This window comes from Kitasatospora sp. NPDC056531 (assembly GCF_042794375.1).
Classification (GTDB): domain Bacteria; phylum Actinomycetota; class Actinomycetes; order Streptomycetales; family Streptomycetaceae; genus Kitasatospora.
Genome location: NZ_JBHTTU010000029.1, coordinates 54,467 through 100,496 on the forward strand (window position 1 = coordinate 54,467; position 46,030 = coordinate 100,496).

The window sequence follows — 46,030 nt, forward strand, 5'->3', positions numbered from 1 at the left end:
GGGGGGGTTTAGGGGGCTGGGGGGGGGGGGTTGGGGAGGGGTGGGAAACCCCACAAAGCCCCCCCGACCCCCTTTTCTCTCTTGGGCCCCGCTCTTCCGGGGGGGGGTCCCGACGGCACGTACGCAGCGTCTACAACACCGATCCAGTGACGCTGCGCAACCAGCCCTTGACGCTGAATCATCCAGTACGCCATGGTCGTGGAACCGTGTGGAATCCCTTCGTGCAGGAGGCAGCAATGGCTCTGAAGTTCCTCGGGATCTACCCCAACACCCCTGATGATGGCTCGCCGACCATCTGGCTGGACGAGGCTACCGGCGACCTGGTGATCCAGTCCTGGAAGGCTGACGAGGCCACCATCAGGGAGGCCCAGGAGGTCGGCTCCATCCCGGGTCACTCCACAGACGTGCCCGAGCACGAAGGCGTGTTCCGGTTGCCCGCCAACATGATCCAGTTCATTCCCCGCCCGGACAGTGAGGTCAACGACGGTGGCAACAGCGGTTCGTGAGCAGCTGGCCAAGGCGCACCACTCGGCGGTCCATCTGGAGATGCGTGACAGCTACATGCTGGACGACCCCGAGTTCATCGCTTGGCAGGCCGGCAAACGGCTCGACCCCGCGAATCGAGAGTCGTGGTGGCGCTCGTGGCTCGACGTCGTGGTCGAAGCCACGTCCCGGGGAGTCAAGATGCGCCGGCTGCGGGTCGTCTCCGAGCCGGTGACCGACTACATCCGCTACGAGTACGACGTGACGTTCCCCAACGTCGAGGCGGGTGAGGACGTTCGATGGCTACCCCGCTCCCGCGCCGGCGATCTCCTGTTGCCCGGCTTGGACGGATGGGTCATGGATGAACAGATCGTGATCCTGCACCACTTCACCGGCGATGGGCAGTGGGTCGGGCCCCGCATGGAGGTCCGAACCGATCCTGCCCTGGCGAAGCAGTACTTGGCGGCGTACGAGGCAGCCTGGGAGCGCGCCACTCCCCACGCGGAGTACCAGCCCGTCTGATTCAGCACTCCACCATGGCCCTCTCGTCGTCATCAAGTGTCCAAAGCGCCCGCCAGGATCTCGCCGATCGCCTCGGCGAGATCCAGCGGGACGCCGGACTCAAGGGCACCGAACTGGCCGCCGCGTGCGGCTGGTATCCGTCCAAGGTGTCCCGGCTGTTGAACGCACGCACCCCTCCCTCCGAAGACGACATCCGGCTCTGGTGCCGCGCGTGTGATGCCGAGAGCCAGATCGCAGACCTCATCGCCATGCTGCGAACCGTCGCCGGCATGTTCGTTGAGTGGCGGAGGATGGAGCGCGCTGGACTGAAGCAAGCACAAGAGGCCCGGCTACCGCTGTACGAACGAACCCGCCGCTTTCGCGCCTACTCGTCTTGGCTGGTGCCCGGCCTGATCCAGACCCCCGGGTACACCACGGCGGCTCTTCGGGCGATCCAGCAGCGACGAGGGCTGACCGACGACGTAGCCGCAGCAGTGGTTGCCCGGATGGCCCGCCAGAGGGTGCTGCACGAAGGTGATCGACGATTTGCCTTCCTGATTGAGGAGTCGGTCCTGCGATGCGGGATCGGCGGAACGGTCGTGATGCAGGATCAACTGCATCACCTCATGGCTATTGGCCTTCTGCCAAATGTCAGTCTCGGTGTGGTGCCCACTGGCGTCGATCGCATGCGTTGGCCGACCGAGGGTTTCTGGATCTACGACGCTGCTCAGGTGAACGTCGAGCTGATCTCCGGCTATCTGACCATCAGACAACCCAGCGAGATATCGCTCTACGCCGAGGCGTTCGCAGAGCTGGCCGCCATCGCAGTCCACGGGGCTGCGGCGCGCAGGCTGATCACCGCGGCCCTCGCCGCGATCGCGTGACCGACGCAAACCGGCGTGGAATCTCGCAGAACCTCGTGGGTGTGTCCTTCGCCTCCTCCCTACGGTCTAGGCACTACCGCTCGTCCTCCCAGGCGAGCAGAGCCAACCCGATTGGAGAGGCCCGTGAGCACCGCCACCATCAAGTCCAGCACCGAGCTGGACGAGCTGGGCAAGTTCTTCACGATCGCCGCGCGTCGTCTCGACGCAGGCCAGGCCGCGCCTGAGATGTTCTCGGCCGCCATCGACACGGCGTGGCACAAGCTCATCAACGACCCGGCCGCGCACGAGGCGTTCGCCGTCCAGCACGCCGGCCGCACGTTGGCTCACGTCGAGAGCGCAGGCGTCGGCTTCATCTCCTGGGTGAGCGCGTACGAGGAGGCGTACAGCACCCTGCCGGAGATCTGGTTCACCGACGCCGACGGCGTGGTCAACACCGAGGCCCTGGCCCGCTACCGCGAGACGGGCGAGGTCTGGGCGGAGTGGGACTGCTCGCCGTCGCCCGGCGACGGCGACGACCTGACCCCGGCGGCGACCACTTGGTGATCACCGCACCATCCGGCGGAGCGTCCCGGCCGACTGCCGGGGCGCTCCGCCTCACCGAGGCCCGGACGGAGAATCCGGCCAGCGTGCACGTGAGCGGCTACCTCCCCGCCATGCAGCAGTCCTGCCCGTTCCTCCAGCCGTCCACGGCGCGCGGTATGACCGGGTGGACCGTCTACGAGATCGCGCCCGACACGCACCGGTACGCCGTCGAAGCGGAACTGTTCTACGCGGGCGTGCAGGCAGCGGAGTGGATTCGCCCCCTGATGGCCCGACCGTTCGGCGCGCTGGTGTGCGAGAACGTGGTGCTGCTCGGACAGTGTGCCGACGCCGACCACCGCGAGCTGCTGAACTGGCCACATTGGGCATTGAAGAACCTCTACAGCCAGGTCGGCGTGATGTTCGGGAAGGAGATCAGCAACCGGCGGGGCTCGTCGGTCTGGAAGGCGACCGGTCCGCAGGGCATCGCGAGCATCAAGCTCGGCACCGGCGAGGCCACCGAGGTCACCGCGCGCGAAGCCTCCGTGCTGGACCAGCTCCCCGGCTACACCGTGACCGCCGGCCATTTCGACAACGGCGCCTGGTTCGTCACCCCGTGGCTGGTCGGACCGTCCACCTGGCAGGCCTTCCGCCCCATGCGCAAGGGCGAAGGAGGGCTGGACGATGCCGTGGCCGCTGCGGTCGGGCTGTGCCGCGCCGTAGCAGACCTCCACACCGAAGGGTGGGTGCACGGAGACCTCCAGCCCCAGCACGGCATCCACGGCGAGGACGGCGCGGTCCACCTCCTCGACTTCGCCTGGTCCCGGCAGATCGGCATCACCCCGTGGATGATCTTCGAGGGAACGATGGTCCACCTCACCTCCCCAGAGTTGGCCGCTCGGATCACCGCTGGTCCCCAACCCGTCGACACGACACAGGCCGCCGACGTCTACGCCCTCGCCGGCACCCTGTGGACCTGCGCCACGGGCAACTGGCCGCTGGACTACGAGGCCGCCGGACTCGGCCGGGGAACGCCGGCGAACGCGATTCGCGAGGCCATCGCCGCCAAGGCCGTCCCGATGTCCTCCCTGATGCCCTGGCCTGCACTCCAGGCCCGGCTGCGGTTCGTCCTGCTGGCCGATCCCGACGACCGGCCGACCGCCGCCGAGCTGGCCACCCTTGTGCAAGCGGTGGGCGAGTGATCGCACTGCGAGAGCTGACCCCGGACGACGCCGCCGCCCTACAGCGGATCTACAGCCCGGAATCGACCAGGTTCCTCGGGCGAAGACCGATGGACGCCGCCGAAGCCCGCAAGGCCGCACGCGACGCGGCGGCCTCAGCCATCCAATCCCCGCGGTCAGTCTACGTCTTGGGCCTCGACCTCGACGGCGACCTACTCGGGATCATCAAGCTCCACCTGGACCGCCCCGTCGCCACACTCAGCTACATCCTGCGCGTGGACGCCTGGGGGAAGGGCCACGCCACCGAAGCGGTCCGCAGGATCCTCGCCCTGGGCTTCGGCCACCTCGGGCTGCCCGAGATCCACGCCAAGCACCACCCGGACAACCCGGCCTCCGGCCGCGTCCTCCTCAAGGCGGGATTCGCCCCGACCGGCGAGCACGCCGGATTCACCACCTACGCCATCCGGCCGCCTCAAGCAGCCGGCAGCATGCCGCGCGCCGTCCTCATGCTCGGCCTGATCGACATCCACGCCGCCTTCAACCGAATCATCGGACGCGCCGGTCCCGCTCACACAGCGGGCCCGGCGGCAGTCCGATCACGCGCCCGAGGCCCCACTACCCGGAGCGGGTAGTGGGGCCTCGCGTTCTACGCAGCAAGAGCGGCCGTCAGCCGCTGACGCTGGGTGTGCCCGTCTCCAGGTGGCCGGTGAAGCGCTGCGACCAGCTGCTGTCGACATCCACGGTCACCGTGAAGTCGTACCAACCGTTGGTGTACGCCACCGCGTTGAAGTAGTCGCTGACGCTGCCGCCGGCCGGCACCTGGTAGGTCCAGGGGCCGTCCGTCCGGTAGTTGTTGGAGGTGATGGTGAAGGTGATCGGCGTGCTGCCGGAGTTGGCCATCTTGAAGTAGACCGCCAGCTGGCCCGTGCCCGGCTCGACCGCGTACGAGGCGGTGACGGCGGCGTTCTTACCCGGCTGGGTGAGGTCGCCGGTGAATCGGCGCAGGAACCGGTTCGGGCCGACCACGGTCAGGTCGTACTTGCCGTTGCCGAAGCCGTTGGTGCCGCAGTTGAAGAAGTCGGTGACCGGGCTGCCGGAATCGACGGTGTACTGCCAGGGGCCGCCGCTGCGGTAGGCGTTGGCGTAGGCGGCGAAGTGGGCGGCGCGGGCGGCGCCGTCGTTGGACATCTTCAGCCAGACGTGCATGACGCCGCTGGCGTTGGTGTCCCAGTGGTCCAGGTTGGCGTTGGGCTGGTACGGCAGGGCGCGGGCCGGACGGGTGCCGGGCTCCTGCGCGGGCAGCGCGTTGTTGGCGGGCGAGGGGTTGAGCAGCGGGCCGCAGGTGGACAGGCCGATGGTCTGCGAGGTGTCGGGCAGCGAGGGCATGCCGTACACCGGATTGGCGAAGTCGAAGACCGAAGTGAGGTCGCCGCAGACCTGGCGGCGCCAGGCGCTGATGTTGGGGCTGGTGGCGGGCTTGCCGATGGCGGCGGTCCACACCTCCAGGAAGCGCAGCACCGAGGTGTGGTCGAAGGTCTCGGAGTTGACCCAGCCGCCGCGGCTCCACGGGGAGACGGCGATCAGCGGGACGCGGAAGCCGAGGCCGATGTTGGTGGAGTTGTAGAACTCGCCCGCGGTGCCGGAGGGTGCCGCCGGCGGCGGGACGTGGTCGAAGAAACCGTCGTTCTCGTCGTAGTTGATCAGCAGAACGGTGGAGTTGAACACGTTGGCGTCCGCGTTCAGGGCGTCCATCACCATGTGGACGAAGTGCGCGCCGTCCTCGGGGGTGGCGTAGGGGTGCTCGGAGGACTGCTGGTCGGCGACGATCCAGGAGACCTGCGGCAGGGTGCCGTTCAGCACGTCGGCCCTGATCGCGGCGGCGATGTCGTCCGGGGTCCGGCCGGTGACCCTGGGCACCGAGCCCATGCCCTTGACGGCGAGCGGGCTGCCGGCCGGGGCGCCGGTGAACTGGCTGAAGTAGGCGAGGGCGTTGTCGCCGAAGTTGTCGCTGGCGTTCTGGTACACCTTCCAGCTGACGCCGGCGTTCTCCAGCGCCTCGGCGTAGGTCTGCCAGCGCAGGTTGGACTCGGAGCCGCCGTCGTAGGCGGGGCCGCCTGCCGTGCCGGCGGGGTCGATCATCCCGCTCCAGTGGTAGGTGCGGTTGGGGCCGGTCGCGCTCAGCACCGAGCAGTGGTAGGCGTCGCAGATGGTCCAGTTGTCGGCCAGCGCGTAGTGGAACGGGATGTCGGCGCGCTGCAGGTAGCCGAGGGTTCGGACGGTGCCCTTGGCGGACACCCAGGAGTCCATCTTGCCGCCGTTCCAGGCCTTGTGCTGGTCGGACCAGGCGTGCGAGAGGTCACCGTTGCACTGCGCCGTGGTCTCCGGGGAGCCGCTGTTGCCCGAGGGGTTGAAGGCCCACGGGTACTGGCGGGCGAACAGGCCGTTCGGCTGGTTGAAGACGCTGTAGCCGCCGGAGATCTGGATGGTGGCCTTGTCGGCGAAGCCGCGGACACCCTTGAGGGTGCCGAAGTAGTGGTCGAAGCTCCGGTTCTCCTGCATCAGGATCACGACGTGCTGGACGTCGGTGATGGTGCCGGTCGTGGTGAGCGCGGTGGTGGAGGCGGTCGCGGCGGCGGCGCTCGGGGCGGCCCCCGCGGCGCCGGTGCCGGCCACCGTGAGACCGGCCGCGGCGGCGCCGGACAGCGTGACGAACTTCCTACGACTCAACTCGGCCATCAGCCCGGTCCGTCCCTTCACTGGCGATGTTGTGTGCACAACTCGAGGCCATCGATCGCGGAGCAGTCTCCACCGCGGCCGGAGCGGCCCACCAGATGCGTGCAGCAGGTTTGGCGGACTGTTCGGCCGGGCGTCACCGAGCGACGCCGGGCTGAACGTCCGGAGGACCTGCCAGGGAGGAACCGAGGTGACTCAGCGGTCCTTGACCTCGATGCCCAGTGCGTGGGCGAACTGCGGCGCCAGCTCCAGCAGTTGGGTGGAGCTGATGACCGCCCCGCGCAGCCCGTGCGGGCCGTCCGCGAGCCCGAGCCGGGCGGCGCCGCGCAGGTCCGTCTTGCTCAGGGCCGCCCCGCGCAGCCGGACCTCCTCCAGCGTCGAGCCGGGGAAGGACACCCCGGTCAGCTTGGCCTCGCCGAAGTCCACGTCGCGCAGCAGGCAGTCCTCGAACACGACGTCCCGCAGCACGGCCGACCGCAGGTTGACCGCCTCCAGCTTGCAGCCGCGGAACACCACCCGGCGCAGTGCCGAGCCGTAGCCGGCGATCCCGGCCAGCACGCCGCCGACGAAGGCGCTGTCCTGCCACTCGGTGTCGCTCAGATCGCAGGCCACCCAGCGGCCGGCCTGCACCCAGACCTCGTTGAACCGGGCCTGGCGCAGCTTGACCCCGCTGAGCGAGACCCCGGTGAAGGCGCACTCCAGGAAGGTCGCGCCGGCGCCCGACTCGTCGGTGCGCTCACCGCCGTCGAAGTGCGCGGTGTCGTACCGCGCGTCGCTGCGCAGCGGGCCGGTGTGCGGGCGCAGCAGCTCGGCGTACGGGAGGTCGGCGAGGCGGTCGGGGACGGATTGGGGCATGGCGGCGGCACCTTGCGATCGGGGGCGAACGGGTCTCGTCCGCATGCTCGCACGCGGCACCGACAAGGCCTCGGACCGACCGCGGCGGCGTGCGGCCGGTCCGAGGGGTGCTCAGCGGATCAGCCGCGCGCCCAGAGCGAGTTGACCCGGCTGCGCTCGGTGCTGTTCGGGTACGGGTTGGTGCAGGACGGGCCGGGGCCGCCGCCCGACATCAGCTCGCTGCACGGGCCCGAGTAGTGGTCCGGCAGGCCGAGCACGTGCCCGGTCTCGTGGGCCGTCACCCGGACCGGGTTGTACTGCCGGTTCTGCTGGTAGTCCAGGAAGATGTAGCCGCGCCCGTGCCCGTCGGTGCTGGCGTAGGAGCCGCGGCTGTCGTTGCCCTCGTAGTAGCGGAAGTCGGCGGCCGAGCCGGACCGCAGCTGCACGTTCTTGACCGAACTGTTCCAGATCTGCGCGGCGTTGGCGATCTGGGTACGGAACGACGGAGCGGAGCTGGCGTCGTAGGTGACCACGACGGTGGCCAGGCCCGGATTGGCGGCCTGCTTGGCCTTGGCGGAGGCCATCACGGCCTGGAAGAACGCCTGGTTGTCCGCTGTCTCGGCGGCCGAACCGGCATACGTCGAGGCGGTGTAGCCCTGTACCGCCGGCGCGGCCGGGGCGGCGGACGCCGCGGTCGCGGGCAGCACGGCGAGGCCGGCCGCGAGGGCCAGGCCGAGGGTGGCGGACAGCAAGGATCGCTTCATGTGGGGGGCTCCGATTCCTGCGGTGCCGTGGCCGGTTGGGGACCGACCCTGGGGGACACCTGGTGAACGGGTGATGTCCCCAGAGCTTCGGGCAGCGCGGCGACCGGGCGGATGATGTCAACCCGCGATAGCTCGGCCCAATACCCCTGCGACCCCATGGATTTGAGTCGACTTTTCCTTGTCTTGACTCGCCCATGCCCCTGGCATTCCGTTCCGCCGGCGGCTAGGCTCCGAGGCGGGGAAGTACCCACTGCGGCGGGGCGCCCGTTTCCGGCCGGGCGGCTCGCCGCGCCCTGATTCGCTTGGTAGTACGCTCAGTTCGCGGTTGCCACGCCGTTCGCCCAGAGCGCGTCGACCTGGGCGCTCTCGTCGGCGTCGGGGTGCGCGTTGGTGCAGGACGGGCCCGGGCCGTGGCCCGACATCAGCTCACTGCACGGGCCGGAGTAGTGACGATCCTCGCCCCCGCGAACGGGGGCGATTCCCTTTGGCTACCCGCTGGCGGCCGGTAGGGCTTCACGCGTCCGCCTCCGGCGTGTGGCCGGGACTCGCACCGATCTGGCGCTGCGCGTGCTGTTGATGACCGAGCCACCCGTCCGGCGGGCTCGGGCCTCGATCTCGACCGAGGCGTTGTGGTCGGCGTCGTCTTCCCAGCCGCAGTGCACACAGCGGAACATTCGGCCGCAGCCGGGGCGGCTGTCGGGATCGACTTTGCCGCATGCTGGGTTGCCGCAGGTCTGGGAGGTGTGGAACGCCGGGACAGGGATCAGCCGGGAGCCGTACAGCCGGCACTTGTACTCCAGTTGCCGTCTGCGTTCGCCGGGCGCGTTGTCAAGGATGGATCGGTTGAGACCCGCCTTCTGGGCGACGTTCTTCCCGGGGGCGTCCATGGTGCCGTTGGCCGCCTTGGTCATGTTCTTCACGCGCAGGTCTTCGATGCCGACGAAGCCGTGGTTTTGGGCGAGGTCGGTGGTGAGCTTATGCGTGAAGTCCTGGCGACGGTTGGCCTGCCGGGTCCTGAGCTTGGCGATCTGGGCCGTGGTCGTGCGGAGCCGGTTGGAGTACCGGCCGCCGTTGTGCTTCTTGGCGTAGGTGAGTTGTCTGGCCTTCCTGCGCTCCAGGTGCTTGAGCCGGGCCTGTTCGGCCGGGGTGAGTGTGGGCGGCATGAGGCGGGCAGTGGTCTCGGTGGAGACGAACGCTGAGGCCGCGACTCCGAAGTCGACGCCGCAACCGGGCTTGCCGTTTGGTGCGCCAGGAGCGTGTCCCGTGTGGATGCCGAAGGCGATGTGCCAGCCGGTTCCGTCCTGGGACACAGTGGCGTTGCGGATCACACCCCCGAGCGCGCGGGAGAGCCGGAAGCGGACCCATCCGAGCTTCGGGAGCCTGGCCTCGGCCCAGTGCCGGTTGAGTTTGCGGACCTCGATGTACTGGCCCTTGAACGGAATGCTCATCCTGTCCCCGCGCTTCTTCCGGGTGGGGAAGCCTGCCGGATGACTGGGGTTCCAGAAGTTCAGGTAGGCCGCGTCCAGGTTCGCCAGCACCCGCTGACCACACTCGGACGGCAGATCAGCCATCCAGTCCAGCTCGGAACGAGCGATGGCGAGTTGCCTGCACTGCGCCGATCCCATCAGGGTCACACCGCGCTGCCGCCACAGGTAGCGGCGCTGTTCCAGAGCCACGTTCCACAGGGCGCGGCAGGTGTGCCCCCAGCGGGTCAGGATCTCCTCCTGCTCCACAGTGGGGTACAAACGGTACCGGCGCCCCATGTCGGCCTTCACGGTGATCAACGTACGTAAAGTCCGTCTATGACTGTCAACCCGAAGATCGGCACTGTGCGCTTCCGCTGCACGTCTACCTGGTTCCGCGACTAAGCATCGACGCAACATGTTCACCGATGCCCATCCGATCCGCATGAATCACATCGGTCGTGGATGATGTCAACCAGCAATAGCCCGGCCGCACAGCGCTCCGGATCGGCTCCGCCGCACCCTTGATTTCCTGTCATGTCCTTGGCGAGGCGGCGCGACGACGTCTATGCTCCCGTCGTGGAGCTCGACGTGAGACACCTCCGGGTGCTGTGCGCGATCGCCGACACCGGCAGCCTCCGCAAGGCCGCGCTCCAGCTCGGCATGACCCAGCCCTCCCTCACCACCCAGCTGCACCGCATCGAACGGGCCATCGGCGGAACCCTGTTCACCCGCGAGCAGACCGGCAGCCGGCCCACCGCGCTCGGCCACTCGGTGCTGTCCCGGGCCCGGCCGGTGATCAGCGAGATGGCCGCGCTGGTGGCCGCCGCCCGGCAGGAGGCCCGGGACGCCGCCGGGCCCGGCCGGCAGCGTCGGCTGCGCATCGGCAGCGTCGGCAGCCGGGCGGTCGCGGCCTGGCTGCGCCGGGTGCACGAGCGGCTGCCGGAGACCGACACCACCATCCACGTCGACATCTCCGCCAGCGCGCTGCTGCGGATGGTCGCCGCCGACCAGCTGGACGTGGCCTTCGTCTACGAGAGCGAGGGCTTCCCGCTGCGGGTGCCGCCGGACACCGAGCACCGGGTGCTGATGGCCCGGGAGCCGCAGTTCGTCGCCCTCGCCGCCGGCCACCCGGCCGCCGCCCGTCCGGTCGTCCACCTGGCCGACCTCGCCGAGGACACCTGGATGGTGGACCCGACCGCCGACCACGAGTACGCGGCGATGCGCCGGGTGTTCAGCGAGGCCGGGCTCAACCCCCGGGTGGTGCAGGTGCGGGACAACGCCACCGCCGCCGAGCTGGTCGCCTCCGGCGAGGCCGTCCGCCCCTGCCAGCCGACCTCACTGCCCGGGCCCGGCACCGTGGTCCGCCCGGTGCACGGGGACCCGCTGACCGTCCGGCTGCTGTTCACCTGGCGCCCGCACGCGCTCAGCCCGCCCGCCCTGGACGCGCTGTACGGCGAACTGCGCGCCGCCTACCTGGATCTGGCCAAGGTCAACCCGGTCTACCTGGCCTGGTTGGCGCGGCACGAACCGGTGCTGCTGGGGCGTCTCTAGAGCCCCGTTGAGGCCCGGCTCTCCCGGCTGTGGATCAGCACGCCCACCGCGACCGCCAGCGCGCAGACCAGGCCCGCCGCCAGCACCCCGGAGCCGCCGAACGCGGTGCAGGGAGCGGCCCGGGAGGGCCCGCCATCCCCGCGCATCCTGGCAGCGGCTCGGGGCCGGCGCACGCACCGGCGCGGTACGCACGCCGGTGCGCCCGCCGGGTCGTACACGGGTACGTTCGCCGTACGGCAGCCCCGCCCAAACCCGGGCACGATGCCCTTGTATGTCCCCTTTCTCCTTACCGTCAGCCGTAGTTGACGCTTCGGTGCGCGAACCGGGTGACAGCGCGGCGGGTTTCCGGGCGCGCCCCGCGCGCTGTACCGCGACCGGCCCCGGCGCCCGGCTAGATTCGTCCCCGGTTGGAAGCGAGCGCGGGCCTTGCGGGGCCCCATGACACGGGCGGCCTGCGGGCAACGCGGAAGGTCAAGGCCGGTGGCAGGACAGCGGGGGCGGCAGCGCCGACCTACCCGTGTCCGCGCCACCGGCCTCGTGATCACCGCGCTGCTCGCCAGCGCCTGCCGTGCGGTCGTCCTCGCCGCCTCGGCGGCCCCGGCTACTTCTCCCAGCCGACCTTGCTGTAGTCCTCCCAGCCGAGGCCGAAGGCACCGTAGTTGGCGAGTCCCTTGCGCGCCGCCACCACGACCGGCCGCTGGTAGAGCTCGACGGTGTGGCCGAGCTCCCAGATCTTCGCGTCCGCCTGGTTGTAGAGCTTCGCGGCCTCCACCGGGTCGATTGTTCCGGCCGCCTTCTTCAGCAGGTCGTCGATCTCCTGGCTGCCCAGGCGCGACTGGTTCTGGAAGGAGTTGTCGCCCACCGGCAGGCGGAAGTTGGCCAGGCTCTTGGAGTTCGGGAAGGAGTCGGTGTTGCGCCAGCTCGCGAGGTCGAACTTGCCCGGGGTCACGTACTTGGCGAAGAAGTCGTTGGCGGGCACCTTGTCCAGGTCGACCTTGACCCCGGCCGCCTGCCACATCGCCGCCGCCGCGGTGGCGAGGTCGAGCTGCGCCTGCGGGGTGCCGTCGCTGAGCACCCAGTGGAGCTCCAGCGACTGGCCGTCCCTGGTGCGCGGCTCGCTGCCGGACTCCTTCCAACCCGCCTCGTCCAGCAGCTTCTTGGCGGCGGCGAGGTCGAACTTGGCCCAGTCCCCCGAGTTGTCCTGGTAGCCGGCCTGGTTGGGCATGATGATGTGGTTGCCGAGCGGCTTGAACTCCACCGGCACCCCGTTGTTGGCGATCTTGATCAGCGCCGAGCGGTCGAGCGCCCTGCCGAGCGCCTGGCGGACCTTCTGATCCGCCAGCGCACCGTTGCCGCCGAAGGAGATGTGCACCTCGTCCCACGGGCTGGCGGCCCGGATCACGGTGTCCTTGGCATTCTTGAGCTGCCCGTACGCGGTGGCGGTGCCGGCCGAGGCGAGGTCGATCTCGTTGTTGAGGTAGGCCTGGATGCTCGCCGACTTGTCCATCACCCGGAAGGTGATCTTGTCGAGCTTGGCCCTGGTCCCCCACCAGGCGGGGTCCGGCACCAGGCTGAGGGTCTGGGCGGTCTTGTCCGCCACGCCGACCTTGAGCGGGCCGGCGGTGATCGGGATCTTCTCCAGCCAGCCCTTGTTGAAGTCGTCCGGCGTGGATATGCCCGCGGCCGGGATCAGCGGGCGGAACAGGTTCTGCCAGTCCGCGTACGGCTGGGCGAAGGTGACCTTCACCTCGGTCGGGTCGGCGCCCTGCTCGACCGCGGAGATCAGCTCGTAACCGGACGGGTCGTTGATGTTGTACGCCGGGTCCTTGCCGTTGCTGGTCTGCCAGTCCGCCTTGAAGTCCAGGTAGCTGAGCGGCTTGCCGTCCGACCACTTGGCCTTGGGGTTCAGCTTGTACGTGACCACCTGCGGCGAGGTCGAGGTGACCTTGGCCTCCACCAGGTAGTCCGGGTTCGGCTGGAAGGTGCCGGAGGCGTCGGTGCCGAACAGCGCCGGCTCCACGGCGCGGATCAGGTTCACCGTGTCGGTGTAGGTACCGCCGTCCACCTGGAGCGGATTCCACTGGGTGATCCACTGGTCCAGGGAGAAGCGCACCTCGCCGCCGTCCTTGACCTGGTCCAGCGGCTTGGCGTTGATGTCCTGGGAGTCCTGTCTCGGCGGCTCGCTCTTGGCCACGTCGTCGGCCGAGCCGCTCCCGCCCGAGGTGCACGCGGTGACGGCGAGCGCGACGGCGGCGGCGAGAACGGCCGCCCGACCGAGGCGGCGGGTCGGGGTGGAAGCGTCCATGAGGGTCCCCCTGAGGTTCGTGGCAGGAGTCGGTTCGTGGCAGGAGTTGGGTCGCACGAGGCATGACCGGGCTTGAGCGTGGGCACTCAATCCGGCACCGAGCCAGAGGAACGTAACAGCGGATCAGATCCGCCACCAGGGGGAGGAGCGCACGCCTGATCCAAAAGTCACAGGGGGCAATCCCGCCGCAACACCCCCGCCGTCCCCGGGTGCTTCACTCTGACCTGCGCTTTCTCCAACTCCCCTTTCTCCCCTGCCATCTGACGCCCTGACCGGGCCCCGACCGAAGGCCACCACCCGATGCCCACCAGACGCGTCGGCCCCGCTCAGACCCCGGGCGGCCGTTGATGCTCCGCTACTTGGCGAAGCGGCTGAGCTACTACGCCGCGCTGCTGCTCGCCGCCGTCTTCCTGGCGTACGCGATCTCCGCGAGCGCCCTGCAGCCGCGCACCTACTTCGACGCCAAAGTCCCCCGCCCGTCCGCCGAGTCGGTCGAACGCCAGCTCACCGCGCTCAACCTGAACGACCACACCCCGGTGGTCGAGCGCTTCGGCCACTGGGCCGGCGGCCTGCTCCACGGCGACCTCGGCCGCACCATCCACGACACCCCGGTCAACGACGACTTCGGCCGCCGGGTCTGGGTCTCGCTGCGGCTGCTGCTGCTCGGCAGCCTGCTCGGCGCCGTCCTCGGCGTCGCCGCCGGGGCCTGGAGCGCCGTGCGCCAGTACCGGATCTCCGACCGGCTGCTCACCGTGCTGTCCTTCGTGCTGCTCTCCACCCCGGTCTTCCTGGTCGCGCTGTTCCTCAAGAACGGCGCGATCGCCGCCAAGGACGCGGCCGGCCACGAGGTCATCCCGTTCACCGGCTACGAGACCCCCGGGCTGGCCGGCGGCCTCGGCGCCCACCTCGCCGACTGGGCGCTGCACCTGCTGCTGCCCACCGTCTCGCTCGCCCTCGGCGGCCTCGCCACCTACAGCCGCTACCAGCGCGGCACCATGCTCGACGTGCTCGGCTCCGACTACCTGCGCACCGCCGAGGCCAAGGGCCTCACTCGCCGCCGGGCCCTGCTCAAACACGGGCTGCGCACCGCCGTGATCCCGATGTCGACCATGTTCGCCTACAGCTTCCTGGGCATCTTCACCGGCGCGATCTTCACCGAGACCATCTTCGGCTGGCACGGCATGGGCGAATGGCTGATCCAGTCGATCAACGAACAGGACGTCAACTCGGTGGTGGCGATCAACCTGTTCACCGCCGTCGTCGTGCTCGCCTCCGGCTTCCTGGCCGACACCCTGCACGCCGCCCTCGACCCGCGCGTGCGGTCCTGACCGGAGGTGATCCTTACGATGACCGTCGTCACTGCCGAGTCAGCCGACTCCGATTCCCCGACCGGGCCTCCCGGCTCCTCGGGCGATGCCGGGCGGCCCCCGGCCGCCGGACGGGGGCGGCTCGTCCTCACCCGGCTGCTCGCCGCCCGCGGCGCCGTGGTCGGGGCCGTCCTGATCCTGCTGCTGTTCGTGCTCGCCTTCGGCGGACCGTTCCTGACGCCCTGGGACTACGCCACCCCCGACTTCACCGCGCTGCACCAACCGCCCTCCGGCCAACACTGGTTCGGCACCAACGGGGTCGGCCAGGACGTGTTCGCGCAGACCGTCCGCGGACTGCAGAAGTCGCTGATCATCGGGCTGCTGGTGGCCCTCTTCTCCACCGTGCTGGCCTCGCTGGTCGGGGCCTGCGCCGGCTACTTCGGCGGCTGGACCGACCGGTTGCTGATGTTCCTGGTGGACCTGCTGCTGGTCTTCCCCAGCTTCCTGATCATCACCATCGTCTCGCCCCGGCTGCGCGGCAGCGGCTGGATCGCCTTCGTGCTGCTGCTCGCCCTGTTCAACTGGATGATCACCGCCCGGGTGGTCCGCTCGATGACCCTCTCCCTGCGCGAACGCGAATTCGTGCGCGCCGCACGGTTCATGGGCGTCCGGCCGCTGCGGATCATCAGCCGGCACATCCTGCCGAACGTCGCCTCCTTCCTCATCATCGACGCCACCATCGCGGTCGGCGGCGCGGTGATGAGCGAGACCGCGCTCTCCTACTTCGGTTTCGGCGTCCGCCCGCCGGACGTCTCGCTCGGCACCCTGCTCGCCGCCGGGACCACCGAGGCCCCGGTGTTCCCCTGGATGTTCTACTTCGCGGCCGGACTGCTGGTGCTGTTCGTGCTCGCCGTCAACCTGGTCGGGGACGGGCTGCGCGACGCCCTCGACCCCACCGCCGGGGCGGCCGGCCGCGGTTCCGGCCGTTCACGTCGTTTCGGCCGTTCACGTCGTTTCGGCCGTTCCGGCCCTTCCGGCCGTTCGGGTCGTTCACGGAGGAAGAGCTCGTGACCACTGTTGTCGAGACCCCGCTGCTCGCCGTCCGGGACCTGCGGGTGGACTTCGCCGGGCCGCGCGGCCCGGTGCCCGCCGTCCGCGGGGTGGACCTCACCCTGCGGCGCGGCGAGACGCTCGGCATCGTCGGCGAGTCCGGTTCCGGAAAGTCCGTCACCGCGCTGTCCGTGCTGGGCCTGCTGCCGGGCACGGCCCGGGTCGGCGGCTCGGTGCGGCTGGACGGCCGGGAGCTGGTCGGGCTGCCCGGGCGGGAACTCGCCGCGATCCGCGGCCGGCGGGTCGCCATGGTGTTCCAGGACCCGCTGTCCGCCTTCACCCCGGTCTACCGGATCGGCGACCAGATCGCCGAGGCGGTCCGCGTCCACCAGAAGGTCGACAAGGCCACCGCCCGCCGCCGGGCCGCCGAACTCCTCGACCTGGTCGGCATCCCGGCGCCCGACCGGGCCCTGGACAGCTTCCCGCACGAGTTCTCCGGCGGCATGCGCCAGCGCGCGATGATCGCCATGGCCGTCGCCAACCAGCCCGACATCCTGCTCGCCGACGAGCCCACCACCGCGCTGGACGTCACCATCCAGGCCCAGGTGCTGGACGTGCTGCGCACCGCGCAGCGGGAGACCGGCGCGGCACTGGTCCTGGTCAGCCACGACCTCGGGGTGATCGCCGGGACGGCCGACCGGGTCGCGGTGATGTACGCGGGCCGGGTGGTCGAAACCGCGACGGTGGACGAGCTGTTCGCGGCGCCGCGCCACCCGTACACGCTCGGCCTGATCGGCGCGCTGCCCCGGCTGGACGGGCACGGCGGCCCGCTGGTGCCGATCCCGGGCACCCCCGCGCCGATGGCCGAACTGCCGCCGGGCTGCCCGTTCGCCGCGCGCTGCCCGCTGGCGGAGGAGCGCTGCTCGGTGGCGGAGCCCGTCCTGGAGGGCGCCGAGGGACACCTGGCCGCGTGCGTGCGGTCGGCGGAGCTGGCCGAGCGGCGGCCCGCGCCGAGCGAGGTGTACCCGGTGCCTGAGCTGCCGACCGCGACCGCGGCCGAGGACCGCTCCTCGCGGGCGCCGGTGCTGTCGGTGAGCGGGCTCGGCAAAACGTTTCCGCTCCTCAAGGGCACGGTGTTCAAGCGCAAGGTCGGCGAGGTCTACGCGGTGGACGGGGTCGACCTGGACCTGCGGGAGGGCGAGACCCTCGGCCTGGTCGGGGAGTCCGGCTCCGGCAAGTCCACCACCCTGTTCGAACTGCTGAAGCTCGGCGCCCCGGACACCGGCCGGATCGAACTGCTCGGCCACGACACCGCCCGGCTCACCCGGGCCGAGGCCCACCGGCTCCGGGCCCAGCTGCAGATCGTCTTCCAGGACCCGATGGCCAGCCTCGATCCCCGGATGCCGATCGGCGACATCGTCGCCGAACCGCTGCGCGCCCAGCACGCCCCGCGCGCGGAGATCGCCCGCCGGGTGCCCGAACTGCTGCGCCAGGTCGGTCTCGCCCCGGACCACGCCGTGCGCTACCCGCACGAGTTCTCCGGCGGGCAGCGCCAGCGCGTCTCGATCGCCCGGGCGCTGGCCGTCCGGCCGAAGCTGCTGGTGCTCGACGAACCGGTCTCCGCCCTGGACGTCTCCATCCAGGCCGGGGTGCTCAACCTGCTGCAGGCGCTCAAGGTCGAGCTCGGGCTCTCCTACCTGTTCGTCTCGCACGACCTCTCGGTGATCCGGCACCTCGCTGACCGGGTCAGCGTGATGTACCTCGGACAAACGGTCGAGCAGGGCGAGGTCTCCGCCGTCTTCGACCGCCCCCGCCACCCGTACACCCGGGCGCTGCTCTCCGCCGTCCCGCTGCCCGACCCCGCCGCCGAGCGCGCCCGCGACCGCATCCTGCTCGCCGGGGACCCGCCCTCCCCCACCGAGCGCCGCACCGGCTGCCCCTTCCGCACCCGCTGCCCGCTCCACGCCGGGCTCCCGGAGACGGCCCGGGCCCGGTGCGAGCGGGAACGGCCCTCGCTCGACGCCGACCGGGCGGAGGCGGACCACCAGGCGGCCTGCCACTATCCGGAGGAAGCCATGAGCTGATCACCGAGCTGATCACCCTCCGTCACCGCTCGAATGCGATTCGGCGGATCGGGGCGGCGGCGTGTACTGTCTTCCACGTCAGCAAGCGCCGCTAGCTCAGTTGGTTAGAGCAGCTGACTCTTAATCAGCGGGTCCGGGGTTCGAGTCCCTGGCGGCGCACATGGCAAGGTCTCAGGCCGTCCACTCCAGTGGACGGCCTGAGGCGTTTCCGGGCTGGGTAGAGCTGGACTCCGTGACCCCTTTCGAAGCCCGCCCCCTCCCCGAGGAACTCCTGCTGCTCTGCGCCGACCCGGCGCGCGGCCGGTTCCGCGACCCGTCCGCCCATCTCAACCAGGTGATCGCCGGCGCCGTCCTCGCCGAACTGCTGGTGACCGGCGCCATCACGGTCGAGAAGGAGCGCATCACCGGCTACCAGCCCTTCGGCGCGCGGGACGAGGTCGCGGCCGGGATCCTGGCCCGGTTGGAGGCGAAGGGCAAGAGCCGGTTCCGGCCCTGGGTCTCCCACGCGGTCCGCTGGGTGCCGGAGCGGCCCGGCCACCGGTTCTACCTCGACCGGCTGGTGACGCAGGGCTTCTACACCCTCGAGGAGACGCGGTTCCTCGGCCTGCCGAGGCGGCGCTACCTCACGACCCGACCCGACGTCGCCCAGCAGATCCGCGCACGCGTGGCGGCGACCCTGCTGGCGCCCGACGGCGGGGCGGGCCTGCCGACGGCGGAGCGGGACCGGCAGCTGGCCGGCCTGATCGACGTGGCCGGGCTGGAGCGCCGCCTCTACCCCGGCCGGGACGGCGCACCGATCAGACGCGTCGCCCGGCGGCTGGCCTGGGACCTGCCCATCCCCCGGGCGGTGCGGGCGGTCATCCGGGAGATGTCCAGCGATTGAGCGCGCCGGCCGCCGACGGCGGCCTCAGTGGGTGTCCAGCACGGCGAAGGCCACCGCGTCCGGGCGGTCGAACATCACCAGGTGCCCGGCCGGGGCGGTCGTGCGGTAGTCGGCGCCGAGCAGGGCCGCGAGTTCCCGCTGCTCGGCGAGCCAGTTCTCGGTGCGGCGGTTGCGGCAGCCGTCGTCCGAGGCCAGCACGGTGATCGGCAGGTCCTCCGGCAGCGGCCGGGTGCGCCGCAGTTCGTCCAGTTCGGCGGCTATGTCGAGGAAGCGCCCGTTCTCCCGGAGCAGGGCGCGCAGGGCCCGGCCCGTGCGGTAGCAGTGCCGGGCCAGCGGCGCCGGGGCGAGGTCCTCGCGGCGGACGGTGGCCCGCCTGGCCATCACCCGGCGGGCGGTCGGGCCGAACAGGTACGGCACCGCCAGCGCCCTCGCGGCGCCCGCCACCGCCCGGGCCGCCAGGTCGCGCGCGACGGGTGCCGGGTACGGGCGGGCCGCCGGCTCGACGCTGCCGTCGACCAGCACCAGCCCGGCGGCCCGCTCGGGGTGCAGCCGGGCGAGGGCCTCCACGTGGAAGCCCGCGAGCGAGTGGCCGACCAGGGTGCAGGGGCCGCCCAGCCCGAGGCCGTCCAGCACCGCCAGGATCCGCCCGGCCTCGCCGGCCGCCGTCGGGGCGGGCCGCCCGGTGGCGGGCTCGGCGGCGCTCAGCCCGTAACCGGGCCGGTCGAAGCGGACCACGGTGCGGTAGGGGGTGAGGAACGGAACGACGAGGTCCCAGTCGAACCAGCTGCTGCCGAGGCCGCCGGTGAGCAGGCAGACCGGGCCGCTGCCCTCGGTGCGGACGTGCAGCGGAACGCCGTCGACGCGCAGGAAGCGCGCCCGCGGGTCGGAGGCGGTCTGGCCGGTGCGCACGGTTCCACCCTAACCAGCGGCGAACTCTGTCCCAACCAGGAGGAAACGGACGCCCGACCACCGGGCGGAGCGGGGGTGGTTCGGGGCACCTCTCGGAACCGTGTATTGTTTTCCAGGTCAGCAAGCGCCGCTAGCTCAGTTGGTTAGAGCAGCTGACTCTTAATCAGCGGGTCCGGGGTTCGAGTCCCTGGCGGCGCACAGACATTGGGGAGCCTCTCGCAGCAGCGAGGGGCTCCCTGATTTTTTGGCCCTTGACGTCCGTTTTGCGTGTGATGTCGGTCTCGATTGCCGTTCCGGCGGAGCCATTCGGTCCGCGCGGCTCGTCCTGGGCAGTAAACCGGAATCGGGACAAAGGTCCCCGACCACCGATGTCCCCGTCTGTGCAGGCTGGCCTGGTCCGCCCGCAGGAAGGCCGCGCCATGTCTGAGAACACCCAGGGCGGCGGCCGCACGCCGAAGATCAGCCTCCGGCCGGTCAAGCGGTTCAAGCGCTCCACCGGTACGACCGGCGGTGCGGCCGGCGGCAAGAAGCCGCGCCGGCCCAAGCGCACCGGCTGGCGTCGGCTCATACCCACCTGGCGGCTGAGCCTGCTCGGTCTCGCCGCCGCCCTGCTGCTCGGCGTCGGCCTGTTCGCGCTGGGCGTCGCGCTGGTGAAGGTCCCGGACGCGCACGCCGCCGCGACCGCGCAGAGCAACACCTGGCTCTACTCGGACGGCTCGGTGATCACCCGCACCGGCCAGATGAACCGGCAGAACGTCGGCCTGGACAAGGTGTCCCCCGCCGCCCAGCACGCCGCGCTGGCCGCCGAGGACCGCAACTTCTACAACGAGGGCGCGGTCAACGTGCAGGGCCTGGTCCGTGCCGCCCTCAACACCGCCAGCGGCGAGGGCACCCAGGGCGGCTCCACCATCACCCAGCAGTACGTGAAGAACACGTACCTGAGCCAGCAGCAGTCGATCACCCGCAAGGTGAAGGAACTCTTCATAGCGATCAAGGTGGACGCCACCGAGAGCAAGGACGAGATCCTCTCCGGTTACCTGAACACCTCCTACTACGGCCGCGGCGCGTACGGCATCCAGGCCGCCGCCCAGGCGTACTTCGGCATCGACGCCTCCGCGCTCAACCCGGCCCAGGGCGCGTACCTGGCCACCCTGCTGAACGCCCCGAGCGCCTACGACGTGGCCACCACGACCCCGGCGGGCAAGCAGAACGCCGTCAACCGCTGGAACTACGTGATGGACGGCATGGTCAAGGAGGGCTGGCTCTCCGCCGACGAGCGGGCCAAGACCACCTTCCCCGACGTCAAGGACCCGCAGCCCAACCCGGGCCTGTCCGGCCAGTCCGGCTACCTGGTGGACGCGGCCACCCAGTACCTCACCTCGAACGGGGTCATCGGCGAGACCGAGCTGGCCAAGGGCGGCTACACGATCAAGCTGAGCATCGACCCGTCCCGCCAGCAGGCCCTGCAGGACTCCGTCCAGGCGCAGCTGCACGACACCCTGAACCCGGACAAGCGGAAGAAGGACGCGGCCGCCCAGGCCGGCGCCGTCTCGGTGGATCCGAAGACCGGCGCGGTCGTCGCCCTGTACGGCGGCGTCGACTACGTGAAGCACTACGTGGACAACGCGACCCGGCGCGACTACCAGGCCGGTTCGACCTTCAAGGCGATCGCCCTGGCCGCCGCCTTCGAGAACAACGCCAAGACCCAGGACGGCCGGACCGTCACCCCGCGCACCGTCTACGACGGCACCAGCGGCCGCAAGGTCCGCGGCGGCAAGGGCACCCCGTACGCGCCGCCGAACGAGGGCGACAAGAGCTACGGCCAGATCAGCCTGCAGCAGGCCACCGACTGGTCGGTCAACTCGGCCTTCGCCCAGCTCGCGCAGGACACCGGGCTGCAGAAGGTCAAGGACACCGGCGTCGCGCTGGGCCTGCCCGGCAACACCCCGGGCCTGGACCCGGTGCCGTCCATCCCGCTGGGCGCGGCCACCCCGAGCGTGCTCGACATGGCCGGCGTGTACGCCACGCTGGACAACGGCGGCAAGCAGATCACCCCGTGGCTGGTGCAGTCGGTGGACCGCGGCGGCGAGGCCGTGGCGCTGCCCGCGCACAAGACCACCCAGGCGATCAGCTCGGACACCGCCGACAAGGTCACCTCGATGCTCCAGGGCGTGATCAGCGACCCGGGCGGCACCGGCTGGCGGGCGAAGGCACTGGGCCGTCCGGCAGCGGGCAAGACCGGTACCACCGACGACCAGAAGTCCGTCTGGTTCGTCGGCTACACCCCCGAGCTGGTCACCTCGGTGGCGCTGTTCGGCCAGGACCCGGGCACCGGCGCCCAGGTCAGCCTGAGCGGCGTCGGCGGGATCGACGGCGCGGCGGGCGGCCAGTACCCGGCGCAGATCTGGACCAGCTACATGAAGGCCGCGCTCAAGGGCCAGCCGGTGAGCGACTTCGCGACCCCGGCGGACGGCGACGACTCCGCGGGCGCGACCGACCTGCCGACCGCCCCGAGCACGCCGACCACCGCCCCGTCGACCGGCGCCGCCACCCCGGGCACCGGTGCTAGCACCCCGCCGAGCGACAACTCCGGCGGCAACACGTCGGGCGGCAACGGCTCCGGTTCGGGCTCCGGGTCTGGCACGGGCACGGGCTCGGGCTCGGGCTCGGGCTCGGGCTCGGGCTCGGGCTCGGGCGGGGCGACCACCGGGCCGACCGCTCCTCCGACCAGCCAGCCGACCACCCAGCCCACCTCGCGGCCCACCGGTCGGCCGACCACCCAGCCGACGCCGACCACCGGTCCGACCACGGGGCCGACCACCGGTCCGACCACCCAGCCGACCGGCGGGACGGACGCGCTCTCGGGGGCGGGGGCGGGCGACTGACGTTCGGGGTCCTCGGGCTCCGGGGTCCTCGGGCTCCCGAGGTCCTCGGGTGGGTGAGTGCGCCGTTGCGGACAGTGGGCAGCAGGACCGAATGACGAAATGGCGCCTTACCGAAGCGCCGGTATGACTGTCACAATGCGTCGGTGCAAAGCTCAACGGCCTCGCCCACCCACCCTTCGGGCAGAACCCTCGGCCTCAGCCTCGCGCTGGTCTCCGCGTTCGCCTTCGGCGGCTCCGGCACCGCGGCCAAGCCGCTGATCGAGGCCGGACTCTCACCACTGCACGTGGTGTGGCTCCGGGTCACCGGCGCCGCCGTGGCCCTGCTGCCGATCGCCTACCGGCACCGGGACGCCGTCCTGCGCCGCCCCGGCCTGCTGCTCGGCTTCGGCCTGCTCGCCGTCGCCGGCGTCCAGGCCTGCTACTTCGCGGCGATCTCCCGCATCCCGGTCGGCGTCGCGCTGCTCATCGAGTACCTCGGGCCGCCGCTGCTCATCGGCTACGTCAAGTTCGTGCAGCGCCAGCCGATCACCCGGGGCGCGGCCATCGGCGCCGGCGTCGCCGTGGCCGGACTGGCCTGCGTGGTCGAGGTCTGGAACGGCCTGAGCTTCGACGCCCTGGGCGTGCTGTTCGCCCTCGGCGCGGCGTGCTGCCAGGTCGGCTACTTCGTGCTCGCCGACGCCGGCCGCCGGGGCGATCGCCCGGTCGACCCGATGGCCGTCAGCGCGTACGGACTGCTCATCGGCGCCGTCCTGCTCACCGTCCTCACCCGGCCCTGGCAGGCCGACTGGAGCCCGCTCGGCGGATCCGTGGTGATGAACGGGCACACCCTGCCCGCGCTGATCCCGGCCGCCTGGATGGTGCTGGTCGCGACCGTGCTCGCCTACCTGACCGGCGTGATCTCCGTCGGGTACCTCTCACCGCCGATCGCCGGGGTGGTGGCCAACCTGGAGGCCGTGGTCGCCACCGTGCTGGCCTGGGTCCTGCTCGGCGAGCACCTGGGGCTGCCACAGGTCACGGGCGGTCTGCTGGTCCTGGCGGGCGCCTTCGCCGCGCAGATCAGCAAGCCGGCGGTGGTGGAGGCGGGGGCGGCGGGCCACAGTGGCGGTGTGACCGAGGTGGTCGCCGGTGCCACCGCCTCGGGTGCCGCTGCGTCCGGTGCCACTGCCTCCCGGGCCGTCGGACCAGCTCAGGAGGGCCGGGAGCGGGTGGCCGCCGCCGAGCGCGGGGTCAGCGGCCGGTCCAGCCGAACCAGTCGAAGTGGTTGAGCGGCCACACGACGGCTGACACCGGACCGACCACGTTGTCCACCGGCACGGCGCCGCCGCCCGGGCCCTGCCGGTGGTAGCGGGAGTCCGCCGAGTCGCTGCGGTGGTCGCCCTCGACCCAGATGTAGCCCGCGGGCACCTTCACCGGACCGAAGTCCAGGCCCGCGCAGGAGTCGTCGCCCGGGTGCAGGTACGGCTCGTCGACCTTCCTCCCGTCGACGGTCAGCGTGGTGCCCGTGCACTGCACGGTCTCGCCGCCGGTCGCTATGACCCGCTTGACCAGGTAGTTGTCGTCCTTCGGAGGCACCAGCCCGACGAAACTGAGCACCGAGCTCACGGCGTTGGTGAACGGGTTCGAGTCGACGGGCTGCGGCGGCAACCAGTTCCCCGGGTCCTTGAACACCACCGGCTGCCCCGGCTCCGGCTTCCAGCCGGTGAGCGGCGCGAGCTTGTTCACGCCGACCCGGTCGCCGACCCGCAGGGTGTTCTCCATCGAGCCGGACGGGATGGTGAAGACCTGGAACAGACAGGTCTTGATCAGCAGCGCGACCACCAGCCCGATGACCACCATCACCGGCAGCTCGATCCACCACGGCCGGGGGCGACGCGCCGAGCGACGGGCCGAGCCACGCGCCTTGCGACCGCGCGAACCGCCGGCCCGGCGGCGGGCCTCGGCGCGGCCGCCGGGGGCGTCGGGTACGCCCGGGGCATCCGACGCGCCGGCTGCGCCGCTGGTGTACCGGGTGTCCTCGACGTCCTGCACGCCGGGATCGCCGGGGGCTCCGCTGGGCGTTTCGGGCAGGTTCACCGCCATCGTCGCTGCTCCACCTCTCCGGCTGGGGAAACCTGCACGCTACGCCAACCGGGGAGCCTCACGAAATCCGGCATTTAGCCGCCCCCGACATCACCGGACGGGGCCGCCGATCAGGGCAGCGTCCAGGGGATCGCCTTCAGGGGCGCCTTCAGGCGCGGGCGATGGCCTCGTGGTGGCGGATGACCTCGGCGATGATGAAGTTGAGGAACTTCTCCGCGAAGACCGGGTCGAGCTTGGCCCCGGCGGCCAGCTCCCGCAGCCGCTCGATCTGGTCCCGCTCCCTGGCCGGGTCGGCCGGCGGCAGCTTGTGCTCGGCCTTGAGGCGGCCGACCCGCTGGGTCGCCTTGAAGCGCTCGGCCAGCATGTGGACCACTGCGGCGTCGATGTTGTCGATGCTCTCGCGCAGGCTGGTCAGTTCCGCCCGCACCGCGTCGTCGATCCCCTCGGGCACGCCGGCGTCGGGGGTCGTGGGCTGGTCCGTCATCGGGTCGGCTCCCGGTGTCTGGGGTGGGCGCCCGGCCGTACGGCGGCCGGGCTCGGGCCCCGGCAAATCTAACAGGGCACCCGCTCCGGACCCGCACCGTTCGGCGGAACCGTCCGGCATCCGGACAGCCCGGTGGGGCCGTCCCACCGGGCCGCCGGGGCGTCTGTCGACCGACGGGCCGTCGGCACCCGGCCCCGGCGCCCGGTCCCGGGGCCGGGCTGCCCGTAGGCTGGTGCGTGCATGACCGGAAGTGACGACTCAGCAGTCCCTCAGTAGTGGAGGAACCGATCGTGGCAACCACCCGCACCGCCCGTACCGCCTGGGAGGGCAACCTCCTCAACGGCAAGGGTCAGGTGACCTTTGCCTCCTCCGGGATCGGCGAGTACCCCGTCTCCTGGGCGGCCCGCGCCGAGGAACCCAACGGCAAGACCAGCCCCGAGGAACTCATCGCGGCCGCCCACTCCGCCTGCTTCTCGATGGCCCTCTCGAACGGCCTGACCAAGGCCGGCAACCCGCCCGCCAAGCTCGACACCCAGGCCGACGTCACCTTCCAGCCCGGCACCGGCATCACCGGCATCCACCTGACCGTCACCGGCGACGTACCCGGCCTGGACGAGGCCGGCTTCGTGAAGGCCGCCGAGGACGCCAAGGTCAACTGCCCGGTCAGCCAGGCCCTGACCGGCACCACCATCACCCTCACCGCCAAGCTGGCCTGACCCCCTCCCCCGGCTCGTCCGGGGGCGCACCCGGCCACGCCCCCGGCGCGCAACCGGCGCCCGGGGGCGTGGCCTCGGCGCACGCGCTCCCTGCGCACCTCACGTGATGCACACCAAGGGCGTCTGAACGTTCCACCATGCATGATCACAAAGAGGACGAATCACCCTGGCGGCGGTCACCGCGCGTTGTCGTCGCGTCCTATGATCGGCCGAAGCGCCCTGTTCTTCACGTGGGTCCCCCCGCGACAGCGCCCCTCGGCGGTCGCCCCGCAGCGGACCGGCTCCGAGGACCGTGACAGAGCGCGGAGCCGGCCGCCGGAGTCCCGACCGGCCTGGCGAACCATCGTCAAGCGTCAGCAGCGGACGGGAGCATGCCGTGCCGGGCCAGAACGAGGGGGCCGACGCACACCACCCAGGCGTGCGACACGAGGAATCGTCACATCACCGCCACCTCACCGCGCCGGTCCTCGATCCGGCTTCTGCTCCCCCGGCCGCGTCGGCTACCGCCTGCGGCACCCTGGAGGGCCCCGAGGTGCTGCTCTGCCCCACCTGCTCGGCCCCGTTGACCGGCGGCACCCTGGGCGCCACTGACGCCCCCGGCCGGGAGGGCGGTGGCAGCGACCGGCTGCTGGCGGCGCTGCGGGCCAGCGAGTCGCGGTTCCGGGCCGCCTTCTGCGACGCCGTCATCGGCATGGCCCTGATCGACCCCGAGGACCGGATCATCGAGGTCAACCCGGCCTTCGCAGCGCTGATCGGACGGAGCGTCGGCGAACTGGTCCGCACCCACCTGCACGAGATCATCGACCCGGAGGGCATGCCGCCGCGGCTCTTCACCGAACTCGTCCACGGTGAGCGGGAACGGTTCCGCGTGGAGAAACAGCTCAAGCACCGCGAGGGCCACACGGTCTGGAGCAAGGTGACCGTCTCCCTGATCCGGGACGGCGCCGGGCAGCCGCTCTACACGCTCGCGCTGGTGGAGGACATCACCGAACAGCGCCGGCTCGGTGACCGCCTGGAGTACCAGGCCCTGCACGACCCGCTGACCCGTCTGCCCAACCGGACCTTCTTCTTCGAACGGCTCGACGCGGCCTGTCTCACCGGCACCGAGGCTCCCGGAAGCGACGGGGGCCCCGACCGCCCCGTGGCGGCGGCGGACGGACGCCGGGTGGGCGTCTGCTACCTGGACCTCGACGGCTTCGCGGCGATCAACGAGACCCTCGGCCACCACATCGGCGACCAGCTGCTGATCGCCGTCGCCAGCCGGCTGCGGGGCGGGCTCGCCGAACGCGACGCCCACCTGGTGGCCCGGATGGGAGGCGACGAGTTCGCCGTCCTGGTCACCGACAGCATCGGCAGCGAGCAACTGACCGCGCTCGCCGGGCGGATCCTGGAGGTGCTGGAACGTCCCTTCGACGTCGCCGGGCACCGGCTGGTGATCACCGCCAGCGTGGGCGTCGTCGAACGCTCGGTGCACGAGACCACCCCGACCGACCTGGTCAAGGACGCCGACGCCACCCTCTACTGGTCCAAGGCCGACGGCCGCGCCCGCTGGACCCTCTACGACCCGGACCGCGGCGCCCACCAGCTCACCCGCCAACTGCTCGCCACCGCGCTGCGGCCGGCCCTGGAGCGCGGCGAGTTCAGCGTCGAGTACCAGCCCCTGGTCGGCCTGGCCGACGGCGCGGTGCACGGCGCCGAGGCCCTGGTCCGCTGGCGCCATCCCCGCTACGGGACGATCTCCCCGGACCGCTTCATCCCGCTCGCCGAGGAGTCCGGCGCGATCGTGCCGCTCGGCAGCTGGGTGCTGGAGGAGTCCTGTCGCCAGGCCAAGCAGTGGCTCACCGAATTCCCCGACACCGAGACCTTCGTGAGCGTCAACCTGGCGGCCCGCCAGATCTGGGACTCCGACGTGGTGGCCGACGTCGCCCGGGTCCTCGAACGCACCGGCCTGCCGGCCCGGCTACTCCAGCTGGAGATCACCGAGAGCGCCCTGCTCGGCCCCGGTGGGCGCCCGCTGCAGGCCCTGCAGGCGCTGGCCGACATGGGGGTGCGGATCGCGATCGACGACTTCGGCACCGGCTACTCCAACCTGGCCTACCTCTCCCGGCTGCCGGTGCACGTCCTGAAGCTCGACGGCACCTTCATCGAGGGCTTCCGCGACCCGGCCCCGACGGACCGCCCGCCCATGCCAGAGCTCCGCTCCCGCCGCAGCGACGCCGACGAGCAGATCGTCGGCGCGATGGTGCAGCTGGCCCACACCCTCGGCCTGACCGTCACCGCCGAGGGCATCGAGAGCGCCGCCCAGGCCGAGAGGCTGCGACTGACCGGCTGCGACACCGCCCAGGGCTGGTACTTCGCCCGGCCCGGCGAGGCCGAGCTGGTCGCGGCGATACTCCGGGAGGGCCGCCCCACCCCGCACGGCCGGTAGGGCACGGGCGGGGCGGTTTCCGCCGGGGCGGGGTGCGGCAAAGGGGTTGCTGCCAGGCGGTTGCCGTCAGGCGGTTGCCGTCAGACCGTACGCCTCGGCGATCAGGCCGTAGGAGCGGAGCCGGGCCTCGTGGCCGTGGATGTGCGAGGTGACCATCAACTCGTTCACCCCGGTCCGCTTGCGCAGGGCCTCCAGGCCGTCCGCGACCTGACCCGGGTCGCCCAGCACCACGTTGTCGAGCCAGCTGTCGACGAAGTCCTCCTCGACCGGGCTGTACGGGTACTCCTCGGCCTCCTCCGGGGTCGGGATCGGGCCGGGGTTGCCGCGCCGGAGCCGGAGCATGCCGAGCGCAGCGGAGCGGGCGAGACGGCGGGCGGCGGACTCGTCGTCGGCGGCGACGGCACTCACGCCGATCAGCGCGTACGGCTCGGTGAGCACGTCGGAGGGGCGGAAGGACGTCCGGTACAGGTCCAGGGCCGGAATGGTGTTGGCGCTGCTGAAGTGGTGGGCGAAGGCGAACGGCAGGCCGAGCCGGCCCGCCAGCTGGGCGCTGAAGCCGGAGGAGCCGAGCAGCCAGACCGGCGGGCGGCCCTCGCCCTTGGGGACGGCGGTCAGCCGCGCGTACGGGTGGCCGGCCGGGAAGTCGCCGTCGAGGAAGTGGGTCAGCTCGGCGAGCTGCTGCGGGAAGTCGTCCGCACCCTCGGCGAGGCCGCGGCGCAGCGCCCGGGCGGTGGCCGGGTCGGTGCCGGGGGCGCGGCCGAGCCCGAGGTCGATCCGGCCGGGGTGCAGGGCCTCCAGCAGGCCGAACTGCTCGGCGATGGTCAGCGGGGCGTGGTTGGGGAGCATGACCCCGCCCGAGCCGAGCCGCAGCGTGGTGGTGTTGGCGCCGAGGTGGGCGAGCAGGACGGCCGGGGTCGAGCTGGCCACCCCGGGCATGCCGTGGTGCTCGGCCACCCAGAAGCGGTGGTACCCCCACTGCTCGGCCCGGCGGGCCAACTCGGTGGTGGCGGCCAGGGCTTCGGCGGGCGTGTAGCCGACGCCGACGGTGGCCAGGTCGAGGATCGAGAGCGGGGCGGGTGCCGTGCCGCGGGCGCTGCCGCGGATCGCCGCGCCGATCGGCGGCTCGGTTCCGTGCTCCTGCTGGTCCTCGGTGGTCATGCCGTCCGCCCTCCTGGCTGTTCTTGGTCCGGCTGCACTCCGAGCCGACCGTCCTGGGCGGCCGCACGGGTCGCGGACGGCCCGGCGGTCGCTACTGCCGACCGGGGTCAACCACGGTTCCGGGCTCGCTGTTCCCAGCGGGCCCGCCCGATCCGGGTGCGGTTCGACCGTTCCGCCAGGTGCCGCCCCGCACGACCGACCGGCCGCTCGGTCGACGGAGAGCCAGCGGTCGAACACGGATGGCGACTTCACGCCAGGAACGGAAGTCGCCAGCCCCTGGGCTCGCGATCCGCGACCGGCTTCCGGCAGGCTGGTGATCAGGAGCGGATCACCCAACGGGATCCGCGTTCCGCCAGCAAGATCGCCGGGCTGGACCAGCGCCGAACGATCCCTGCGAGCCCTCGGCGCGGCACCCCGCCCCGGGGGCTCGTACTGTTTCCGGCCCTTCCGCCCGATCGCCTCCCCGGCGTGATCCTCCGCATACCGGGGTGCTTCATGGCATGAAAAGTCGAGGCGCTAGCGTTGGTCGGAAGCAGCCACCTGCTCCCCCGGGCGGCGTGGAGGGAGTAGGGCCTTGAACTTCGTGGCGGCGATCGGATCCTCGTGGATCTGCGCCCTGGCGCTGTTCGCCGTGCTCGGCGACGCCCTCCTCCCCTTCATCCCGAGCGGGACGCTGGTCATCCTGGCCGTGCTCAAGACGGAGCAGATCAGTGGCGCCCCGGTGCTGCTCGCCCTCGGCGTGGCGATGGCCTCGTTCCTGGGCGACCTCCTGCTGCTCCACCTCGCCCGACGCGGCGCCCCGGTGCTTCAGCGCCGACTCGCCCGGCGCCCGAAGCTGGCGGCCAGCGTGGCCCGGGTGCAGCAGTCCCTGATCGAGCGCCCGCGCGGCGGGGCGGCCGCGATGGTGGTGGTCGCGCGCTTCGTTCCGGCCGGGCGGACGGTCCTGGACCTGGCCATCGGCCACTCCCCCGCCCATCCGCACCGTTTCCTGCACTGGTCGGCGCTGGCCGCGCTGGTCTGGGCCGCCTACATCGTGACGCTGGGTTGGCTGAACAGCCACTGGTTCAACACGGCCTGGCTGAGTCTGGCCGTCTCCTGCGCGGCGGCCACCGCCATCAGCACCGCGGTCGCGCGAATAATTCGCCGCAACCGGCGGCTGGCCGCACTCTGACCGGCCCCGCACCGACCGGCGTCTTCCGGCCGCCGGGTCCCACCAGGAGCACAATTTTCCCTTACAGGCGAAGCACCGCACCGACCGCCGACGAACTCTGACCGGGCCGGGCGGAGCGGCGGTACCGTACTCCCTTGACACCGCGCAGTGCGAAGCGTCACAGGACCGCAACAGACGACCGATCCCTGCAGCCCAGCCGGGTGTGCCCGGCGTGTTGACTGTCGTCGGGAGCTCGGCGACCCTTGGTGGCCGCTGCGGCGACATGACATGCTAACGGCGAAATATTCATCAATTGCCTGATTTGACCGGTTCGGCCCACAGCCGCCCTCACCACCGGCATCGGCACCCAGGGGAGACCATGACCAGCATCTCGCGCAGGACGGTGCTCAGTGCTACCGCCGCGACCGCAGCCCTCGGCGCGGTCGCGGCCTGTTCCAGCGGCGGATCCGGGTCAGGGCAGAACTCCTCCTCCCCCTCCTCCGGCGGCAACAACGGCGACGCCAAGACCGGCACCTCCGACCCGACCCAGGCAGTGGTCCCCAAGGGCACCCCGATCGGTGACGGGTCCAACGCGGACACCGGCCCGCAGCCGAACCAGCCCAAGCCCGAGAAGCTCAAGCCGGGCGAGCGGCCGCCGCAGTTCGTGGTGTTCTCCTGGGACGGCGCGGGCGGCACCGACGACGGCCAGTTCCCCCGCTTCCTGAAGCTGGCGGAGCAGTACAAGGCCACGATGACCTTCTTCCTCTCCGGGATATACGCCCTGCCCAAGGGCAAGTCCCAGCTGTACCACCCGCCGAAGCACGCGGTCGGCGCCTCCGACATCCCGTACCTGTCGGACGGCGCGGTGAAGAGCACCCTCAAGCTCGTCAGCCAGGCCTGGCTGGCCGGGCACGAGATCGGCACCCACTTCAACGGGCACTTCTGCTCCAGCCGGCCGGACAAGAACGGGGTCAACATGTGGACCCCGGACGACTGGCAGAGCGAGATAGACCAGGCGATCGCCTTCGTCACCCAGTGGCGGACCAACACCGGCTTCACCGACGTCGACCCGCTCCCCTTCGACTACAAGAAGGAGCTCATCGGCGGCCGCACCCCCTGCCTGGAGGGTCAGAAGGCGCTGCTGCCGACCATCGCCAAGCTGGGCTGGAAGTACGACGCCAGCTCCGCGGGCGGTCTGCAGATATGGCCGCAGAAGGTGCAGGACGGAAAGGTCTGGGACTTCCCGCTGCAGTCCATCCCGTTCCCCGGGCACACCTTCCAGGTCCTGTCGATGGACTACAACATCCTGGCCAACCAGTCCGCCGGCAGCACCAAGGGCGACCCCGGCAAGTACGACGAGTGGCGCACCCAGGCCACCAACTCCTACCTGGCCGGCTTCGAGCGCGCGTACAACAGCAACCGCGCGCCGTTCTTCATCGGCAACCACTTCGAGCAGTGGAACGGCGGCATATACATGGACGCCGTCGAGGGGGCCCTCAAGGCCATCGCGAGCAAGCCCGAGGTCCGGCTGGTCTCCTTCAAGCAGCTGGTCGAGTGGCTGGAGGTGCAGGACGAGTCCACTCTGCGCAAGTTGCGCACCCTCAACGTCGGCCAGGCTCCGGCCGGCGGCTGGGACGGCTTCCTGGGCGCGGCGGGCTGACGCGCCGGGGCGCGGAGCAGTCGGTCCCGGGCCGAAACCGGTACGGCCGGCGGGGTGTTCGCACCCTGCCGGCCGTCGTCGTTGACATCCAGCCGGGCCGCCGGGGAGCAACCGCTGTCCCGCCCCGAGCCGAAGGGGCGCGCCGGTGCCGAATTCGCCGCACTAGCACCATCACAAGCCGTAGTGGCCGGGAACCGTAGTATCTTCACGCTTGCGCGGTGATCATTCCTCCGATCGGTTGCGATCACCGTTGCCCTCCGGGAGAGTTGAGCAATCCGAGGATCCCGCATACCCGGAGGGGAAGCCGGGTAGTGCACCGGGATCCAACATTCGAAGCCGCCACGCCGACCCACAACTCAACCGGTCGCACACACTCCAGGTACTGGAGGCCACGTGCTGGACGGCCCGGAAACCGCCGGATGGACGGCGGTTCGCCGGGCCGTGTTCTGCCCGGACGACTTCGGGGCGAGGCGCAGCAACGCCGAGCAAAGCAAAGCAAGGCGCACTACTCCGGGGGGAGCAGCTATGACCACGCCGTTCTCGCGACGAAAGGGCGACGGAACAGCCCGCCACGGGCGCAGCCGGGACGCAAGCAGTCGAGGCGCCGGCGATCGAGGCGCCGGCGATCGTGGCGCCGACGGTCCGAACGGTGACGACCGGGCCTCCGAGAAGCTGGACGAGGTGGTCCTGCGCGCCGTACCGGTGCCCGAAGCCCCGTACGACTACGGCCACTTCAGCCGCCTCGCCGGCCCGGCGGTCGATCCCGACGAGGACCGGGAGCTCGGCGGCGGTGTCTACCGGCCGGAACCGGGCAGCACCGGGCGACCCGCGGGAACGGCCACCCCCTACCGCGTCCAGTACCGCAGCCTGTTGCGCCACGAGCCGCACCGGATCCGGGCCGCCCTGCTGCTGGTGGCCGCCCCGCTGCTGGAGGCGATCCTGCTGGTCTGGCTGCTGCTGCCGGAGCACTGGCCGGAGCGCCCGGACGAGACCGACACCCTGGTGCTGCTCGGCGACAAGGTGATGATCGGGATCATCGCCGTGGTCGAGGTGTTCCGACTGGTCAACGTCGCCTCCAACACCCACGCGACCCTGGTCGCCCGTGACCCGATACCCGTGACGCCGGAGTCCGGCACCCGGGTCGCCTTCCTCACCACCTGCGTGCCGGGCAAGGAGCCGCCGGAGATGGTCCGGGCCACGCTGGTCGCGGCCCGCGCCGTGCGGCACGAAGGCCCGTACGACGTCTGGCTGCTGGACGAGGGAAACGATCCTGCAATGCGCGCCCTCTGCACGGAGTTGGGCGTGCGCCACTTCAGCCGCGCCGGCCGGCCGCACTGGAACCAGCCGAAGGGCCGCTTCCGCGCCAAGACGAAGCACGGCAACTACAACGCCTGGCTCCAGGCGCACGGCGACGACTACGACTTCTGGGTGTCCGTCGACACCGACCACGTTCCGCTGCCCGACTTCTGCGAGCGCATGCTCGGCTACTTCCGCGATCCCGACGTGGCATTCGTGGTCGGCCCCCAGGTGTACGGGAACTACCGGAGCTCGGGTTCGGCCGTCACCAAATTCAGCGAGAGCCAGCAGTACCTCTTCCACGCCCTCATCCAACGCGCCGGAAACCGTTACGGCGCACCGATGTTCGTCGGCACCAACAACGCCGTCAGAATCCGTGCGCTCCAGTCGATCGGCGGGTTGTACGACTCCATCACCGAGGACATGGCGACCGGCCTGGAGTTCCACCGGAGCCGGAACCCGGAGACCGGGGACCGCTGGAAGTCCGTGTACACCCCGGACGTGCTCGCGGTGGGCGAAGGCCCGTCCTCCTGGACCGACTTCTTCTCCCAGCAACTGCGCTGGAGCCGCGGCACCTACGAGACCCTGCTCACCCGGTACTGGCGGGTCATGTGGCGGCTGTCGCCCGGCCGGCTGCTCAACTACTCGCTGATGGTGGGCTTCTACCCGATGGCGGCGCTCACCTGGCTGCTCGGCGGGGTGTCCAGCGTGCTCTACCTGGGCTTCGGCGCCTCCGGCGTCCACGTCTCCTCGGAGATCTGGATGATGCTCTACAGCGACGCGGCCGCGCTCCAACTCCTGCTCTACACCTGGAACCGCAAGCACAACGTGAGCCCGCACGAGCCGGCCGGCTCCTCCGGGGTCGCGGGCATGCTGATGTCCGCACTCTGCGGCCCGATCTACGCGGCCTCGCTGCTGCAGGCACTGGTGCGCCGCCGCAGCCGCTTCGTGGTGACGCCCAAGGGCCGTGAGGCCAGCGCCGACCGACTCGGCACCTTCCGCTTCCACCTGTTCTGGACGCTGGTCTTCGGCGGCGCCGTCGCCGCCTCCTACTACACCGGCTACGACCACGTCGCGATGCGGACCTGGGCCTGCATCGCCCTGGCCCTGACCCTGCTGCCGCTGCTGATCCTGGTCGGCGACGCCGTCCGCCGACGCCGGACCCGGCCCACCGCCACCCTCACCGTGACAGGCGACCCGGCTGCGACCCCCAAGGTCGTCCTGGAGAAGCGCCACCCGCGCCACGCCCGCGGCCCCCACCCCGCCCCGCTCGCAACACCCGTGCAGACCGCACCCGCACAGGCAGTACCCGCACAGGCGACGACGGCGCTCGACAGCCCGACGCTCACGCTCCGCCTGGCCGCGCCCGACTCCCCGACGGTCACGCTCCGCCTCGTCCCGCCGGACGACCTGGCGCCCGACCACGCCGAGAGCGGCACCCCCGCCCACTGAGCCACCCCGCCCGCCTCCCGAGGGGAGTACCACCTTGAGGATCCACAAGACCGGCCGCGCCAAGCGCTTCGCCCTCGGCAGCACCGTCGCGCTGACCGTCGCCGGGATGAACGCCCCGGCCGTCCTCGGCTTCGCCGGCGACCAGTACCACAGCTACGTGATCAACCGCCCCGAGTACAAGGCGCAGTACGGCCACTGGCAGACCCTGACGCTGCCCGCCGAGTTCCGGGTCAACGCCGTCCACGCCACCCTGCTGCGCACCGGCAAGGTGCTGATCGTGGCCGGTTCCGGCAACGACGAGAAGCAGTTCAACGCGGGCAGCTTCAAGAGCCTGCTCTGGGACCCGGCCAAGAACACCTACAAGCTGATACCCACCCCGGCCGACATGTTCTGCGGCGGCCACACCTCCCTCCCGGACGGCCGGGTGCTGGTGGCCGGCGGCACCCAGCGGTACGAGAAGCTGGACGGCGCGGTGAAGAAGGCGGCCGGGGTGATGCGGGTGCGCAACGAGAGCCCGGAGCGCGACCGCACCTTCCCCAAGGGCACCGTCTTCGTCGCCCCGAACGGCCGCGAGTACGCCAGCACCGTTCCGGTGACCGTCCCCGCCGCGACCAAGACCGGCTCCGGCAAGCAGACCGTGGTCACCGCGGGCGAGCAGCACGTGTTCGTCGAGGCACTCGGAGAGGGCCCGGACTACGTGGCCAACTCCCCCGCCCAGTACCGGATCAAGGGCCTGACCGGCACCGACGCGCACAACCTGTACGGGCAGAGCGAGAAGATGACCCTGGACAAGCAGGAGTACCAGGGCATCCGCTCCGCCTTCGAGTTCAACCCGGACACCGAGCTCTACGAGCAGGTCACGGACATGGCGCACGCCCGCTGGTACCCGACGCTGACCGGGCTGGGCGACGGCCGGGTGGTCACCGTCTCCGGGCTGGACGACACCGGGGAGATCCTCAACGGCAACGACAACGAGGTCTACGACCCGAAGACCAAGACCTGGGCCAAGGCCCCCGACCGCTATTTCCCGACCTACCCGTCGCTCTTCCTGACGGCCTCCGGCAAGCTCTTCTACTCGGGCTCCAACGCCGGTTACGGCCCCGCCGAGAAGGGGCGCGAGCCCGGCGTGTGGGACCTGTCGAACAACAGCTTCCAGCCCGTCCCCGGCCTGCGCGACCCGGGTCTGACCGAGACCTCCTCCTCGGTACTGCTGCCGCCCGCACAGGCGCAGAAGGTCATGGTGCTGGGCGGCGGCGGGGTGGGCGAGTCCCCGCTGTCCACGGCCCGCACCGACATCGCCGACCTCTCGGCCGCCAAGCCCTCCTTCACCCCGGGCCCGGACCTGCCGGCCGGCGGCACCCGCTACCTCAACAGCGTGATCCTCCCCGACGACACCGTGTTCACCACCGGCGGCTCCAGCGGCTACCGCGGCCGGGGCGAGAGCGACCTGCTCAAGGCGCAGGTGTACCACCCGGATTCCAACAGCTTCACGACCGCCGCCGAACCCACCGTCGGCCGCGACTACCACTCCGAGGCGCTGCTGCTGCCGGACGGCCGGATCGCGGTACTGGGCTCCAACCCGCTCTTCGCGGACAAGGCCGAGACCCAGCCGGGCGGCTTCGAGCAGCGGATCGAGATCTACACCCCGCCGTACCTGTACCACGGCGACCGCCCGGAGGTGACGGCCGCGCCGGGGGCTGCGAAGCTCGGCGGCACCCTCAAGGTCGGCGCCTCCCGGCCGGACGCGGTGACCACCGCCAAGCTGATCCGGCCGAGTTCGGTGACCCACGTGACCGACGTCGAGCAGCGCTCGGTGGCCCTGGACATCACCGGGCGCACCGCCGACGGGGTCTCGCTCACCCTCCCGGGCAACCCCGACCTGCTGCCGCCCGGCTGGTACATGCTGTTCCTGACGGACTCCGCCGGCACCCCGTCGGTCGCCCGCTGGGTCCAGGTCACCGGATAGCGGCTCACCGTACGAGGTCACCCGGGCGGTCGGCGCGGCGGCTCAGCGCGCCGCCCGGGCCAGCCCCAGCGCGTACGGCAGCCAGAACTCGCCCGCCCGGGGCTCACCGCGGCCGCACTCGCCGTCGGACTCCCCCGGGTTCTTGATCCACAGGTAGGCGTCGACGTTCGGCCGCCCGGTCTCGGTGGTCGGCGGCTCGCCGAGCGCCCGGCCGGGCGGGTTGCACCAGGCGTCGGAGCCCAGCGAGCCGTTGCCGCTGCGGCTGGTGTCGACGACGAAGTGCTTCCCGCCCAGGGCGCCGGAGAGCCGGTTGCCGTACGCCTCGTTCCGGTCGGTGGGGTAGAAGTTGGCGACGTTCACCGCGAAGCCGTCCGCCGCGGCGATGCCCGACCTGCGCAGGGCGGCGGCCAGGTCGTCCGGATCCTGCGCCCAGCCCGGGTTGCCCGCGTCCAGGTAGACCCGGACGTTCGGACGTTTCTTCAACTCCTGGACGGCAAAGGCCAGCAGGCCGTACCGCTCGGCGGCCAGGTCGCCCTTGATCCCACAGGTGTCCAGGGTGTGAGCGACGGCGTCCGGTTCCAGTACGACCCAGGCCTTGCGGTCGCCGAGGGCCTGGGCGACGCCGGTGATCCAGGAGCGGTAGGCGGCCGCGTCGGCGGCACCGCCGGCCGAGTACTGGCCGCAGTCGCGGTGCGGGATGTCGTACGCGACGAAGACGGCCGTCCGGCCCGCCTCGGCGGCCCGGCGGCTGACCTGCTCGGCGATCTGCTGGGCGCCCTGTTCGCCCAGCCACTGCGAGGACGGCTGGCCGGCGATCCGCAGCAGGGTGTCGGCCTCCGCCGTGCGGCCCTGGTCGCGCAGCGTGGCGACCTGCCGGGCGGCGTTGGTCTGGTCGGAGACGTAGAAGGCCTGGCCGGGGAGCTGGTCCGGGCCGCCGGGTTCGGCCGTCGCGCTGGGGACCGCGACGCTCGGGGCCGCGACGCTGGGGGCGGCCTTCGCGGCGCCGCCGTCCGAGCCGCCGCAGCCGGAGACCACGAGCGCCGTCAGGCCCGCGGCCAGCGCGGCCCACCGAATCGTTCCCGCCCGTCCCACCCCGCGCACGTACCGCCCCTTTGAGCCGGCCCCGCCCCTGGACCGGTCCGGCGACCGGTCGGCACCAGCTAAGCACACCCGGCCCCGCTCGGCGGCCGACAGCGGTGAACGGCAAGTGGCCGCGGGCGAACGGGAATCCGATCCCGTCCGCCCACGGCCACCAGGCCTGGCCCTGTGTCGATCCGGCCCCGGCCGGAGGTCAGTCCTGCTTCAGGTCCGGCACCCGCCAGTCGATCGGCTCGCCGCCGAAGCCGTCCAGCGCCGCGTCGATCTGCGAGAACGGACGGCTGCCGAAGAACAGCTTGGCGGACAGCGGCGACGGGTGCGCGCCCTGCACCACCACGTGCTTCTCGGTGTCGATCAGCGGCAGCTTCTTCTTGGCGTAGTTGCCCCACAGCACGAAGACCACCGGCTCCTCGCGCGCGCTCACCGCCTTGATCACCGCGTCGGTGAACTTCTCCCAGCCCTTCGCCTTGTGCGAGTTGGCCTCGTGGGCGCGGACCGTGAGCACCGCGTTGAGCAGCAGCACGCCCTGCTCGGCCCAGTGCATCAGGTAGCCGTTGTCGGGGGCGGGGACGCCCAGGTCGGCGTCCAGTTCCTTGAAGATGTTGCGCAGCGAGGGCGGCGTCTTCGTCCCGGGCAGCACCGAGAAGCTCATGCCGTGGGCCTGGCCGTCGTCGTGGTACGGGTCCTGGCCGAGGACGAGCACCCGGACCTTCTCGTACGGAGTGGCCTCCAACGCGGCGAACTCCTGGCCGCTCGGCGGGAACACCTGGTGCTGCGCGCGCTCGGCCGCCACGAAGGCCGCCAGCTCCGCGAAGTACGGCTTCTCCGTCTCGGCGCCGAGCACCTCGCGCCAGGACTCGGGCAGTTCCAGCCCGCCGCCCTCGCCGGCCTCGACCACGCCCGCCTCGACCGTGTCCGTCACGACATCTACCTCCCACACCGCGGCTGCCGCGCCGCCTGCCCTCTTACACCCCGAACGCTACACAGCCCCACCGACAACTCAGTCCACAGGAGCCGCGGCGGCGGCCGTCGCCCGCACCACCCGCAGGTGCTCCAGAGCGTTGAGCACCACCAGCAGCCCGGCCAGGGCCACCAGCACCACCAGCGCCGACAGCCGCACCATCACGGGCAGCAGGCCCAGCACCACCACCGCGGCGGCGATCCGGGTGGTCGAGACCTGACGGAACATCATCCAGCGGGTGTAGCCGAAGGTCAGCAGGTACAGCCCGCACCCGCCGTACAGCAGCGCCACCGACCCGGCGCCGAGCGCCTGCCGGGGGTCCGCGACGGTCTCCTCGAAGCCGACCGCGACCCCGATCACCCCGGCGGCCAGCGCCAGGTGCCCGTACTGGAAGATCCGCCGGACCACGTCCCGTCGCGAGTCGGCGACCTCCACGGCGTGCCGCATCGCGTCCGCCGCGAACACGAAGTACTGCCACCACAGGCCCGCCGAGATGGTGAACGCGGCGGCCACGGCGGTGAGCTCGGCCGCGTCCAGCCGGGCCCCGGCCGCCGAGGCGCCGATCCCGACGATCGACTCACCGAGCGCCACCAGCAGGAACAGCCCGAACCGCTCCGGCATGTGCGCCGGGTGGTACGCCACCGCCGCGAGCCGCCGCCGGAACACCAGCGGCGCGGCCAGGTCGCAGAGCGCGGCCGCCGCCCACAACGCGAGCCGCGGCCCGTCCGACAGCAGCCCGCCGACCAGCAGCAGCGGCCCGCTGACCAGCACGCCGGCACCGTACGGGCCGCGCCAGACGCCCGGGAGGCGGACCAGCAGGAGCAGCAGCACCACCCGGGCCAGCCAGTACGCGGCGCCGAGCAGCAGGCCCCGCCGGCCGTACGCACCGGGGATGGCGAGAGCCATGAACAGCCCGGCCAGGCCGACCAGCAGGATGCCCAGGCGGTCGCGCAGGTTGTCCACGTCCCGGATGTTGGCCTGCACGGTGGTGCCGACCCAGCACCAGTACACCGGCACGAACACCACCAGCGCCCGGATCAGGCCGGTGGCGTCGTGCTGGTGGTGCAGCAGCCCGGAGACCTGGGTGATCGCGAAGACGAAGACCAGGTCGAAGTAGAGCTCCGCCCAGGTGACCCGCTTCTCGCCCGGGCCGCCCTCGGCCTCCCCCGTAGAACTCATCGCACATTGCTCCCCACCGGTACGGAACGAGCCCCGCCCCGGCGCTCGGCCGGAACGGGGCTCGTGACAGCACCGCAGAGGCTAGACCAGCTAGACCAACTCGACCAGGTCCGCGATCGACTTGACCACCCGGGTCGGCCGGTACGGGAAGCGCTCCACGTCGGAGGCGGAGGTCAGCCCGGTGAGCACCAGGATGGTCTCCATGCCCGCCTCCATGCCCGCGACGATGTCGGTGTCCATCCGGTCGCCGATCATCACGGCGGTCTCCGAGTGGGCCCCGGCGGTGTTCAGCGCCTCGCGCATCATCAGCGGGTTGGGCTTGCCGACGAAGTACGGCTCGACGCCGGTCGCCTTGGTGATCAGGGCCGCCACCGAGCCGGTGGCCGGCAGCACGCCCTCGGTGGAGGGGCCGGTCTCGTCCGGGTTGGTGCAGATGAACCGGGCGCCCTGGTTGATCAGGCGGATCGCCTTGGTGAGCGCCTCGAAGGAGTAGGTCCGGGTCTCGCCGAGGACCACGAAATCGGGCTCGCTGTCGGTCAGCACGTACCCGACGTCGTGCAGGGCCGTGGTGAGACCCGCCTCGCCGATCACGTACGCGGTGCCACCCGGCCGCTGGGTTCCGAGGAACTTGGCGGTGGCCAGCGCCGAGGTCCAGATGTTCTCGGCCGGGATGTCGAGCCCCATCCGGGCGAGCCGGGCCTGGAGGTCACGCTGGGTGTAGATCGAGTTGTTGGTCAGCACCAGGAACGGCTTGCCGGACTCCCGCAGCTTGCTGATGAACTCGGCGGCCCCCGGGATCGGGGTGCCCTCGTGGATGAGGACCCCGTCCATGTCGGTCAGCCACGCCTCGATGGGCTTGCGCTCTGCCACGTCGGTGTCTCCCTCGATCTTGCAACGGTTCTGAACGATCTCGCACATCGCTCCGGACCGGACAGCCTCGGCCGGCCGGGCACCACAGGCTGCCCCAACGCCGACCAGCGTAGTCGCCCCACGATGTCGCCAGGGAGACCGCTGCCTCCACTCCAGCTGGACCCGCCTTTCCAGTGCCCTGGCGGCGGAGACCCTCCGGGCCAAACGATCTCGAACTGCGCGGCACTCCCGCCGGCCTCGCTCCGCCGGGGACGCTTGCCCGCTCGCACCCGAACACACGCGTCATCATCGCGTCCTGCCGAATTCTCAACGGCGGGATGCGGCCGCGACCGCCGTCAGGCGCGTGAGAACGCCATGGCCACACACCACGGCGATACGCGGTCGCCTGTCAATGCGTCAGTCACCTACCCGGCACCCGACGGACACGTGCCACCTAAGGCGTCATCGTCCACGCACCAGTGAGCGGGCCGCCAGCGCGGCGTGCTGGCTTACGGGACCCGGATGGCGCCTTCCGGGTGGGGCACGCAGCGAGGTGGCCCGGCCGCTGGCTGCGGTGTCGCGGCCAAGCAGACGCCCGTGCCAACACGAGTGCTGCCAGCGTGAGACAGGGCCGTCGACGGCAGCTCCTTCAGGGTCGCTGTCGAGCGTCGGTCACCGACGCCGGCGACCACAACGGTGAGCGGCTCGGGCACGGGTCGGTGGGGTAGCCACTGACCGCGGACCCGAGCCGCTGGCGGGGAAGTAGGTACAGGAACTTAGCCGCGCGTGCCCGTCTTCGCGTCGAGCTCGGCGAAGAACTCGTCGGCGATCGCCCGAGCCCGCGGACCGTCGGCGACCGGCTCACCGACGATGCGGCCCGCCAGGTCACCAGCGAGACGGATCACGTCTTCACGCAGCTCGGCCTCGGCGATGACCCGGTCGGCCTCGAGCTGGACCTTGGCTTCCGACACCATGCGGTCCCGCACCTCCTGCCCCTCGGACCGAAGCTGCGCAAGCAGAGCCGCCCCCTCCTCGGTGGCGGTCTGCCGGATCTGCGCGGCCTCGTGCCGGGCGGCGGCGAGCTCCGACTGAAACTCCTCGTGGACGCGCTGAGCTTCGGCGCGGGCCGCCTCAGCCCTTTCGACGCCGCCTTCGGTGGCGTCCTGGCGTTCCGCCAGGGTCTTCTCGATACGAGGAAGCAGCAGCTTCCCGAGAACTCCGAAAATCAGGAAAAAGCAGACAAGTCCGACGACAAGCTGAGGTACATCCGGCTCCAATGGTCCCATGCTCATATGGTAGTTGAGAGGCCATCGATGACCTTGGGCGGATCCCCGCCAACCGCTTCCTCCGTTACCATTCCGGCCGCGCGGGTCGCACCGCCCTGCGGGTCCACCAAGATGAACGACCCGGTCGCCGGGTGGAGGGAGAACCCGTCCACCGGGAGAGGCTCCGCAGTCTTGATCTCGACCATCCCGATGTCGTTGACGTCGAGCCTGCCATCGGCTGGCTCGTACACGAGGTCATCCAGCCTGAGCCGTGCAGAGACGGCCCTGACGACGGCGCGTACCGTGCGCGTCGTGTGCTTCAGCAGGACCCTGTCACCGGCCCGCAGTGGCGGATCGACCAGATTGCACACAGTGGCCGTGACGGCATCGCGCAGGGATGGCGCGTTCTCGGCCGATGCAATCAGGTCACCGCGCGCGACATCCAGCTCATCCGCGAGGACAATGCTGACCGACTGCGGCGCCGCCGCCGACTGCACGGGTCGCCCGAGCATGTCGATCCCTCGTATCGTGCTGGTCTTCCCGGAGGGGAGAACGGCCACGGCATCGCCGACCCGCAGGGCGCCGGAGGTGATCCTCCCGGCATACGCACGGTAGTCCGGGTGCTCCTTGGTGCGAGGTCGGATGACGTACTGCACGGGGAAGCGGGCCGCCCCGCTGTCAGGCTCGGCCCGTGCGGGCAGCATCTCCAGGAGCTCCAGCAGCGCCGGACCTTCGTACCAAGCCATGTGGGGGGGACCGGTGAACCACGTTGTCGCCCGAGAGTGCCGAAATGGGGATGGTCGTGGCTTCCGGGAGGCCAAGTGCGGCGGTGCGGCTCGCGAACTCCGAGGCCATACCCCTGAAGACCGCCTCGTCGTGGTCGACCAGGTCCATCTTGTTGACGGCGAGAACGATCCGAGGCGTCCGCAGCAGGGCAGCTATCGCCGCGTGCCGCCAGGTCTGTTCGCTCATTCCTCGGCGGGCGTCCACGAGGAGGACCGCAACGTCGGCGTTGGAGGCTCCCGTGACCATGTTGCGGGTGTACTGGGCATGGCCCGGAGTGTCGGCGAGGATGAACCTGCGTCTGGCGGTGCTGAAGTAGCGGTATGCGACATCGATGGTGATGCCTTGCTCGCGCTCGGCGCGAAGGCCGTCAGTCAGCAGGGCGAGGTCCGGGACGTCGAGACCGCGGGTGCGGGAGGCGTACTCGACGGACTCCCATTGGTCACTGAGGATCGACTTGGAGTCGTGGAGCAGTCGTCCGACCAGCGTCGACTTGCCGTCATCGACGGATCCTGCAGTCACGACCCGAAGCTGGGAGACGAGGTCGGAACGGATGTCCTCGGTGGGCATGGTCAGAAGTACCCCTCGCGCTTGCGGTCTTCCATGGAGGTCTCGGAAAGCTTGTCGTCGGCCCGGGTTGCACCACGTTCTGTCCGACGGGACAGCGTGATCTCCCGGATGACCTGGTCGACGGTGACGGCGGTGGACTCGACCGCGCCGGTACACGACATGTCGCCGACCGTGCGGTAGCGAACCATGAGCGTTCGGGCAGCCTCGTCGAGCTTCGGGCCTCCCCAGTCGCCGAGGGCGAGCCACATGCCTGACCTGGCGAACACCTCGCGCTCATGGGCGAAGTAGATGCTCGGCAGGTCGATTCCCTCCCGGGCGATGTACTGCCAGACGTCCAGTTCGGTCCAGTTGGACAGCGGGAAGATCCTCAGGTGCTCACCCGGTGCGATCCGCTCGTTGTACAGCTGCCACAACTCGGGGCGCTGCCGGCGTGGGTCCCAGCCGCCGAACTCGTCCCGGACCGAGAAAACGCGCTCCTTGGCACGAGCTTTGTCCTCGTCACGGCGTCCGCCGCCGAGGACGGCGTCGAAGCGGTTCTCCTCGATCGCGGTGAGCAGTGGCAGGGTCTGCAGGGTGTTGCGCATCCCGTCCGGGCGCTCCCGCTGCAGACCACGGTCGATCGACTCCTGCACCGCGACCACGAGCAGGCGCAGCTGGTGGGCGGCGGTGAACCGGTCGCGGAAGCTGATGACTTCGGGGAAGTTGTGGCCGGTGTCGATGTGCAGGAGAGTGAAGGGCGGAGGCGCGGGGGCGAACGCCTTGAGGGCAAGGTGGACCATGACGATGGAGTCCTTGCCACCGGAGAAGAGGATCGCCGGCCGTTCGAAACCGCCGGCGGCCTCCCGGAGGATGTGGACCGCCTCCGACTCCAGTAGATCCAAGTGGGTGAGCTTCTGCTCGGTATCGGGCTCGCGGGTGTCGAGGACTGCGGTCATGCCAGCCCCTTCGCGATCAGGAGGTCGAGGAGCAGGCCCGCCGATTCCTCGACCGTCTGTCCGCGGGTGTCGATGCGCAGGTCTGCAACGGTCGGTGGCTCGTACGGGTCGTCGGCACCGGTCAGGCCGGTGAGCTCGCCGGCCGCGTACCGTCCGTACAGACCCTTGACGTCCCGGGCGGCGCACTCCTCGACGGCGACCAGCGACGCCGAGAGCGCCACCCCACCTTGAACGTGCCATGCTCACGGCACGCCCGGTCCAGATCCCGAAGAGTCTGCTGCAACACGTGCGAGGGGGCGTCGGCCAGCCACGGGAACTCCCGCTTCGCCTCCGCCAGCTCGGCGGCCTGCGGCACGTAGTTCATCCACGCCCCACGCCGCCGGTACTCCCGCCGCTGCTCCAGGGCAGTGTTCCATACCGACCGGCAGATGTTGCCGAACGTCTCGCACAACTCGGCCTGATCACCGCTGAGTTCAAGACGGTAACGTCGCCCCGACAGCATAGGAACACCCCCCTTCGGTAGCTGCGACCAACATAGTGCACGCCACCGACAACGCAGCGATCTCCGCCGCTTCGCGGCTCCGAGCCAAAGATGGGCTAACCCCCAGCCAAAGCAGGGGGTCTGCGCCCAAGAGTTCAGATCAACCGCCTACTCGCGACCGACACCTCGATGTGGACCGACAGCGTGTGGGTCGTCGACTCCACGCCGGTGGAATGCGGGCGCTCACGTGAGACGGCCAAGCGCTCCGACCTGGCCGGCTGGGCCGAGTACGGCTACTGCGCCAGCCACTCCCGCTACTTCTGGGGACTTCGCCTGCACCTGGTGTGCACCCTGCACGGCCTGCCCGTCGCCTTCGCGCTGACCGGCGCGAAGGCGGACGAGCGCGAGACCCTGCTCGGCTTGCTCCATGCCGAGCCCGACCTCGCCGCCTCCCGCCCGGGCCAGACCCTGATCGGCGACCGGCAGTACTACGGCCGCGCCTTCGAACACGAGCTGGCCGAGTGGGGCGTCCGGTTGCTGCGGCCGGCCCGCAAGGGCGAGCCCTTGCGGGCCGGCTCCGCTCTGTTCAAGCCACTGCGGCAGATCATCGAGTCCGTCAACCAGACCTTCAAGGCCCAGCTCGACCTCGAACGCCACCAGGGCCGCACCCAGGGCGGAGTGATGGTCCGCGTCCTGCAACGCGTCCTCGCCCTGACCTGCGCGATCTGGCACAACGACGACGCCTGCCAGCCCGTCATGCGCTCGCTGACCGCCTACGACCACTAACCCTTCGCATCATTCATCTAGACAACCGACCACGTGTTGCAACGACCGCTAGAAACCGCCCCTCCGCCCCGGGGATCGGCGTGCCCTCGTGGATGAGGACACCGTCCATGTCGGTCAGCCAGGACTCGATGGGCTTGCGGTCTGCCACGTGCGTGTCTCCCGAAGTGTTGCAGCGTCTTGCGTGGGGCCCTGACGCGGCACGGCCTAATACTGCAACCGCAGTTATGGGGTGTGGCCTCGGCGTTTGTAGTGGCTGCGGCGGGCCCGGGTCTGGCTACGCCGTCGCCAGTATGACCAGCACAGATGGTGTGCGGCGGTGAGGCAGTGAGGGTGGAGGAGCAGGCCGATGAGTCGGCGGATCTCCGCGACGGACAGGGGTATCAGGCGGTCGTGGC

At 71.0% G+C, this 46,030-nt stretch carries 36 protein-coding genes, 2 tRNA genes and 5 pseudogenes; 22 read left to right on the forward strand and 21 right to left on the reverse strand.

The window, feature by feature from the left end; genetic code table 11:
- Positions 1-236 precede the first annotated feature (236 nt).
- The 6 genes from ACFQ87_RS23575 to ACFQ87_RS23600 all read left to right on the forward strand — a co-directional run bounded on the left by ACFQ87_RS23575 (position 237) and on the right by ACFQ87_RS23600 (position 4,200).
- The gene (locus ACFQ87_RS23575) at positions 237-506 is read left to right on the forward strand and encodes a hypothetical protein (RefSeq protein ID WP_380612800.1); all 270 of its coding nucleotides are present in this window, start codon (positions 237-239) and stop codon (positions 504-506) included.
- Entirely contained in the window at positions 487-1,005 is a 519-nt protein-coding gene (locus tag ACFQ87_RS23580; RefSeq protein ID WP_380612767.1) for a DUF6879 family protein, read from the forward strand. Before ACFQ87_RS23575 ends, ACFQ87_RS23580 begins: the two co-directional genes overlap by 20 nt.
- Positions 1,006-1,019: 14 nt before the next feature.
- On the forward strand, positions 1,020-1,868 hold the full coding sequence (locus ACFQ87_RS23585; RefSeq protein ID WP_380612768.1) for a helix-turn-helix domain-containing protein: 849 nt from the start codon (positions 1,020-1,022) through the stop codon (positions 1,866-1,868).
- 123 nt (positions 1,869-1,991) lie between these two features.
- On the forward strand, positions 1,992-2,411 hold the full coding sequence (locus ACFQ87_RS23590) for a hypothetical protein (RefSeq protein WP_380612769.1): 420 nt from the start codon (positions 1,992-1,994) through the stop codon (positions 2,409-2,411).
- Positions 2,408-3,589, forward strand: coding sequence for a hypothetical protein (locus tag ACFQ87_RS23595; RefSeq protein WP_380612770.1), 1,182 nt, complete (start codon positions 2,408-2,410; stop codon positions 3,587-3,589). Before ACFQ87_RS23590 ends, ACFQ87_RS23595 begins: the two co-directional genes overlap by 4 nt.
- Positions 3,586-4,200: a GNAT family N-acetyltransferase gene (locus tag ACFQ87_RS23600; protein WP_380612771.1), complete on the forward strand. Its 615-nt coding sequence runs from the start codon at positions 3,586-3,588 to the stop codon at positions 4,198-4,200. Before ACFQ87_RS23595 ends, ACFQ87_RS23600 begins: the two co-directional genes overlap by 4 nt.
- A 34-nt stretch (positions 4,201-4,234) precedes the next feature.
- On the opposite strand, the gene ACFQ87_RS23605 is transcribed toward ACFQ87_RS23600, so the two are convergent.
- The 5 genes and pseudogenes from ACFQ87_RS23605 to ACFQ87_RS23625 form a co-directional block, all read right to left on the reverse strand.
- The gene (locus ACFQ87_RS23605) at positions 4,235-6,304 is read right to left on the reverse strand and encodes a phosphocholine-specific phospholipase C (protein WP_380612801.1); all 2,070 of its coding nucleotides are present in this window, start codon (positions 6,302-6,304) and stop codon (positions 4,235-4,237) included.
- A 192-nt stretch (positions 6,305-6,496) separates the two neighbouring features.
- Complete coding sequence (locus ACFQ87_RS23610) at positions 6,497-7,156, reverse strand: pentapeptide repeat-containing protein (protein ID WP_380612772.1); 660 nt, start codon at positions 7,154-7,156, stop codon at positions 6,497-6,499.
- Positions 7,157-7,275: 119 nt separating this feature from the next.
- Positions 7,276-7,899 carry a snapalysin gene (gene snpA / locus ACFQ87_RS23615; RefSeq protein WP_380612773.1) on the reverse strand — a complete coding sequence of 208 codons (624 nt, stop codon included), beginning with the start codon at positions 7,897-7,899 and terminating at the stop codon, positions 7,276-7,278.
- 314 nt (positions 7,900-8,213) lie between these two features.
- Positions 8,214-8,348, reverse strand: a pseudogene (locus tag ACFQ87_RS23620) (snapalysin family zinc-dependent metalloprotease); the annotation flags it as partial.
- Positions 8,349-8,387: 39 nt separating this feature from the next.
- Positions 8,388-9,674, reverse strand: a complete 1,287-nt coding sequence (locus ACFQ87_RS23625) for an RNA-guided endonuclease InsQ/TnpB family protein (RefSeq protein ID WP_380612774.1) — start codon at positions 9,672-9,674, stop codon at positions 8,388-8,390.
- A gap of 225 nt (positions 9,675-9,899) precedes the next feature.
- Here ACFQ87_RS23625 and ACFQ87_RS23630 point away from each other — a divergent pair, with 225 nt between their 5' ends.
- Positions 9,900-10,916 (forward strand): LysR family transcriptional regulator, encoded by a 1,017-nt coding sequence (locus tag ACFQ87_RS23630; protein WP_380612775.1) that lies wholly within the window; start codon positions 9,900-9,902, stop codon positions 10,914-10,916.
- Here the strand turns inward: ACFQ87_RS23630 and ACFQ87_RS23635 are convergent.
- Together ACFQ87_RS23635 and ACFQ87_RS23640 are read right to left on the reverse strand one after the other, a co-directional pair.
- The gene (locus ACFQ87_RS23635) at positions 10,913-11,062 is read right to left on the reverse strand and encodes a hypothetical protein (RefSeq protein WP_380612776.1); all 150 of its coding nucleotides are present in this window, start codon (positions 11,060-11,062) and stop codon (positions 10,913-10,915) included. The two genes, ACFQ87_RS23630 and ACFQ87_RS23635, sit on opposite strands and share 4 nt — an antisense overlap.
- A 455-nt stretch (positions 11,063-11,517) precedes the next feature.
- The gene (locus ACFQ87_RS23640; RefSeq protein WP_380612777.1) at positions 11,518-13,221 is read right to left on the reverse strand and encodes an ABC transporter family substrate-binding protein; all 1,704 of its coding nucleotides are present in this window, start codon (positions 13,219-13,221) and stop codon (positions 11,518-11,520) included.
- Between the two features lie 347 nt (positions 13,222-13,568).
- On the opposite strand from ACFQ87_RS23640, the gene ACFQ87_RS23645 reads away from it, so the two are divergent.
- The 5 genes from ACFQ87_RS23645 (at position 13,569) to ACFQ87_RS23665 (ending at position 18,545) form a co-directional block, all read left to right on the forward strand.
- Positions 13,569-14,549: an ABC transporter permease gene (locus ACFQ87_RS23645; protein WP_380612778.1), complete on the forward strand. Its 981-nt coding sequence runs from the start codon at positions 13,569-13,571 to the stop codon at positions 14,547-14,549.
- Positions 14,550-14,567: 18 nt separating this feature from the next.
- Positions 14,568-15,599 (forward strand): ABC transporter permease, encoded by a 1,032-nt coding sequence (locus tag ACFQ87_RS23650; RefSeq protein ID WP_380612779.1) that lies wholly within the window; start codon positions 14,568-14,570, stop codon positions 15,597-15,599.
- Positions 15,596-17,662 (forward strand): dipeptide ABC transporter ATP-binding protein, encoded by a 2,067-nt coding sequence (locus tag ACFQ87_RS23655; RefSeq protein WP_380612780.1) that lies wholly within the window; start codon positions 15,596-15,598, stop codon positions 17,660-17,662. The genes ACFQ87_RS23650 and ACFQ87_RS23655 overlap by 4 nt, the downstream gene beginning before the upstream one ends.
- An 85-nt stretch (positions 17,663-17,747) precedes the next feature.
- Positions 17,748-17,821 (forward strand) — tRNA-Lys (locus ACFQ87_RS23660).
- Positions 17,822-17,894: 73 nt separating this feature from the next.
- Positions 17,895-18,545, forward strand: a complete 651-nt coding sequence (locus tag ACFQ87_RS23665) for a GPP34 family phosphoprotein (protein WP_380612781.1) — start codon at positions 17,895-17,897, stop codon at positions 18,543-18,545.
- A gap of 24 nt (positions 18,546-18,569) precedes the next feature.
- Here ACFQ87_RS23665 and ACFQ87_RS23670 read toward each other — a convergent pair whose 3' ends face one another.
- Positions 18,570-19,454, reverse strand: coding sequence for an alpha/beta fold hydrolase (locus ACFQ87_RS23670; protein WP_380612782.1), 885 nt, complete (start codon positions 19,452-19,454; stop codon positions 18,570-18,572).
- A gap of 124 nt (positions 19,455-19,578) precedes the next feature.
- Here ACFQ87_RS23670 and ACFQ87_RS23675 point away from each other — a divergent pair.
- The 3 genes from ACFQ87_RS23675 to ACFQ87_RS23685 all read left to right on the forward strand — a co-directional run bounded on the left by ACFQ87_RS23675 (position 19,579) and on the right by ACFQ87_RS23685 (position 23,604).
- Positions 19,579-19,652, forward strand: a tRNA-Lys gene (locus ACFQ87_RS23675).
- 221 nt (positions 19,653-19,873) lie between these two features.
- A complete protein-coding gene (locus tag ACFQ87_RS23680; protein WP_380612783.1) occupies positions 19,874-22,339 on the forward strand; it encodes a transglycosylase domain-containing protein in 2,466 nt (821 codons plus the stop codon).
- Between the two features lie 143 nt (positions 22,340-22,482).
- A complete protein-coding gene (locus tag ACFQ87_RS23685) occupies positions 22,483-23,604 on the forward strand; it encodes a DMT family transporter (RefSeq protein WP_380612784.1) in 1,122 nt (373 codons plus the stop codon).
- On the opposite strand, the gene lepB is transcribed toward ACFQ87_RS23685, so the two are convergent.
- Both lepB and ACFQ87_RS23695 read right to left on the reverse strand, forming a co-directional pair.
- Complete coding sequence (lepB, locus tag ACFQ87_RS23690) at positions 23,567-24,418, reverse strand: signal peptidase I (RefSeq protein ID WP_380612785.1); 852 nt, start codon at positions 24,416-24,418, stop codon at positions 23,567-23,569. The genes ACFQ87_RS23685 and lepB overlap by 38 nt on opposite strands.
- Positions 24,419-24,566: 148 nt before the next feature.
- Entirely contained in the window at positions 24,567-24,902 is a 336-nt protein-coding gene (locus ACFQ87_RS23695) for a chorismate mutase (protein ID WP_380612786.1), read from the reverse strand.
- A 290-nt stretch (positions 24,903-25,192) separates the two neighbouring features.
- Here ACFQ87_RS23695 and ACFQ87_RS23700 point away from each other — a divergent pair, with 290 nt between their 5' ends.
- Positions 25,193-25,618 (forward strand): OsmC family protein, encoded by a 426-nt coding sequence (locus ACFQ87_RS23700; RefSeq protein WP_380612787.1) that lies wholly within the window; start codon positions 25,193-25,195, stop codon positions 25,616-25,618.
- A 418-nt stretch (positions 25,619-26,036) separates the two neighbouring features.
- Entirely contained in the window at positions 26,037-28,046 is a 2,010-nt protein-coding gene (locus tag ACFQ87_RS23705; RefSeq protein ID WP_380612788.1) for a putative bifunctional diguanylate cyclase/phosphodiesterase, read from the forward strand.
- Between the two features lie 66 nt (positions 28,047-28,112).
- Here ACFQ87_RS23705 and ACFQ87_RS23710 read toward each other — a convergent pair whose 3' ends face one another.
- Positions 28,113-29,204 carry an LLM class flavin-dependent oxidoreductase gene (locus ACFQ87_RS23710; RefSeq protein WP_380612789.1) on the reverse strand — a complete coding sequence of 364 codons (1,092 nt, stop codon included), beginning with the start codon at positions 29,202-29,204 and terminating at the stop codon, positions 28,113-28,115.
- 583 nt (positions 29,205-29,787) lie between these two features.
- On the opposite strand from ACFQ87_RS23710, the gene ACFQ87_RS23715 reads away from it, so the two are divergent.
- The 4 genes from ACFQ87_RS23715 (at position 29,788) to ACFQ87_RS23730 (ending at position 36,728) form a co-directional block, all read left to right on the forward strand.
- A complete protein-coding gene (locus ACFQ87_RS23715; protein ID WP_380612802.1) occupies positions 29,788-30,375 on the forward strand; it encodes a DedA family protein in 588 nt (195 codons plus the stop codon).
- Positions 30,376-30,733: 358 nt separating this feature from the next.
- Positions 30,734-32,014 carry a hypothetical protein gene (locus ACFQ87_RS23720; RefSeq protein WP_380612790.1) on the forward strand — a complete coding sequence of 427 codons (1,281 nt, stop codon included), beginning with the start codon at positions 30,734-30,736 and terminating at the stop codon, positions 32,012-32,014.
- 525 nt (positions 32,015-32,539) lie between these two features.
- Positions 32,540-34,762 carry a glycosyltransferase family 2 protein gene (locus ACFQ87_RS23725; RefSeq protein ID WP_380612791.1) on the forward strand — a complete coding sequence of 741 codons (2,223 nt, stop codon included), beginning with the start codon at positions 32,540-32,542 and terminating at the stop codon, positions 34,760-34,762.
- 34 nt (positions 34,763-34,796) lie between these two features.
- The gene (locus ACFQ87_RS23730) at positions 34,797-36,728 is read left to right on the forward strand and encodes a galactose oxidase-like domain-containing protein (RefSeq protein WP_380612792.1); all 1,932 of its coding nucleotides are present in this window, start codon (positions 34,797-34,799) and stop codon (positions 36,726-36,728) included.
- Between the two features lie 42 nt (positions 36,729-36,770).
- Here the strand turns inward: ACFQ87_RS23730 and ACFQ87_RS23735 are convergent, their stop codons facing one another.
- From ACFQ87_RS23735 to ACFQ87_RS23775, 9 genes and pseudogenes are all read right to left on the reverse strand, one after another.
- Positions 36,771-37,829 (reverse strand): glycoside hydrolase family 6 protein, encoded by a 1,059-nt coding sequence (locus tag ACFQ87_RS23735; RefSeq protein ID WP_380612793.1) that lies wholly within the window; start codon positions 37,827-37,829, stop codon positions 36,771-36,773.
- 190 nt (positions 37,830-38,019) lie between these two features.
- Positions 38,020-38,697, reverse strand: a complete 678-nt coding sequence (locus ACFQ87_RS23740; protein WP_380612803.1) for a uracil-DNA glycosylase — start codon at positions 38,695-38,697, stop codon at positions 38,020-38,022.
- Positions 38,698-38,826: 129 nt separating this feature from the next.
- The gene (locus ACFQ87_RS23745; protein WP_380612794.1) at positions 38,827-39,966 is read right to left on the reverse strand and encodes a low temperature requirement protein A; all 1,140 of its coding nucleotides are present in this window, start codon (positions 39,964-39,966) and stop codon (positions 38,827-38,829) included.
- A gap of 90 nt (positions 39,967-40,056) precedes the next feature.
- Positions 40,057-40,836, reverse strand: coding sequence for an HAD-IIA family hydrolase (locus ACFQ87_RS23750; RefSeq protein WP_380612795.1), 780 nt, complete (start codon positions 40,834-40,836; stop codon positions 40,057-40,059).
- A gap of 755 nt (positions 40,837-41,591) precedes the next feature.
- Positions 41,592-42,101: a F0F1 ATP synthase subunit B gene (gene atpF, locus ACFQ87_RS23755; RefSeq protein ID WP_380612796.1), complete on the reverse strand. Its 510-nt coding sequence runs from the start codon at positions 42,099-42,101 to the stop codon at positions 41,592-41,594.
- 2 nt (positions 42,102-42,103) lie between these two features.
- A pseudogene (locus ACFQ87_RS23760) lies at positions 42,104-43,433 on the reverse strand (sulfate adenylyltransferase subunit 1).
- Between the two features lie 2 nt (positions 43,434-43,435).
- Positions 43,436-44,368, reverse strand: coding sequence for a sulfate adenylyltransferase subunit CysD (gene cysD / locus ACFQ87_RS23765; protein ID WP_380612797.1), 933 nt, complete (start codon positions 44,366-44,368; stop codon positions 43,436-43,438).
- A pseudogene (locus tag ACFQ87_RS23770) lies at positions 44,365-44,562 on the reverse strand (adenylyl-sulfate kinase); the annotation flags it as partial. The pseudogene ACFQ87_RS23770 and the gene cysD, both read right to left, overlap by 4 nt.
- Positions 44,490-44,870, reverse strand: a complete 381-nt coding sequence (locus ACFQ87_RS23775) for a helix-turn-helix domain-containing protein (protein ID WP_380612798.1) — start codon at positions 44,868-44,870, stop codon at positions 44,490-44,492. The gene ACFQ87_RS23775 and the pseudogene ACFQ87_RS23770, both read right to left, overlap by 73 nt.
- 144 nt (positions 44,871-45,014) lie before the next feature.
- Here ACFQ87_RS23775 and ACFQ87_RS23780 point away from each other — a divergent pair.
- Positions 45,015-45,635 (forward strand): annotated as a pseudogene (locus ACFQ87_RS23780) (IS982 family transposase); the annotation flags it as partial.
- A gap of 25 nt (positions 45,636-45,660) precedes the next feature.
- Here ACFQ87_RS23780 and ACFQ87_RS23785 read toward each other — a convergent pair.
- A pseudogene (locus ACFQ87_RS23785) lies at positions 45,661-45,783 on the reverse strand (TIGR01457 family HAD-type hydrolase); the annotation flags it as partial.
- Positions 45,784-46,030 lie beyond the last annotated feature (247 nt).

Bases quoted from the DNA above. Each gene is read 5' to 3' on its own strand.
- ACFQ87_RS23575 (WP_380612800.1), top strand. From the start codon at position 237: ATGGCTCTGAAGTTCCTCGGGATCTACCCCAACACCCCTGATGATGGC.
- ACFQ87_RS23585 (WP_380612768.1), top strand. From the start codon at position 1,020: ATGGCCCTCTCGTCGTCATCAAGTGTCCAAAGCGCCCGCCAGGATCTC.
- ACFQ87_RS23605 (WP_380612801.1), bottom strand. From the start codon at position 6,304: ATGGCCGAGTTGAGTCGTAGGAAGTTCGTCACGCTGTCCGGCGCCGCC.
- ACFQ87_RS23610 (WP_380612772.1), bottom strand. From the start codon at position 7,156: ATGCCCCAATCCGTCCCCGACCGCCTCGCCGACCTCCCGTACGCCGAG.
- snpA (WP_380612773.1), bottom strand. From the start codon at position 7,899: ATGAAGCGATCCTTGCTGTCCGCCACCCTCGGCCTGGCCCTCGCGGCC.
- ACFQ87_RS23630 (WP_380612775.1), top strand. From the start codon at position 9,900: ATGTCCTTGGCGAGGCGGCGCGACGACGTCTATGCTCCCGTCGTGGAG.
- ACFQ87_RS23635 (WP_380612776.1), bottom strand. From the start codon at position 11,062: ATGCGCGGGGATGGCGGGCCCTCCCGGGCCGCTCCCTGCACCGCGTTC.
- ACFQ87_RS23640 (WP_380612777.1), bottom strand. From the start codon at position 13,221: ATGGACGCTTCCACCCCGACCCGCCGCCTCGGTCGGGCGGCCGTTCTC.
- ACFQ87_RS23645 (WP_380612778.1), top strand. From the start codon at position 13,569: ATGCTCCGCTACTTGGCGAAGCGGCTGAGCTACTACGCCGCGCTGCTG.
- ACFQ87_RS23650 (WP_380612779.1), top strand. From the start codon at position 14,568: ATGACCGTCGTCACTGCCGAGTCAGCCGACTCCGATTCCCCGACCGGG.
- ACFQ87_RS23680 (WP_380612783.1), top strand. From the start codon at position 19,874: ATGTCTGAGAACACCCAGGGCGGCGGCCGCACGCCGAAGATCAGCCTC.
- lepB (WP_380612785.1), bottom strand. From the start codon at position 24,418: ATGGCGGTGAACCTGCCCGAAACGCCCAGCGGAGCCCCCGGCGATCCC.
- ACFQ87_RS23695 (WP_380612786.1), bottom strand. From the start codon at position 24,902: ATGACGGACCAGCCCACGACCCCCGACGCCGGCGTGCCCGAGGGGATC.
- ACFQ87_RS23710 (WP_380612789.1), bottom strand. From the start codon at position 29,204: ATGACCACCGAGGACCAGCAGGAGCACGGAACCGAGCCGCCGATCGGC.
- ACFQ87_RS23720 (WP_380612790.1), top strand. From the start codon at position 30,734: ATGACCAGCATCTCGCGCAGGACGGTGCTCAGTGCTACCGCCGCGACC.
- ACFQ87_RS23725 (WP_380612791.1), top strand. From the start codon at position 32,540: ATGACCACGCCGTTCTCGCGACGAAAGGGCGACGGAACAGCCCGCCAC.
- ACFQ87_RS23745 (WP_380612794.1), bottom strand. From the start codon at position 39,966: ATGAGTTCTACGGGGGAGGCCGAGGGCGGCCCGGGCGAGAAGCGGGTC.
- atpF (WP_380612796.1), bottom strand. From the start codon at position 42,101: ATGGGACCATTGGAGCCGGATGTACCTCAGCTTGTCGTCGGACTTGTC.
- cysD (WP_380612797.1), bottom strand. From the start codon at position 44,368: ATGACCGCAGTCCTCGACACCCGCGAGCCCGATACCGAGCAGAAGCTC.
- ACFQ87_RS23775 (WP_380612798.1), bottom strand. From the start codon at position 44,870: ATGCTGTCGGGGCGACGTTACCGTCTTGAACTCAGCGGTGATCAGGCC.